Here is a 47,408-nt window from a genome sequence, read left to right as displayed (position 1 = left end):
ACGAAATCAGGGAGTCGTTTGCGAAATGGGCCGGCATTTTAACAGGCTCAGCGAATTGTGCTGCTCTCTCCGACTTGTGACGCAGCGCGCTATCTATATTTGCCGGTTTTGATACTTTCACGCAGGATGCGCGGTGAGTTTGCGTCTAATGTTCGTAATTCCGGATACAAAGCCGCGTTTGTTAACCGGTGTCATTTGGTCATTGGTTATCGGCGCTGCATAATGCCGCCGCCTACATCTTTGCAGAGTCTAGGGAGCTAGCTTGTCTACGCCTGTCGAACCCTTGCGTTTGCTGCTACTGGCCGAAGAGCCAGCGTGGGCAGCGTTGTTGCGTGAGTGTCTGGCTCCGATGGGGAGCTCGACCGTGCTGATCAGCGCGCCGAGCTGGGAGTCAGTCAGCAGTCTGTTCGATGACAACCGCGGTGCGGTGTTGTTGACGATTCCAGCGCTTCAGCCTCTACCTGGCCGTTGCAGCCTGCCGACGGTATTGCTGCTCGAACATGAGCCGCTGTCGCCGCCCGATGGTGTGAGTGACTGGCTGGTGCGCGATTTGCTCGATCCCGGCATGTTGCGCCGTTGCCTGCGGCATGTGCGCGAGCGTGGCGTGCTGGAAAACACCCTGCAGCGCCTGGCCGAGCAAGACCCGCTGACCGGCATCGCCAATCGCCAGGGTTTCCAGACCTTACTGGCGGCACGCCTGGCGGAAAACGACGGCCGCGGCCTGGCCCTCGGTCACCTCGACCTCGACAACTTCCGCCACGCCAACGATGCCCTCGGCCACCAGGCCGGTGACCGGTTGATCCTGCAAGTGGTCGCGCGGCTGAAAAGCCAGCTTGAGGCCAGCGATCAATTGGCGCGGCTGGGCAGTGATGAGTTCGCCCTGCTGATCGACACCCGCCGCGCGCCTCAGCGCGCCGAATGGATGGCCGAGCGCATTACGGAAGCGCTGGCCGAACCTTACTGGGTCGATGGCGAAAGCCTGTTGATCGGTTCCAGCCTCGGTATTGCCCACGCCCGGGCTCAGGCCGGCGCCGACCCGCTGATGTGGCACGCACACATCGCCATGCAACAAGCCAAAAGTACGCAGGGCTGTACCTTTCACATCTTCAACGAACGCATCAACCGCAATGCCCGCAGCATGGCCGACCTCGAAAGCGAGCTGCGCCGGGCATTGCGTCGTGACGAGCTGGAATTGCATTACCAGCCACGCCTGAACCTTGAGGACGGGCAGATCGTCGGCCTCGAAGCCTTGGTACGCTGGCGTCATGGCGAGCGCGGCTTGCTGCCTCCCAGCGAATTCGTGCCGCTGGCCGAGCAGAGCGGTTTGATCGTGCCGCTCGGTTACTGGGTGATTTCCCGTGCCTTGCGCGACATGCAGGCGTTGCGCGAACGGGGTTTGCCGGCGTTGCACATGGCGATCAACCTGTCGTTCCGGCAGTTTCAGGACAGCCAGTTACTGTCGACGCTGAGCCGGTTGATTGCCGAGCGTGGCGTCGAGGCGCAATGGCTGGAGTTCGAACTGACTGAAACCGCGGTGATGCGCCGCAGCGATCTGGTCAAACAGACCATGGATGCCCTGGGGCGTCTGGGTGTGCGCTTCTCCCTCGACGACTTCGGCACCGGTTTCTCTTCGTTCGTGCACCTCAACAGCCTGCCGATTGCCTTATTGAAGATCGACAAGAGCTTTGTCGGCGGCATGGAACAGCGCGAAGAGAATCGAAAACTGGTCCACGCGATGATCAATCTGGCACACAACCTCAATCTGGAAGTGGTGGCCGAAGGCGTAGAAACGCCGGAGCAACTGGATCTGTTGCGCGGGTTTGGCTGCGATCAGGTGCAAGGATATTTGATCAGCAAGCCGTTGCCGTTGGCGGAGCTGGTTGAATACCTAACCTTCGGCAGCAGTCAGCAGCCTGCACTGGAAGTCGTGAGTTAATGTCGGACCAATGTGGGAGCGGGCTTGCTCGCGAAGAGGCCGTGTCAGTCAACATCAATGTCGACTGACACACCGCTTTCGCGAGCAAGTCGAATCGTCGCACCGCCGCTCCCACAGGGATCTTAGTCAGGTTGGGCGATTTGGAAACTTGCCCCTGACGATGGCTCCCGACGAATCATCTTTTTCATCTTCCACTCAAACGCCAGCGTCAGACTCACCGCCGCACACGCCAGCCCCAGCGCCAATCCCCACCAGACACCCGTCGGCCCCCAATTCAAATGGAAGGCCATCCACCAGGCGGCTGGCGCGCCAATCAGCCAATAGCACCCCAAACCCACCAGGAACGTGGTCTTGGCATCCTTGAGCCCACGAATGCAACCCATGGCGATGGTTTGCGTGCCGTCGAACAGCTCGAACCACGCGGCGACCGCCAACAGGCTCACGGCCAGGTTGATAACGTCGCGGAACGCCGGGTCATTGTGGTCCAGAAACAAACCGATCAACTGATTCGGCAGCAACCAGAAGACCATGGCGAAGGCAAGCATCGCCGCCGCGCCAAACGCGATCCCGACCCGTCCGGCCAGCCGTGCATTCAGCAGCTGCCCGGCGCCGTAGTGCTGCCCGATGCGCATGGTGATCGCATAGGAAATCCCCGCCGGAACCATGAACGCCACCGAGACGATTTGCAGGGCGATCTGGTGTGCGCCCATTTGCGTACTGCCCATGGTGCCCATGCACAGCGCGGCGAACGCAAACAGTCCGACTTCCACCGCGTAGGTGCCACCAATCGGCAGGCCCAGGCGCCACAGTTCCTTGAGGTATTGACGGTTAGGTCGCGACAAGCCCTGACGCAAGGGATAAGCGTCGTAGGCCGGATGCCGACGTATGTGCCAGGCCAGCGCCAGCGCCATGCAGTTGGCGACAATAGCGGTAACCAGCCCGATGCCCATCAACCCCAGTTTCGGCAGACCGAACATGCCGGTAATCAATGCGTAATTGAGCAGGAAGTTGGCCACGGTGCCGCCGAGGCTGATGACCATCACCGGTGTTGCCCGGCCGATGGCACTGGTGAAGCCGCGCAGGGCCATGAAGCTCAGGTAGCCGGGCAGGGCGAACGGCAGGATCAGCAGGAATTGCCCGGCCGCGTGGACGTTGGTTTCGGTCTGGCCGAACAGCAGCAACACCGGCTTGAGGTTCCACAGCAGCAGCCCGGCCACCAACGCCATCAACCACGCCAGCCATAACCCGGCCTGGGTCAGCCTGGCGGCGCCGACGATGTCGCCGGCACCCTGACGGATTGCCACGAGGGTGCCGACCGCGGCGATCACGCCAATGCAGAAGATCGACACGAACGAATAAGTTGCTGCGCCCAGACCGCCACCGGCCAGCGCCTCTGGACTCAGGCGCGCCATCATCAAGGTGTCGGTGAGGATCATCAGCATGTGCGCCAACTGCGAGGCAATCAACGGCCCCGCCAGCCGCAGGATGGCCCAGAGTTCGGTACGTGCTGGATGCTGCATGGTCATCACGCTCGATTATCAGAGAGGACAGGAAAGCGTCGATTCTCGGCGCTCTACGGGGTTTGCACAAAGGGATAAAAAGGATGGGTTGCATGATTCAAACTCATGCTGAAGAGTTTCTGCTAGGGTGACCGAATCCCGCTATAGGAGCTTTCCGAATGTCCCGTCGTCTTCCTCCCTTGTATGCCCTGCGCGCATTCGAAGCGGCGGCGCGGCACAGCTCGTTTACCCGTGCGGCCGAAGAGTTATCGATTACTCAAAGTGCGGTCAGTCGGCATATTCGTACGCTCGAAGAGCATTTTGCCTGTCGGCTGTTTCACCGCAGCGGGCGCAATCTGCAACTGACCGAGTCGGCGCGGTTGATCCTGCCCGGTATTCGCGAAGGCTTCACCGCCCTGGAGCGGGCCTGCAATACCTTGCGCGCCGAAGATGACATCCTGCGCATGAAAGCGCCGTCGACCCTGACCATGCGTTGGCTGCTGGCACGGCTCAGCCGCTTTCGGCACCTGCAACCGGGCAACGAGGTGCAATTGACCAGCGCCTGGATGGACGTCGACTCGGTGGACTTCAACCATGAACCGTTCGACTGCGCCGTCATCCTCAGCAACGGGCATTTTCCGCCGGACTGGGAGGCGAGTTTCCTGTTCCCGGAAGAGCTGATTCCAGTCGGCGCGCCGAATCTTTTGCAGGATCAACCGTGGGATGTCGCACGGCTGGCCAATGCCGAACTGCTGCACCCGACACCGGATCGTCGCGACTGGCGCAGTTGGCTGGAACGCATGGGGCTGGCGGATCAGGTGTCGCTCAAGGGCGGGCAGGTGTTCGACACGCTGGAACTGGGCATGATCGCTGCCGCCCGAGGTTATGGCGTGTCCATGGGTGATCTGCTGATGGTCGCGGAAGATGTGGCTCAGGGACGTCTGAGTCTGCCGTGGCCGACGGCCGTCGCCAGCGGTGAGAAATATTACCTGGTCTGGCCGAAAACCCGCCCCGGAGGTGAACGTTTGCGCAGGCTCAGCGACTTCCTGCAAGGAGAAGCCCGAGCAATGGAATTGCCTGACGTTCAACACTTGGGCTGAATCGATAGAGCCGCCGCAATGGCGGCCTTGAGCCATATCCCGGCTAATTACTCAAGTATTCAGATTTTCCGCCGAAAATGCAGGTGGAACCTTCGTGCAGGTTCGACGCAATTCCCATTATTAGAATTTTGCTGAGTATGCAGCCAGATCAAGGAGGATCCGGTCGCTCGGCCAGGAGCTGTCATGTCTCAACCTCGTGCCCGGATCGCCTCACAGCTTGGTCTTGCGCTTGCCGTGATACTGGCGATTGTCATCAGCGGCAGTACCGTGTTCGCCCTGCGTTCGCTGGACACCGCCAACCTTGCCACCCGCGAAGAACACCTGGCCAGTGAAGCCCGGTTGCTGGCCGATCAGTTGAGTACCTTTCACGGCACGTTGCGTGAAAGCACCCAGCGCCTGAGCGGTCTGTTCGAGAAGCGCTTCAGCGCCGGTTTGAGCGTGCACCCGGATGAACCGGTGGCGGTAGCGGGCGCGCAGACGCCGGGCCTGCACCTGGGCAGCGAAGTGCTGAACAACAATTTCAAGGAAGTGGATGAGTTCAAGCAAATGACCGCCGGCGTGGCGACGGTGTTTGTGCGCAGCGGCGAAGACTTCATCCGGGTCAGCACGTCCCTGAGCAAACAGGATGGCACCCGAGCCATCGGCACGCTGCTCGATCACGCGAACCCGGCCTATGCCCGCTTGATGGCGGGGCAGGCCTACGTCGGTCGCGCCTTGTTGTTCGAACGCTCCTACATGACTCAGTACACCCCCGTACGTGACAGCGGCGGTAAGGTGATTGCCGTTCTGTTCGTAGGATTCGACTACACCGACGCGCAGAACGCGCAGTTTGCCAACCTCAAGCGCTTCCGTATCGGCCAGACCGGTTCCCTGGCGCTGCTGGATGAACAGAGCAAATGGCTGGTGCCGATCGCGGGCGTACAAGCGCTGGATCAAGCGACTCCGACCATCGTTGGCTTGGCGAGAACGCCGGGCAAGGGCGAGTTCTGGAGCGACAAGTCCGAAGATTTCTACAGCATTGCCGTACCGTTTGAAGGCGGCCCATGGTCGGTGGTGGCGAGCATGCCGAAAACCGAAATTCGTGCCGTGACCTGGAGTGTCGGCATTCAATTGGCGATTGGCAGTCTGCTGGCGATGTTGATCGCTGTGGGGGCGGCGGTCTGGTTGCTGCGCAGCAAACTCGCGCCGCTGGGTGATCTGGTGCGTCAGGCCGAAGCCTTGGGCGCCGGTGATTTGAGCGTGCGGCTGAACGTATCGAGCAATGACGAAATCGGTCAGTTGGCCCGCGCGTTCAACCAGATGAGCCAGGCGCTGTCGACCATGGTCGAACACATCCGCAAGGCCTCGCAAGAGGTCAACAGCCGCGCCCAGGCCTTGTCCGGTCTGTCCGGCGGCGCCTATGAAGGGATGGAGCAGCAGTCGGGCGAAATCACCAGCATGGCCGGCGCCGTGGAAGAGTTCAGCGCCACTTCCCTGAACATTGCCGACAACATGGGTAACACCCAGCGTCTGGCTCAGGAAAACGCACAGCAAACCCAGATCGGTCGTACGTCGATGGACGAAGCGTCCTCGTCTCTGGAGCAAATCGCCGGCGCGCTGAACAGCACGGCGACGGTGATCAATACCTTGGGTCAGCGCTCCCAGGAAATTGGTGGCATCGTCGGCGTGATTACTTCGATCGCCGATCAAACCAACCTGCTGGCCCTCAACGCCGCCATCGAAGCCGCTCGTGCCGGTGAGCAGGGGCGTGGTTTCGCCGTGGTAGCCGATGAGGTTCGTAACCTGGCTTCCCGTACCCGCCAGGCGACAGATGAAATTTCCGGCATGATCCAAAGCATCCAGCAGGAAACCGGCAACGCCATCAGCACCATGGAACAGGGCAATGTGTTGATGCAGGAAGGCCTGTCACGCAACGCCAACGTCGCCAGTGCCCTGGCACGGATCGATGAGCAAAGCCGCTCGGCCGGTCAGCAATTCGCGGCGATCACCACCGCCACTCAAGAACAGAGCAGTACCGCCACCTTGCTGAGCAGCAACCTGCAAAGCATTGCCCTGGCGAACAGTGAGCAGCGAGAAGTGGTGTCCAATCTGGCGATCACCGCCAAAGAGCTGGAGAAGCTGGCGGCGGATTTGCGGCATGAGGTTGATCGGTTCCGCTGAGGCACCGCCGCATTCTTTCTCTGCCATGAGCTGAGTTGTGTTGTTTTTAAGCTTGATGAATCGTTTCAGCAAGACTATAAAAACGACACAACTCCAAGAAAGGCTCCTGTCATGACTCCGCTCAAACTCATCATCGCTCTCGGTGCGCTGTCGGCTACCTCCCACGCCATGGCTTGGGACTACGTGTTGCTCGACACCGACAAAGCGGCCCAGAACTGGCAGATCACCAGTCAGCAACTCGGCATCAAAACCGGTAAACCCTTCTCGGTCACCCTGCGCACCTTGCACGGCGGTCGGCAGGAGGGCGTCAGCATCGTCGATATCGATAACGGCACCATGAAGCTCTCGGTGGTGCCGACCCGCGGGATGAACGTCCTGCAGGCGTCGGTCGGTGATTTGCGCATGGGTTGGGATTCGCCGGTCAAGGACGTGGTCAATCCGTCCTTCATCGAACTCAATGGCCGCGGCGGATTGGGTTGGCTGGAAGGCTTTAACGAACTGGTCGCCCGCTGTGGCTACGAGTGGGTCGGTCACCCCGGCATGGACAACGGTGAACTGCTGACGCTCCACGGCCGCGCCGCCAACATCCCGGCCAGCAAAGTCACGTTGCACATCGATGAAAAAGCGCCTTACACCATCAGCCTGCGCGGCGAGCTGAAAGAGCAGGCGTTCAAGAAAGTCGACTTCTCGGTGATGACCGAACTGGTCACCGAGCCCGGCAGCGCAGCGTTCGCCCTCAAAGACACCCTCACTAACAACGGCGATTATCCAAAGGAATATCAGGCGTTGTACCACAGCAATTTCAGTACTCCATTCCTGGAGCAGGGCGCCCGTTTCGCCGCACCGGTGAAACAGGTATCGCCATTCAACGACAAGGCCAAAGGGGATTTGCCGGATTGGCAAACTTACCGTGCGCCAACCAAGGACTACGACGAGACGGTTTACAACGTCGTGCCTTACAGCGATGCCAAGGGCGATACGCTGACCGTGCTGCATAACAAAGCCGGGAGCCTTGGGGTGTCGGTTGGGTTTAATACTCAGCAGTTGCCAGTGTTTTCGCTGTGGAAAAACACGGATACGCAAGGGCAGGGGTATGTAACCGGATTGGAGCCTGGGACGAGTTTTTCCTACAACCGTCGGTATCAGCGGCCACTTGGTTTGGTGCCGATGATTGGGGTTAAAGAGCAGAGGCAGTTTCAGATCCGGTATAGCTTGCTGGCGGATAAAGGGGCTGTGGATAAGGCTTTGAAAACGGTGAACGACATTCAGGGTGGTCGGGAGACTGAGGTGCGGCAGGCGCCTTTGGTGGATTTGAGCAAGGAGTAAACTCACTTTAACTCCCTGTCCGTCGAGAGGGCGAGACGAGCAGTAATGTCTGCGATAGGTATTCACTGCTCGTTGAGGTGTCAAAAGGGAAGCCTCATTTTTGAGGCTTGTGCGGCATCAAACAAACGCCGGATAAAGTCGAAGTCGTTCCAGGTTTGATTGGTATAAAACCGGTATTCCTTGTCTTCGATATCATCGAAGTAATAGATGACGTACTCCGCATATTTTTCATCGGAGTTGAAGCTGTAGCGCAGAGAAAGGGAAAATCCTGTTTCTTTTAGTTTTACGAACGAGTTGTTGTCGTCATAACTCCAGGAAAATTCGCCTTGTTCCGTCTTCTCGGTCAACGCTCTTACAAAGTTCAGGAATCTAGGCGGTAACATATTGTCGCCTTCTGGCCGGGTTAAGCTTTTCAAAATTCTCTTTGACGTTTTCACGCTGAGGCTGGTCGATATTGCAATGCTTCCGCCAAGTGCGCGCGTGTAATTGCATTCACCTGTTCAAGGTCTGCCAATGTACGGGCTACTTTGAGCAGACGGTGGGCCGACCGGAGTGACAAGGTCAAACGCTCGCAAGCAGTTTCCAGCCACGCTTCGTCGGTTGTGGATAACTTGCAGTGTCGACGCAGCCCTGGCAAATCAAGAAATGCGTTGGCACAGCCTTGGCGTATGTTTTGACGCTCCCGGGCGTTGGCGACCAGAACCGCAGCAGTGGCGGTGTCATCGCCGGGTTTGAGCGCAGGATTCAACGCTGTGGCCTCCCGAGCGACAGTCAGGTGCAGGTCGATCCGGTCCAGCAGAGGCCCCGACAATTTGTTGCGATAACGCTGGACCATGTCCGGTGTACAACTGCATTTGCCGCTGGGTTCGCCGAGATATCCACAGGGACACGGGTTCATCGCGGCCACCAGTTGAAAGCGCGCCGGAAACCTCACGCGATCCTTGGCGCGGGAAATCACGATGTGGCCGGATTCCAACGGCTCTCTTAAAACCTCCAACACCTTGCGATCGAATTCCGGAAGCTCATCGAGAAACAGAACGCCATGGTGGGCGAGAGTTATTTCGCCGGGTTGCGGTTTCGAACCACCGCCCACCAATGCCGGGCCCGAGGCGGAGTGATGGGGCTGGCGGAATGGTCTTTGCGGCCAGTGGCTCAAGGGCACGCAACTGGTGACGGATTGAATAGCTGCGACTTCCAGCGCCTCGTTTTCGGCCAAAGGAGGGAGCAGGCCCGGCAAACGACTCGCCAACAGCGTTTTCCCGGTTCCCGGCGGTCCGCTAAACAGCAGGTTATGAGCCCCAGCCGCCGCAATCAGCAATGCGCGCTTGGCCGAGATTTGCCCCTGCACCTCATTCAAGTCGGGATACGGCTTGCTGGCGTAGAGCAACCCGTTGGAAACGTAGGGCTCGACCGGCGTATGTCCATTGAAGTGCGCAACGGCTTCCAGCAGGTGATCCACGGCAAACACCTTCAACCCCGACGCCAGGCACGCCTCCTCGGCGTTCGCCCGCGGCACCATCAACGAGCGCCCGGCCTTTCGTGCGGCCAGCGCGGCCGGCAACACGCCTCTCACGGCACGTACCGCGCCTGACAGCGCCAACTCTCCCAGGCATTCAATGTCATCCAGCGTCAGCGTCGGCACCTGCACGCTGGCGGACAGAATCCCCAAGGCAATCGCCAGATCAAACCGTCCGCCATCCTTAGGTAAGTCCGCAGGCGCGAGATTCAGCGTGATGCGCCGCGCAGGGAATTGCAGCCCCGAATTGATGATCGCGCTGCGCACCCGATCCTTGCTTTCCTTTACTGCCGCTTCGGGTAAACCAACCATCGTCAATGACGGCAGACCGTTGGCCAGATGGACTTCTACGGTAACGGCGGGCGCATCGACACCAATCTGGGCGCGGCTGTGAACGATGGAGAGGGACATGGTCGTTCCTTGAGCTTTACGGGAACCGCTTCCTGCGGTTTTTTGAAGGGTAGTCGGGGGCGCGTGATGGCGCAGGCGCCAAATTTTCGCAGGATGTTGCGAGTGTCTTTCTGATGGGTGAAGCGTAAGGGAGTGGGGATTTGCGACGTAATCAGTCGCGGGATGAGGTTGTTGTAGGACGTTGCCTGGATCTATGAAGGACGGCGGCGAAAGCTGAATCGAAGGCGAAAAAAAACCGCCTTGAGGAAGCGGTTTTTTATGTGCGGGCTTCGGTGAGGCCAAGACCTGCGTCCTTAGTGAATACAGTCACGGTGCTGAGGTTGTTCACCTTTTGTTTCGAATCAGGCGTAGCGGGAGTCGCATTGGCGCATTTGCATAAGTGAATTCAGGTTATACACTCAAGATTAATGCATAACGTTAAGCTTTAAATTATGATCGTTAGCTTTAAGTGTTCTGAGACCGAGTACCTGTTTCGCAACGGTAAGACCCGTATGTAGTCAGCCATTCTGAGTGTCGTGGAACGAAAGCTGACGATGCTTGATGCTGCTGCCGTACTGATTGACCTTCGATCACCGCCGGGTAATCGCTTGGAGGCATTGGGGGGAAATCGAAAAGGTCAGCACAGCATCCGTATCAACGCTCAATGGCGAATTTGCTTTGTTTGGGGTCTTAACGGGCCAGAGAATGTCGAAATCGTCGATTATCACTGAGGTGAGTAATGACTAAGAATGGTATGCGCCCGGTTCACCCCGGCGAGATCCTCAAAGAGGAATACCTGGAGCCTCTGAGCCTTACGGCGGCAGCCTTGGCTAGAGCATTGAGCGTTTCGACACCAACGGTGAACGACATCGTGCTCCAGCGTCGGGGTGTCAGCGCTGATATGGCTCTAAGGCTATCTATCTGTCTGGACACGACCCCGGAATTTTGGCTGAACCTGCAATCGACTTACGATTTGCGCAAAGCCGAGATTGAGCGAGGGGCAGCGATCCGGGATCAGGTTGAGCGGCTTCCGCACTGCGCCTGATCCTCAATTCCTGAACGAACCCCACGCTATAACGTGGGGTTTTTTTTGTCGTTCAGAATGCCTGGAGTATTCGGGAAGCACGCTTCCACCAAGGTGCATTGACTGCAGGCTGCGGCCGTTCACTATCCGCCAGCATCTGCGGAACATCCTGCAACCTAATCCACGGTTGGTTATTCCAGTGCAGCAAACTCAACGACATCTCTGGCCAGTTCAGCAGGCTCAGGATCGGGCGTTCGGTTGAGGTGGGTTGTTGGGCGTCTCTGAGGGCTGGCACTACGTTGTGGGTTAGCCATTCGCGCAGGCCTCGGTATTCGGGGCAGTAGTGGTAGACGAGTAGGGCGTAGACGCCGGACTCGCTGATTAGCAGGGTGTTTTCGATGGTGCCGTGGATGAGTATCCGTAAGGTCTGGTGCTGGTCGGGATCGAGTTTACGGACGGCGCGTTCGTCGAGGAACAGGCGAAGCAATCGGCCCAGGTCTCGGGCGCAGAACCAGGCTTGGTTTTCCAACAGTAGGGTGTGGAGGTGGAGTTTGTGGCGGGTGAAGACGTGTGGGGACAGATAAGCGTCATCGCTATTCATTGATACAGCTCCTTTTGCTAAAGAGGCTGCCGTCAATCGTCGCCAAACGATTGGGGTGGCAGCTGTACGCGGGTTGGCGAACCGGAGCAAAAGGAACCCGGCAGACCCGAAGGTCTCCCACGCACAGCCGCCATAACTCGAGAGATGGTCGTCGTGCACCTTAAGCTTCCAGGTCGCCAAACCCAGTGCTGAATATTCAGCTGAGGATGAGCTTAGGAACCTGGGCTTTGCGACGCTATCGGACGGCGGTGGTGATCTTTGTAGGACGTTGCCGAGATGGTGGCGGGGCGGCAGATCAGAAGATCGCAGCGTTGGGCAGTTCCTACAGGTAAATCTGAAGGTCGTTCCGACCTTATTCGCGAGCAAGCCCGCTCCCACATTAGATCGGATTTCAAAGTGGGATCTGCGGCGTTACTCGGCCGGTGGATTGAGCTTCGCTTCCAGCTCCGCAACCTTCGCCTCAAGACTCTCCAACCGTGCCCGCGTCCGTGCCAGCACGACCATCTGGCTATCAAACTCTTCCCGGCTCACCAGGTCCAGCTTGCTGAAGCCGCTCTGCAACAGCGCCTTGAACTGGCTTTCGATTTCGCTTTTCGGCAGTGGGGTGTCGCCGCTGAAGAGGCGGGAGGCGGTGCCGCTCAGGGCATCGAGGAAGTCTTTGGGCGCGAGCATGGGAAATGTCCTGTCAACAATGGCGGGCAGTGTATCACGCAGTGTCTATAGTCAATCTCGCAGTCAGGGGTGCACGCTTTTTGCGCATGGGGACGGACGGCTGTGCACTGTTGTTGTGCGTATCCGTCGGGCCATTTGCGCGAAGCCGCTTGCAGCAGCGGCCAAAGGCTTGAAACCAGTGGGTTTCGGCGAGATGGCAAGCTTTCTGCTTAGTCGGTAGTGACCCATGCACTGATGCAGTCGCTGTGACGAATGCAGTGCGCCAAGCGGAACGGGGGCAAGTGTTTCGTGCGGAGTGGTTAGCAGGCGTCGGACGGGCAGGTAAGGCCGACGATGCGTTACAAAGCCAGGCACTGCGCTTAGACTTGAGTCGGGTTTGTTTTCCTGGGGCAAGTCCACCAATTCGGGAGAGAGTTTTCATGAAGCTAGTCACTGCCATCATCAAGCCGTTCAAACTGGACGACGTACGCGAGTCGCTGTCCGAGATCGGCGTGCAGGGCATTACCGTTACTGAAGTCAAAGGCTTCGGTCGGCAGAAGGGTCACACCGAGCTGTATCGCGGCGCGGAATACGTGGTCGATTTCCTGCCAAAGGTGAAGATCGACGTCGCCATTGACGACAAGGATCTTGACCGGGTTATCGAGGCGATAACCAAGGCTGCCAACACCGGCAAGATCGGTGACGGCAAGATCTTCGTGGTCAATCTGGAGCAGGCGATTCGCATCCGTACCGGCGAAACCGATACCGACGCAATCTAAGCCGCCACAAACCCAACGCCCCAGGAGAAAACAATATGACTCTGCGTAAATTCGCAGGGCTAGGAGCCCTGTTGTCCCTCGTAATGCCCGGCCTGGCCATGGCGGCAGACGAAGTGGCAGCCCCAGTCCTCAACTCCGGCGACACTGCCTGGATGATGACCTCGACAGCCCTCGTGCTGTTCATGACCATTCCCGGCCTCGCGCTGTTCTACGGCGGCATGGTTCGCTCCAAAAACATTCTTTCCGTGATGATGCAGTGCTTCGCCATTACCGGTCTGATCAGCATCCTGTGGGTCATTTATGGCTACAGCATCGCGTTCGACACCACCGGCATGGAACAGGGCGTCATCAACTTCAACTCGTTCTTCGGTGGCATGGGCAAGGCATTCCTCGCCGGTGTCACGCCAGCGAGCCTGACCGGGCCTGCGGCGCTGTTCCCTGAAGCGGTGTTCGTCACCTTCCAGATGACGTTCGCCATCATCACCCCTGCGCTGATCGTCGGTGCCTTCGCCGAGCGGATGAAGTTCTCCGCCATGCTGATCTTCATGGGCGTCTGGTTCACTCTGGTTTATGCACCCATCGCGCACATGGTCTGGTCCGGTAACGGCGGCCTGTTGTGGGACTGGGGCGTGCTGGACTTCGCCGGTGGCACCGTGGTGCACATCAACGCCGGTGTGGCCGGTCTGATCGCCTGCCTGGTACTGGGCAAACGTAAAGGCTTCCCGACCACCCCGATGGCGCCGCACAACCTCGGTTACACCCTGATGGGCGCTGCCATGCTGTGGGTTGGCTGGTTCGGCTTCAACGCCGGCTCCGCCGCAGCGGCCAACGGCACTGCCGGTATGGCGATGCTGGTGACCCAGATCGCAACTGCCGCCGCCGCACTGGGCTGGATGTTCGCCGAGTGGATCACTCACGGCAAACCAAGTGCCCTGGGTATCGCTTCGGGTGTTGTGGCCGGTCTGGTTGCAATCACGCCAGCCGCTGGCACCGTCGGCCCGATGGGCGCTCTGGTCATCGGTCTGGCTGCCGGCGTGGTGTGCTTCTTCTGCGCCACCACCCTGAAACGCAAACTCGGCTATGACGACTCCCTGGACGCCTTCGGCGTGCACGGTATCGGCGGTATCCTCGGCGCGATCCTGACCGGTGTCTTCGCTGCACCGTCGCTGGGTGGTTTCGGCACCGTCACCGACATCGCCGCACAAGTCTGGATTCAGTGCAAAGGCGTGGGCTTCACGGTGATCTACACCGCGATCGTCACCTTCATCATTCTCAAAGTGCTGGACGCCGTCATGGGTCTGCGTATCACTGAGGAAGAAGAGGCGGTCGGCATCGATCTGGCACTCCACAACGAACGCGGCTACAACTTGTAAGTACGCGCACAAAAAAACTTGCCCGGCTTGCCGGGCATTTTTTTGTCTGGAGTTTGTCAGTGAAGGAACTGCTGAAAGGTTTTTTCGTACACGTTTAGTGGCGTTTACGACGAGCGTTTTTCTGCGGCCAATGGCTTACATGATTGAAGGAATATTAGGGCCTTTGTTTTTTCCCAGAGCGCGCTAGAATGCGCCCCGAACGTGCGGAGAACTGTATGTGGCAACAGACTCTGATTACCCTGCGGGCGAGGCCCCGGGGCTTTCATCTGGTAACAGACGAGTTACTCGCCGGCCTGCCTGAACTCAAGGCATGTCGGGTCGGCCTGTTGCATTTGTGGCTGCAGCATACCTCGGCGTCGTTGACCATCAACGAGAACGCCGATCCGGCGGTACGTCGCGACTTCGAACGATTTTTCAATCGTCTGATCCCACAAGGAACAGACGGCTATGAGCATAACGACGAAGGCCTGGACGACCTCCCGGCGCACTTCAAGGCCAGCGTGCTTGGCTGTCAGCTCAGTTTGCCGATTTCGGCAGGCCGACTGGCGTTGGGGACCTGGCAAGGCGTTTATCTGGGCGAGCACCGTGATTTTGGCGGTGCCCGTAAAGTCCTCGCCACCGTGCACGGTGAAGAGGCATAAACCGCTGGTTGCCAGCGGTTGTAGAATTTTTTCCGGCGGCCTTCGACAGACGGCGAAGCTGGGCTATAACTAATCTGCTTTTCGCAAGTCATGAGGTAGAACATGAGCGACGATGATCTGGAAAACGACGACCTCGAAGTAGGCGACGACGACGAAACCGAAGAAGGTCTGGAAACAGCAGCGGAAGACGTTGCTGACGACGATGGCGGTGAAACGCCCGTTCCGACCGCCAAAGGCAAAGCCAAGGCAGCGGTATCGGTCGATGAGCTGCCGAGCGTCGAAGCAAAAAACAAGGAGCGTGACGCTCTGGCGCGGGCCATGGATGAGTTCCTGGCCAAGGGCGGCAAGGTGCAGGAAGTGGAGGCCAATGTGGTCGCCGATCCGCCCAAGAAGCCTGACAACAAGTACGGCAGCCGGCCTATCTGAGCCTGCTACTTGCTTGCTGAAAAAGCCCGCCGTCGCTGCGGGCTTTTTTATGGGCAGTGTAAAAATCTGGAATTTGCAGTGATCCCCTGTGGGAGCGGGCTTGCTCGCGAAGGGGCCGTGTCAGTCAGCATTGATGTCGACTGACACACCGCTTTCGCGAGCAAGCCCGCTCCCACATTTGATTTTGTACTAAACAGGATCAATGTTGGGCGTTCCAGAGGGCCAACAACGCCGGCAACTCGCTCAGGCTGCGTATCTCGGCATCTGGTGCCTTCTCGGCTTCCCAAACTTTGCCCGTCGGGTTAAACCAGATCGCGCGCAATCCCGCCTGCTGGGCGCCGGCAATGTCGTCACCCGGATGATCGCCGATATGCACGGCCGTCTCGGCCGTCGCACCACCACGCTGCAACGCCTCATGAAACAGTCGCGCATCCGGCTTGCCGATGCCGATGTCTTCGGCGCACAAGGCAAACTTGAAGTAATCCGCCAGCCCTAACCGGCGCACATCGGCGTTGCCATTGGTGACCACGCCGAGCGCGTAGTGATTGGCCAGAGTCTCCAGGGTCGGTTGCACCTCCGGGAAGATGTCCAGCTGATGCCGCGCATGCAGAAACACTTCAAAACTCTTGTCGGCCAGATCTGAGGCCTGACCATGGTCGTAACCGGCCTCTTCCAGCGCGTGGAACAAGACTCGGCGGCGCAGGGCGCTGATGCGGTGCTTGAGGCCCGGCTCACCGCTCAGGATCCGTTCGCGAATCGCCCACAAATGCTCCACCGGCACGGCGCCCAGATTTGGTGCGTGTTCGGTCAGCCATTCACGCAATATGGCTTCGGCGCTGACGATCACCGGGGCGGTGTCCCACAGGGTGTCGTCGAGGTCGAAGGTGATCAATTGAATTCTCATGACTCATCGCCTTTGATGCGTTTGGCCCTTGGATGGGCGCTGTCGTAAACCGTCGCCAAGTGCTGGAAGTCCAGGTGGGTGTAGATCTGGGTGGTTTTGATGTCCGAGTGGCCGAGCAACTCCTGAACCGCTCGCAAGTCCTGGGAAGACTCCAGCAAATGGCTGGCAAAGGAGTGGCGCAGCATGTGCGGATGCAGGTTCTGTCCCAGTTCGCGCTCGCCAGCGGCTTTAACCCGCACCTGAATCGCCCGTGGGCCGAGGCGCCGGCCTTGCTGGCTGACAAACACCGCGTCGTCCGCCGGGTTGGTCATGGCCCGTAGCGGCAGCCACAACTCCAGCGCTTCGCGAGCTTTTTTGCCGACCGGCAGCAGTCGGGTCTTGCTGCCCTTGCCGAGCACTTGAACCATGCCGTCGGCCAGGTCCAACTGATCCAGATTAAGTCCGGTCAGCTCCGACAGCCGTAAACCTGAGGAATAGAACAGCTCCAGGATCGCTTGATCCCGACGTGCCAGAAAATCATCTTCCACCGCGCCCTCAAGCAGTTGCAGCGCGCGATCGGTGTCGAGGGTTTTTGGCAGCCGACGTTCGCCCTTCGGCGGCGCCAGGCCGTTGGCCGGGTCATGGTCGCAGAGGCCTTCGCGGTTCAGATAGTGATAGAGCCCGCGCACCGCCGACAGCAGCCGCGCCAGGCTGCGCGAAGATTGGCCCTGTGAATGCAGACGAGCGATCAGGCTGCGCAGGCGCTGGATGTCCAGGGCCGCCCAACTGCTGATGTTCTGTTTGACGCACCAGCCCAGCACTTTGTCGAGGTCGCGACGGTAGGCATACAGCGTGTGAGGCGACACCTGCCGCTCACTGCGCAGGTGTTCGCAGTAAGCGTCCAGTTGCCGTTCCACGATCAGCGTACCGAGCGCAGGGAGGTGTTGACCCGTGGCAGCACGCGACCCATGACTTCGGCGATGTAGCTGAGAAACAGCGTGCCCACCGAGCTCTTGTAGTGCTGCGGGTCGCGGCTGGCGATGGCCAGGACGCCGTGGATGCCTTGGTAGCTGATGGCGACGACGGCGGTGGAGCCGATCTGCTTGCGCTGTTCTTCGCCAAACAGGAAGTCCAGTTCGTGTTCACGCAGGCTGCCGCTGACGCTTTTGTCTTCCGAGAGCAAGCCGCCGATGGCCGTTTGCGCGTCGGCATGAGTGACCCAGCGGCCGACCGGCATCGGGTTGTCACCCAGCAGGATCAGGCTGACGAAGGGCACCTGGAAGTCCTGGCGCAGACTGTCTTCGACGCTGATCACCACGTCTTCCAGGCTGGTGGCGTCCATCAGCGCGAGAATCAGGCGGCGGGTCTTGTCGAAAAGGCGGTCGTTGTCGCGGGCCACGTCCATCAAGTGCGAGAGGCGATGACGCAACTCGATATTGCGGTCGCGCAGGATGCTCATCTGGCGTTCGACCAGCGAGATGGTGTCGCCACGCTGGTGCGGAATGCGCAAGGTTGCGAGCAGTTCTTCGTGCTCGACGAAGAAATCCGGATGAGCCTCCAGGTACGCGGCAATAGCCGCCGCCTCAAGGCTTTCGGAAGGGGATTCGTCGGGCTGTAGGGCGGGAACCTGGGGCTTATCTTTCATGGATTCGACTCTCTCAAAGACGCACTTGTCCTTCATAAACGCGCACTGCCGGGCCGGTCATCATGACCGGTTGGCCAGGGCCTGCCCATTCAATGGACAAACGCCCGCCGGGCAGGTCGATCAATAGCGGCGAATCCATCCACCCCTGGCTGATCGCGGCCACTGCGGCAGCGCAAGCGCCGGTTCCGCACGCCTGGGTTTCCCCGGCACCGCGTTCCCAGACGCGCAACTGCGCGCGGTTGCGGTCGATGACCTGGAGAAAACCGACATTGACCCGCGCCGGGAAGCGCGGATGGTTTTCGATTTTCGGCCCCAGTTCATGCACCGGTGCATTGTTGATGTCGCTGACCCGCAGCACGGCATGGGGGTTGCCCATGGACACGGCGGCCAGTTCGACCGCAGTACCGTCGACGTCAACCTGATAACTCAGGGCCTGTTCCGGCGCGTCGAACGGAATGTCGGCCGGTACCAGGCGCGGTGCGCCCATGTTGACACCGATCTGCCCGTCGCTGCGGATATCCAGTTCGATGATGCCGCTTTTGGTCTCGACGCGGATCTGCCGCTTCGCGGTCAGGCGTTTGTCGAGCACGAAGCGTGCGAAACAGCGCGCACCGTTGCCGCACTGTTCCACTTCGGAGCCGTCGGCGTTGAAAATCCGATAGCGGAAATCCACGTCCGGGTTGCTGGGTGCTTCGACGATCAGCAACTGGTCGAAACCGATACCCGTATGCCGATCGCCCCATTGCTTGGCGTGTTTGGGCAGGATGTGCGCATGCTGGCTGACCAGGTCGAGGACCATGAAGTCATTGCCCAGGCCGTGCATCTTGGTAAAACGCAGCAGCATGGTTTTACTCCGGCAGCAGGCTTTCGCCAGCAAACAACTCGGCTACCGTCTCACGGCGACGCACTTCAAATGCCTGATCACCGTCCACCAACACTTCAGCGGCACGGCCGCGGGTGTTGTAGTTGGAACTCATGACAAACCCGTAGGCACCGGCCGAATGCACGGCCAGCAGATCGCCTTCTTCCAGGGCCAGCTGACGGTCCTTGGCCAGGAAGTCGCCGGTCTCGCAGATCGGCCCGACGATGTCGTAGGCACGGGCAGCGGAGTTGCGCGGGCGCACGGCGGTGACGTCCATCCAGGCCTGGTACAGCGCCGGGCGGATCAGGTCGTTCATGGCCGCGTCGACGATGGCGAAGTCTTTGTGTTCGGTGTGCTTGAGGTACTCGACCTGGGTCAGCAGCACGCCGGCGTTGGCGACGATAAAGCGGCCCGGCTCGAACACCAGTGCCAGGTCACGACCGTCGAGACGCTCGCGCACGGCTTTGATGTAGTCGGCAGCCAATGGCGGCTCTTCATCGCGATAACGCACGCCCAAACCACCACCGAGATCGATGTGGCGCAGGTAAATACCGCAATCGCCGAGGCGGTCGACCAGGCCCAGCAGGCGGTCAAGGGCGTCGATGAAGGGCGGCAGGGTGGTCAGTTGCGAACCGATGTGGCAATCGACGCCGACCACTTCCAGGTTTGGCAGTTGGGCGGCGCGGATGTACACGTCTTCGGCGTCGGCGATGGCGATGCCGAACTTGTTCTCTTTAAGACCGGTGGAAATGTACGGGTGGGTGCCGGCGTCGACATCCGGGTTCACGCGCAGCGAGATCGGTGCGCGAACGCCCAGCTCGGCGGCGACCACTTGCAGACGTTCCAGCTCATCGGTGGATTCGACATTGAAGCAATGCACGCCGACTTCCAGGGCGCGACGCATGTCGTCACGGGTCTTGCCGACACCGGAGAAGACGATCTTGTCGGCGCTGCCGCCAGCGGCCAGTACGCGTTCCAGCTCGCCACGGGAGACGATGTCGAAACCGGCGCCCAAACGCGCCAGGACATTCAGTACACCCAGGTTGGAGTTGGCCTTGACCGCAAAGCAGACCAGGTGCGGCATGCCGGCCAGCGCATCGGCGTAAGCCAGGTACTGGGCTTCGATGTGCGCACGGGAGTAGACGTAGGTCGGTGTGCCAAAGCGTTCGGCGATGGCGGACAGGGCAACACCTTCCGCGAACAGCTCGCCGTCACGGTAGTTAAAAGCGTCCATGGCGTTCCCTTATTGGTAGACGTCGTGCTTGTGTGCTTTCGACGCAGGCTGCTTTTGCGAGGACTTGGCTTGCTCGGCAGGGTCCTGGCTATCGTCAGGCAGGTACAGCGGGCCTTTTTGACCACAGGCCGATAATAAGCTGACAAAAGCGACGAGCGAAGCGAGCGCAGCAAGGGAAGAGATCAGGCGCTTCATGGCGAAATCCTTGAAAATGCATTAATTGCGCCGGAGTATACCGGCCACCCGGCAGCTTGCCTATGCGACGGGGCTCCCGTCCGGCGGGGCTTGGCATGATGTCGGCGAGTTATATGCAATCCATTGTGGGAGTGGGCTTGCTCCGGGCGGCGTTCCGACGAATGCGGTGGTTCAGTCAACAAACATGTTGGATGTGTCGGCCTCTTCGCGAGCAAGTCGGGTCGCCGCATCGCCGCTCCCACAGGTACAGCGCTACCATATCGATATCGACGCTTGATCGTTATCCTTTGCAATCACCGGGGCTCGCCCGTATCTTGCGGCGCTTGAGCGTGAGTAGACACTTTTTGAGGTTCCCGCAATGAGTTTGACTGAAGCCCGTTTCCACGATCTGGTCGATGCCACCCAGCAAGCGCTGGAGGATATTTTTGACGAGTGTGACCTGGATATCGATCTGGAGAGCTCGGCCGGTGTGCTCACCGTCAAGTTCGAAAACGGCAGCCAGTTGATTTTCAGCCGTCAGGAACCCCTGCGGCAGCTGTGGCTGGCGGCCGTGTCCGGCGGGTTTCACTTCGATTACGACGAAGAGAGCGAGCGCTGGATGTGCGACAAGAGCGAAGAGCAACTGGGCGAAATGCTCGAGCGCATCGTCAAGCAGCAAGCTGACGCCGAGCTCGATTTCGAAGGCCTGTGAGATCGTGACTCAGCCTGCGCCCGTTCGACCGCCAAAACCGCTCTACAGCAATGTCAGCCCGGCGGTGGCTTCGCCATGCAGCGGTGTGTGTCGGCTGGATGAACAGAAGGTCTGCCTTGGGTGTTTTCGCCATGTCGAAGACATCCGCGAATGGCGCTCGGCCGATGACGATCGGCGGCGAGTGATTTGCGCGCAGGCCATCCAGCGCAAATCCTGCGCCTGACGCGCAACTTGTGGGAGCGGGCTTGCTCGCGAATGCGGTGTATCAGTCGATATCAATTTTGACTGTCACACCGCATTCGCGAGCAAGCCCGCTCCCACAGGGTCTACTCTGAGTGAGCTCACGATTTTCCCCTGTCAGGGCCGTGGTCACCCCTGACTTGTATATTTATTGAGCTGTGATAGTGTCGAGAAACGCCTCAACCCATCGAGGCTCGTGAAAACCCCGCCTTTTTCTGGCGGGGTTTTGCTTTTTCTGTGCAGAAGAAAGGAGTCTGCCCAAATCATGACCGCACCTTCAATCACCCTTACCCGTCTGGACGTGCAACGTCTGGAGCGCCTGATCGACAGCCTGGATGACACGCTGCCGGGCGTTATCGCGCTGCAAACCGAACTGGATCGCGCCGATACCCTGGTCGGTCACGATGAAGTGCCCGCCGATGTCGTAACCATGAATTCCCGTGTGCATTGCCGCGAAGAAGGCAGCGGCAAGGACTATCACTTGACGCTGGTTTATCCGAAGGATGCCAATGCCGACGAAGGCAAGATTTCCATTCTGGCGCCGGTCGGCAGCGCACTGCTCGGTCTCAAGGTTGGTCAGCATATCGACTGGCCGGCACCGGGTGGCAAGACACTGAAACTGACCCTGCTGGAAGTCGAATCGCAGCCGGCCGAGGGCGGCCACTTTCCGGAATAACCCCCTCAGACCTGCTCGAGCGCCTCGTTCAGTGCGCGCTCCAGGTCAGCCTTGTAGCGCAAATACAAAATGCTTGAACTCTGACCATCACCGAGCAGGCCCGACAGGTCCAGGTCGGTGATGTAGCAGCGATAGCGTTCGGTTTCACGGCGCTGCTCGACGATTTCCCGGGCGACCACGCTGAACAGTTGGTCGCCATGCTCCAGCTCTGAAAACTCCCGCTGATTGCAATACAACGTGACCTGCACCTGTCCCGGTGCGGCTTTACCGACAATCGCCTGCACGTCGTAGAACGGTTTGTTGACCGGGGTTTGCGGCGCTGGCCGAGCTTCGACCCGACGCGCCCGCACGGGGCCGGAGGGCAGCAGTTGGTAATACAAGATGTCCAGGCTCAGCGGCTGGGCGACGTCCATCGGCAGCAAGGCGTCGCGCCGGTACTGGATCGATTGCAGGAAACGTTGCAGCGGCACCAGCAGGCTTTGCTCGTCGTGGTAGGGCAAGCGCTGCTGCCACAGGGCATTGAATTCATCCAGCACGTACAGGTCGGCGCGGTACTCGTTGATCCGGTAGAACACCTGAATGCAATCGGGCTGGCCCATCGGCAGAACCAGCGCCAGGTCGTGGTCTTCCAGCGCCATCGGGTCCAGGTGCAGCGGGCTGTAGCTTGCCAGCTCTTCGCCCAGGTAATCGACCAGCGCCGGTAGCGTGGCGAGGGCGACATGATTGACCTGGCCGGGCACCAATTCCAGCACGTGGTAGTGCTGCTGGACCTGAATCAGGTAGCGATGATTGAGTTTGCTCAATAGCAGGTTCTGCGCGGTGTCGAGGATCTCTTCGACCCTCCGGGCGATGAACTGTGCGCGGTTGTGGCAGAAGCAACGAACCCGCAACGTGGGTTGTTGTAGCCCGCCGGGCAGGTTGTTGAGGTAATCGCGCACGCAGTCGAGCAGCGCGTGAGGGCCGTCGAAGCGGTTGACCAGCACTTCGTTCCAACTGTTGAGCGTGACCTGATCCAGGGTCAGCACCAGGTTTTCCCGGACGCCGGCGTAACTGAGGGAATCAGTGCGCTCGGTGGTCATCAGGATGTTCAGGTCGCGGTGGTGCTTGAGTGGATCGACGCCGACGTTCACCAGGATAAGCACTTCACTCGGCACGCTGGCGCGCAGTAACGGTTCTTCGGCGACGGTCGTCAGCGGCAGGGCGATGCTCTGTTGCAGGCTGCCGAGCAGGTTGAACAGTTCGAACTCGCTCAGGTCGCTGCTGCCGGGATGCAAGGCCAGGCGAGTGCTGCTGTCGATCACGCCATTGCGGTGACACCAGGTCAGCAGTTCCAGCAATTGGCGGCTGCGCTTGATCGGTGCGAAATGCTCCCATTCGAGGGCCGTCAGGCTACCGTTGTACAAACCCCACTGAGTTTGACCCGATTCTTTTTTGTTCGGCGCGTGCACCAGCGTGAGGGTGTCTTCGGCCAGATCCGGGGCGATGCCAGGGTTGATGAACTCGACCTTGTCGGCCTTGCGCTCGAAGGCCGCGTACAACCGGCGACCCAGCACGTTGAGGTCGCGCTTGTTGATCAGGCTGACGGTCTGTTCGTTGCGGGCGAACTGGGTCAGGAAGCGATAGCTGTAATTGAGCTCGTTGACCAAGGCCCTGCGTTCAGAACCGACCTGACGGACTTTCCACTGGCTGCGGCTATCGAGCAGGGCCAGTTGACGATGATCCCACTGCCATTCGTGGGCCAGGCGTTTGAGCAACGAACGCTGCCAGCTCTGAGTGCGACTGTTGCTGCCGGTGAGTTTGCGATTGACCTTCAGGTACAACGCCCGGCGTACCAGCTCCAGCCGTTCCGGCTCGCCACGGGCGGTCAGGTATTCCTCGATGCGCCGGTAGACCACGACGTACGGATCCAGCTCATCAAGGTCGAGCCGATTGGCAAACACAGCTTGCTTGAAACGCAGGCTCAGGCAATGAACCTTGGGGTGTTCGCTGGCATAGACCTCGATCAGCAGCAGTTTGAGGACCGATTTGTACGGCGACTCGATGCCCTTGAACAACTGCCAGAGTCCGGCGCCGATGAACTCCCCCGGCGGGATATAGGCCAGATGCCCCAGGTCCAGGGTTTCATCGGCACGGATGAAGCGCTTGGACATCAGCGTGTGGGTGTAACGGTCGTAGCTCGCTTCTTCGTAGACCGGCACCAACCACCAGATGGGCGTGCGTCCGGCCAGCCAGATCGCGGTGCGGTAAAACTCGTCCAGCAGCAGATAGTGCTGGGTGGTGCCGCAGTCTTCCGAGCTCAGTTGCGTATCACGTTCGCCGCGTACGAAACGGGTCGGGTCGATCAGGAAGAAATGCGCCTCGGCGCCCTGACTGGCGGCCCAAATTTCGAGGAGTTGGCATTTTTTGCGCAGTTCAGCGAGGTCGCTTTCGCTCAAGTCCGGCCCGTGACAAACCCACACGTCCATGTCGCTCTGATCGGCCTGGGCGAGGGTGCCGAGGCTGCCCATCAGGAACAGGCCGTGAATCGGTCGCGGCGGATTGCTGCCATGGCGGGGCTTATAGGAAAACGAGCGGGTCAGGCGTTGGGCTTCGGCGAGGGTGTTGGCGTCGGGTTCGTAATTCGACAGCCCGGCCGGCGTGCTGCCCGAAACGTACCCCGGCAACAGCGGATGATTGACGTGGAAAAACAGCGGCAACAGGGTCAGCACCGCTTGCTGGCGGGTCGACAACCCTTCCATGGCACGGGCCATACGGCCTTCGTTGAGCTTCAGAAAACGTGCGCGCAGTTGGCTGAGAACCTTGCGGTCGATTCCCTCGTCCAGATCGGGGCGGATTTCATGGGTGCGGGTCATGTCAGCTCAAACCGGCTCGCAGGGCTCAGACGTGGGTGTCTGCGGATGAGGGGCAGTTTAGCGCCTCGGCTCCAGGACTTTTAAGCTGATTTTGTTTTTCTGGCGTCAGATTTTTATCTCGGGGCGACGGCAGGCAACAGGGCCGGTAACGAAATGTGCCCGCGGAAATCCCGTAGCAGGGGTTTCCGTGGGCGCTACGGTAATGCTCAGGCAGTTTCCCGGACGTTGAGAATGGTCAGAACGGTTTGCACATTTTGCGCGGCGTCACGACCGAGGCTGGTCAGATAACCACCATCTGGCTGGGTGATCAGTTCTTTGTCGAACAGTCTTTGGGCGGCGGCAATGGCTTTCGGGGCAGCGGTCTGATGAATTTTCAAACCTTCCTGGGAACTGTCCAGGTTGAAGAGTGCGAGGATTTCCAGTTCGGCAACCAACTCAGGGGTAAGCGACATAAGGACTCCAGACTTTCTAGGAATTGGACGATAGCGCCCCTAAGGTGATCCCACTCGGGCGGCATGTCCAGTGCTCGCGACAGGGTTTTTTCGCCTTGGGAAGCATTCCCCGGTGGGTGGTGCGGCAGCGGGGTGGATTCAGTGTAGTCAGGGTCTGAGAAACGGTTGCCTGAATTGAAAAAGATCGCAGCCTTCGACAGGTGCGATCTTTTGATTTTATTTCTTTTCCGGCGGCAACTCTGGCAATGCACGCAACGCAGCTTCATACCATTCGGAGTTGAACGCGCGGTCTTCTTCGAGGATCGCGTCAATTTCCACTGCCAGAACGTGGGCCATCAGATTGAGAATTTCTTCACGCTCGTAACCCACCAATGTCAGCTTGTTGAAGGTCGCCTTGGCGGCCGGCGGGTTGTCGCTTTCGATCTGGTTTTCGATGGCTTCGACCAGGGTATTTTCGGCGAACTCTTCTTCGTCGATGTCGATATCAGTTGGCTCGCTCATGGCAGGCTCCTCAAGTTAAGGCGGCCAGTTTACCTGCATTCAGCGCTGTGATGCTGCTGGCAAGAAACGTCGCGACGTTCTATAAAAGGCACCTGCCAACCCTGCCAACCCTGCACGGCCTGGAGGCTATGTGATGCTCAAGCTTTATGGATTTTCCGTCAGCAACTACTACAACATGGTCAAGCTGGCGCTGCTGGAGAAGGGACTGCCGTTCGAAGAAGTATTGTTTTACCCGGGGCCGAGCCCCGAGGCATTAGCCATCAGCCCGCGCGGGAAGGTGCCGGTGCTGGGCGTCGAACAGGGTTTCGTCAACGAAACCAGCGTGATTCTCGAATACCTCGAACACAGCCAGAAAGGCACGCCGCTGTTGCCAAGCGATCCCTTTGAGCGTTCGCAGGTCCTGGCACTGGCCAAGGAAATCGAGCTGTACATCGAATTGCCGGGGCGTGCCTGCTACGGCGAAGCATTTTTCGGCATGACTGTGCCGGATGCGATCAAGGACAAGACCAAAGCCGAGTTGCTGCTGGGGTTCGCTTCACTGGGCAGGCACGGCAAGTTCGCCCCTTATGTGGCAGGCGACAGCCTGAGCATTGCGGATTTGTATTTCCTCTACAGCGTGCCGCTGGCCTGTGCGGTGGCGCAGAAGCTGTTTGACCTGGATTTGCTGGCTGAGATGCCGGCGGCCAAGGCGCTGCTGGAGCGTCTGGAACAGAATCCGCATGTGCAGCGGATTGCAAAGGATAAGGAAGCGGCGATGCCAGCGTTTCTGGCGATGGTCGCGTCCAAGAAGTAGGTATTTTTAGCGCCTTCAAGACCGCTTTCGCGAGCAAGCCCGCACACATTGGTTCTATGGTGTTCACAAGGTTTGTGTTCACCACCGATTTAATGTGGGAGCGGGCTTGCTCGCGAAGCTTTTGACGGTTTAGCGGCTGGCGAGCAATGCCTGGCCGCGAGCCACAGCCTTCTTGACCTGTGCCGGCGCAGTCCCGCCGATATGGTCACGGGCATTCACCGAGCCTTCCAGGGTCAGCACGGCGAACACATCCTGATCGATCTGGTCGCTGAACTTGCGCAGCTCTTCAAGGCTCATTTCCGCCAGGTCTTTACCGCTTTCCACGCCGTACTTCACTGCATGGCCAACGATTTCGTGGCAGTCACGGAACGGCAGGCCACGACGTACGAGGTAGTCGGCCAGGTCGGTGGCGGTGGAGAAGCCGCGCAGGGCTGCTTCACGCATCATCGTGTGCTTGGGTTTGATCGCCGGGATCATGTCGGCAAAGGCCCGCAGCGAGTCGCGCAACGTGTCGGCAGCGTCGAACAGTGGCTCTTTATCTTCCTGGTTGTCCTTGTTGTAGGCCAGTGGCTGGCCTTTCATCAGGGTCAGCAGCCCCATCAGCGCGCCGAATACGCGACCGGTCTTGCCACGCACCAGCTCCGGAACGTCCGGGTTTTTCTTTTGCGGCATGATCGAGCTGCCGGTGCAGAAACGGTCCGGCAGATCGATGAACTGGAATTGCGCGCTGGTCCACAGCACCAGCTCTTCGGAGAAGCGCGACAAGTGCATCATCGCGATGCTCGCGGCCGAGCAGAACTCGATGGCGAAGTCACGATCGGACACGTTGTCCAGCGAGTTACCGCCGACGGCGTCGAAGCCCAACAGTTGGGCGGTGAATTCGCGGTCGATCGGGTAGGTGGTACCGGCCAGTGCGGCGCTGCCCAGCGGCATGCGGTTAGTGCGCTTGCGGCAGTCGACCAGACGCTCGTAGTCGCGGCTGAGCATCTCGAACCAGGCCAGCATGTGGTGCCCGAAGGTTACCGGCTGTGCGGTTTGCAGGTGGGTGAAGCCCGGCATGATGCTGCCGGCTTCGCGCTCGGCCTGCTCCAGCAAGCCTTTTTGCAGGCGGGTGATTTCGCTCAGGATCAGGTCGATCTCGTCACGCAGCCACAGGCGGATGTCGGTGGCGACCTGGTCGTTACGGCTGCGGCCGGTGTGCAGCTTTTTACCGGTGACGCCGATGCGGTCGGTCAGACGCGCCTCGATATTCATGTGCACGTCTTCGAGGTCGATGCGCCAGTCGAACTGGCCGGCCTCGATTTCACCCTGGATGGTCTTCAGGCCATCAGTGATGCTGTCGCGCTCGGCATCGGTCAGCACGCCGACCTTGGCCAGCATCGTGGCGTGAGCGATCGAGCCCATGATGTCGTGGCGATACAGGCGCTGGTCGAAAGTGACGGAGGCGGTGAAGCGGGCGACGAAGGCGTCGACGGGTTCACTGAAGCGGCCGCCCCAGGACTGATTGGTCTTGTCAGTGCTCATGAATTCGCTCGTGTCGGCTGAAGAAAGATGGCGTAGAAAGCTGTCGCGGATAATAACAGGGTTGCCAATCCTGTCGCTGACACTGGTCGATACGTTTTTTTCTCATGCTGCGGTCCATACTCGAGTCAGCGCCTTGGGGAATTGCGCAACGATATTTTTCAATTGAGCAATATCGTGCCGGCAACCGTCTACAGTTGGACAATAGGATCAGCGCCGTTCCAGACGCTGCAGCTGACTATAAGAAGAGGGGGTGTTCATATTGTGTATCAACAAACCCTACGGCGATGCCTCGCCAACGCGGGCCTGGGCCGCCAAACGCACGACAGATGAAAATTTAGCCGTCGGTCGGGCGGCACTTTTTGGCCCTCGCGCTAGTCTTAGCGTGGATCGCGGTGACGGACGTCACTTCACCTGTCTACGCTATCCTTGTGCGAGACTCACGCAGGAATCCAGCGCAATATGAATGTCCTGATCGTTGATGACGAACCCCTTGCCCGCGAGCGCCTGAGCCGAATGGTTGGCGAACTCGAGGGATACAGTGTCCTGGAGCCTAGCGCCACGAACGGCGATGAGGCGTTGGCTCTGATCGACAGCCACAAACCCGATATCGTGCTGCTCGATATCGGCATGCCGGGCCTCGATGGCCTGCAAGTGGCTGCACGATTGTGCGAACGCGAAACCCCGCCCGCCGTGGTGTTTTGCACAGGGTCCGATGAATTTGCCGTGGAAGCCTTACAGGCCAGCGCCGTAGGCTATCTGGTGAAACCTGTGCGTACAGAACAATTGCATGAAGCGTTGAAAAAAGCCGAGCGGCCCAATCGCGTCCAGCTCGCGGCCCTGACCCGTCCCGCCGCCGAAAGTGGCAGCGGTCCGCGCAGCCACATCAGCGCCCGTACCCGTAAAGGTATCGAACTGATCCCGTTGGGTCAGGTGGTCTACTTCATTGCGGATCACAAATACGTGACCTTGCGCCACGAAGGCGGCGAAGTGCTGCTGGATGAGCCGCTCAAGGCCCTTGAAGATGAATTTGGCGACCGCTTCGTGCGAATCCACCGCAACGCGCTGGTCGCCCGCGAACGCATCGAACGCCTGCAACGCACGCCTCTGGGGCATTTTCAGCTGTTCCTCAAAGGCTTGAACGGCGATGCCCTGATCGTCAGCCGACGGCATGTGGCCGGCGTGCGCAAGATGATGCAACAGCTTTAATCCGCCATTTACGGGCGGGTTTCATCCCGATTGCTGGATGTCTGAGGCCAGGGAGGCCACGCGGTTTCTGATACAAGTCAAAGTGGATTTGGCTGAGCTGTTATTATCCGCCGTATCTATTCAGTACGGATTGATCCATGTCCTCTCGCGAAATCCGCATCGCCACCCGTAAAAGTGCACTCGCCCTGTGGCAGGCCGAATACGTCAAAGCTCGTCTGGAAGAGGCCCATCCGGGTCTGCTCGTGACGTTGGTGCCCATGGTCAGTCGCGGTGACAAATTGCTCGACTCGCCACTGTCGAAAATCGGCGGCAAGGGCCTGTTCGTCAAAGAACTGGAAACCGCGCTGCTGGAAAACGAAGCCGACATCGCCGTGCACTCGATGAAGGACGTGCCGATGGACTTCCCCGAAGGCCTCGGTCTGTTCTGCATCTGCGAGCGAGAAGACCCGCGTGATGCCTTCGTTTCCAATACCTACGCCAGCCTGGACGAATTGCCGCAAGGCAGCATCGTTGGCACCTCCAGCCTGCGCCGTCAGGCCCAGTTGCTGACCCGTCGTCCGGACCTGGAAATTCGCTTCCTTCGCGGCAACGTCAACACTCGGCTGGCCAAGCTCGATGCCGGCGAATACGACGCCATTATCCTCGCCGCCGCCGGCCTGATTCGTCTCGGCTTTGAAGATCGGATTACCTCGGCCATCAGCGTCGACGACAGTCTGCCGGCCGGTGGCCAAGGCGCGGTGGGTATCGAATGCCGCAGCGTCGACAGCGAAATTCACGCGCTGTTGGCACCGCTGCACCATCAGGACACCGCCACCCGCGTGACCGCCGAACGTGCTCTCAACAAACATTTGAATGGCGGCTGCCAAGTGCCGATCGCCTGCTATGCCGTGCTTGAAGGCGAGCAGATCTGGTTGCGTGGTCTTGTCGGTGATCCGAACGGCGGTCTGCTGCTCAGCGCCGAGGCTCGTGCGCCACGTAGCGAAGCCGAAGCCTTGGGCGTGCAAGTGGCTGAAGACCTGCTGAGTCAAGGCGCCAACGACATCTTGAAAGCAGTTTACGGCGAGGCAGGTCACGAGTGACGGGCTGGCGCCTGCTGCTGACGCGTCCCGCGGATGAGTCGGCGGCGTTGAGCAGTCTTTTGGCCGAAAAGGGGATTTTCAGCAGCAGTTTGCCGCTTTTGGAGATCGAGCCGATTCCTGCCTCTGACACAATGCGCGAGGTGATGCAGGGTCTGGATCGCTATTGCGCGGTGATCGTGGTCAGTAAACCAGCCGCCAGAATTGCTGTGGAACTGCTCGACAGGTATCGGCCGCAACCCCCTCGTTTGAAGTGGTTCAGCGTGGGCGCAGCCACCGCGCAGATCCTCGAGGATCACGGGTTGGACATCAGCTTTCCGGTGGATGGCGATGACAGTGAGGCCTTGCTTGAACTTCCTCAGTTGCGCGAGGCAATCGCGCGGCCCGGTCCACGCGTGCTGATCATGCGCGGGGAGGGCGGGCGCGAGTTGCTGGCTGAGCGTTTGCGCGAGCTTGGTGCTAGTGTCGAGTATCTGGAATTGTACCGCCGCGACCTGCCGCACTACCCGCCGGCGGCGCTGCCTGACCTGATCGAAGCGGAACGCTTGAACGGGCTGGTGGTCAGCAGTGGACAGGGTTTTGAGCACCTGCATCGATTGGCCGGCGATGCCTGGCCGCAATTGGCGCGGTTGCCGTTGTTTGTTCCAAGCCCCAGGGTCGCCGAGCTGGCATGTGCCGCCGGGGCCCAAACAGTTGTGGATTGTCGTGGCGCCAGTGCCGCGGCTTTGCTGGCGGCGTTACGGGAGCATCCCGGACCCGTTTTCTAATGCAAAGGATGGATACGTGAGCGAAACAGCCTTGCCTAAAGATGACGTCCAGCCAGTGCTCGATGCACCGGTTGAAGCACCGGTTGAAGCCGGACCACCTGCCGCAGTGCAGCGCCGAGGCAATGGGCTGGCAATCGTCGCGCTGCTGCTGGGCGCTGCGGGTGTCGCCGTGGGCGGTTGGGGAGTCTGGCAGGTGCGTCACCTGCAAGCCAATACTCAGCAACAGTTGAGTCAGGTCCAGGCATTGAACGATCAGGCACAGGACCTGAAGCTCAATGAACAACGCCTGACTGCTCGCCTGGAACAAATGCCTGCCGCCGCCGAGCTCGACGCGCGCAGTCGTTTGGTCACTCAACTTCAAGGTGATCAGCAACGCTTGAATCAACGTCTGGAAACGGTTCTCGGCGCCAGCCGCAAGGATTGGCGTCTGGCCGAGGCCGAGCACCTGCTGCGTCTGGCCAGCCTGCGTCTTTCCGCGTTGCAGGACATCAGCAGTGCCCAGGCTTTGGTGCAGGGCGCCGATGAAATTCTGCGAGAACAGAACGACCCGGGCTCCTTTGCCGCTCGCGAGCAAGTGGCCAAAACCCTGGTGGCATTGCGTAGCACCCAACAGCCGGATCGCACCGGTCTGTTCCTGCGGCTGGGGGCGCTGCGCGATCAGGTAATCAGCCTCACCGAGCTGGCACCCGAGTACAAGGACCGTGGCGAATCCCTGTTGGGTCTCACCGCCGATGGCGACGGCGCCAGTCGCTGGGCGCAATGGTGGGATCAGGTCTCGCGCTACATCCGCATCGACTTCAACGCCGACAAGAATGTGCGTCCTTTGCTGGCCGGGCAGAGCCTGAGCCAGGTGCGCCTGGCCCTGAGCCTGGCGCTGGAGCAGGCGCAATGGGCCGCGCTCAATGGCCAGGCCACGGTTTATACCCAGGCGCTGGCCGAAGCGCGGGACGTGCTCAAGGGCAACTTCAACCCGGACAACCCTCAGAGCAAAGTGATGCTTGAGCAGGTTGGCGAGTTGAGCAAGCAACCGGTCACCGTCATCACGCCAGACCTGACCGGCACGCTGAGTGCGGTTCAGGGGTATCTGGCGCGGCGTAATGTCAACGCCGAGGACTCGATCAAACCGATGGCCAAACCTGCCGCGGACACCGCTCAGGAGGCGACGCCATGAAACGCCTCTATGTGATCGTGTTCCTGGTGATCGCCGCGGCTGCCGCGCTGGGGCTGGCGATTGCCGAGCATTCCGGTTACGTGCTGATCGCCTACAAAAGCTTTCGTTATGAATCGAGCCTGTGGGCAACCCTGGCGTTGGTCGCCGTGCTCTGGCTGGTGTTCTGGGGCATCAAGGCGTTGATCGAATTGGTGACGACCTCCAGTGGCGTGGTCAATCCCTGGTCGCGGCGCAATCGCAGTCGCCGTGTGCAGGTGGCAATTGAACACGGTCAGCTGGATCTGGCCGAAGGTCGCTGGGCCAGTGCGCAGCGCCATCTGCATCGGGCTGCGGAAGCCGAGCGCCAGCCTTTGCTTTACTACCTCGGCGCTGCCCGGGCCGCGAACGAACAAGGTCATTACGAAGAAAGCGACAACCTGCTGGAGCGCGCTCTTGAACGACAGCCCCAGGCGGAGCTGGCGATTGCCCTCAGCCACGCCCAATTACAGACCGACCGTGGCGATACCGAAGGCGCCCTGGTGACCCTGCAAGCCATGCACGAGCGTCATCCTCATAACGTCCAGACCTTGCGCCAGTTGCAGCGCTTGCACCAACAGCGGGGCGACTGGTCGGCGGTGATCCGTCTGCTGCCGGAGCTGCGCAAGGACAAGGTCCTGCCACCGGCCGAGCTGGCCGAACTGGAACGCCGGGCCTGGGGTGAGAACCTGTCCCTGGCGGCGCATCAGGAAGAAGACGGGACGGTCGGCTTGCAAGCGCTCAATCGCGCCTGGCAGCAGTTGACCTCAGCTCAGCGTCAGGAGCCGCAACTGGTGCTCGCTTATGCCGAGCAACTACGGCAACTGGGTGCTCAGGTCGAAGCCGAAGAAATCCTGCGAACGGCGCTCAAGCGCAACTACGACAGTCATCTGGCGCGCCTCTACGGACTCGTTCGCGGCAGTGATCCGGCACGTCAACTGCACACCGCCGAAGGCTGGCTCAAGGAACATCCGGCCGACCCAAGCCTGTTGCTGACCCTGGGGCGCTTGTGTCTGCAAAGCAGCCTTTGGGGCAAGGCCCGGGACTATCTGGAAAGCAGCCTGCGAGTGCAGCGCAACCCGGAAGCCTGCGCGGAACTGGCGCGGCTGCTGGCGCAGCTGGGTGACACAGAACGCAGCAATCAGTTGTTCCAGGAGGGGTTGGGCTTGTTGGACGAGCGCTTGCTGGCGGCACCGTTGCCGGTTCCTGTACACGCTTGAAGAGTGGAAGACGGGTCGCTCGAAGGAGCGATCCAGTCGCCTGCAAACTGTCGGGATTTTACCTTTGTAGTCCATCATCGGCAAAGTCCTACAGAGGACTACACCTAATCCTCTCGTTCCTGTCGGGATTTCCCTACACTTCTGTTGAAGTGTCCCCGCTGGCCTGCCTTGAAAGGCTGCAGCGCTTTCCTCTACCGTAACCGTCTGTCTCTACTGTTACGGAAATGCCATGTCTTTGGCCTGCTCACGCTCCTTGTTTTTCATGGCTTTCATTGCCGGTGCCCTGGCCCTGGGCGTGTCCTATTACCTGGAATATGCGGTCGGCCTCAAGCCTTGCGGGTTGTGCCTGTTGCAGCGCTTTTGCCTCGCGTTGCTCACGGGTATCTGCCTGGTGGCTTCGGTGCATGGGCCGGGCCGCTTCGGGTCTTTCCTGTATTGGATGCTCGGGCTGTTTTGCAGTCTGGCGGGTACGGTCACGGCGTGGCGACAGGTGTTGCTGCAGAGCGATCCAATGCATCAGCTGTTGACGTGCTCGCCCAATCTGGCAGTTCAGTACGAGGACATGCCTTGGTTGTGTCAGGCCACGCAGATGTTTAAAGGGGAGGCGGAGTGCGCGGAGATTTCCTGGACACTGTTCGACCTGAGCATTCCTGAATGGAGTCTGCTGTTCTTCATGGCGATGACAATTCTGGGAATTTATCAGCTGCTGCGCGTTGTCTGGAAAGCCTGTCTGCGACCGCTCAGCGGCGGTTCGTCGCACCGGGCGCTGGCGGGTGATTAAACACTTGTATGAACTTTATCTCCTGCGTACCTTGAAGCCATTGTCGCGCGGGCATAATCTGGCCCGCACGTGTCATTGGAATTATGTTGCTCGAATGACGCTCTGCCTGGCCGATACTTGACCTTCAAGTGTGGCGACGGGTGTAGGGCAGCATGACCCACAAGGGAAGAGAGATCACCATGCTCGAAAGTTGTCAGAATGCTCAGGAACGTTGGGGTGGAGTGCATCTGCTGATCGATCGCTGGTTGCAGGAGCGTCACGAACTGGTTCGGGCCTATGATGCTCTCGGCGCCAAGCCTGAGGCACTGGGTGAGAACCGTAAGCCGTTGCAGGAATTCTGCGGCGTGCTGGTCGATTACGTGTCTGCCGGGCACTTCGAGATCTACGAACAGCTGACCGGCGAAGCCAAAGCGTTTGGTGATACTCGCGGGCTCGAGCTGGCCGAGACCATCTACCCTCGCATCGACGTCATCACCGAGAAGCTGCTCGCGTTCAACGACCTGTGTGATGCAGGTCAGTGCGTGGCGGAGAAATTCAAAGAGCTGGGCGGCCTGTTGCACGAGCGCTTCGAACTGGAAGACTGCTTGATCGAAGTGCTGCACACCGCTCACAAGGAAGAGGACTCGGTTCAGGCCTGAACCCCCTTCCTGCAAGACCTCCAAAAACGGTGCGCTATGCGCGCCGTTTTTCGTTTCCGGTATTCAGCTTGTAGCACCGCGCAATTCGACTTCGAATACCAGCGGTGTGAACGGTGCAATCAGGTCGCCGGCACCCTCGGCGCCATAGGCTTCGGCCGATGGAATCACCAGACGCCATTTTGCCCCGACCGGCATTTGCTGCAGCGCACTGCGCCATCCGCTGATCACACTGTCGAGACTGAACCACTGCGGCTGACTGTTCTGATCGAACACTGTGCCGTCGGGAAGGCGACCGATATACAGCACCTGGACTTTGCCGTTGGGGCCTGCTTTGACGCCAGTGCCTGGCACCAACTCCGTTAGCAATATTCCATCTGCCAGTTCACGAACGCCCGGTCTGGCTTTTTCCTCGGCGAGAAAGGCCCGCTCTTTTTCGAGGGCGATTTCACTTTGCGGCGTGCTCGGTTGCAAGGCGGCCTGGGCTTCGTGCTCGGCAAGTATCTGTTCGATCTGCTCATCTTTCAGCGCCAGGGGTTTGCCTTGATAGGCTTGTTGCAAACCTTCGATCAGCGCCTGAAGTTGCAGATCGGGAACCTCCTGGCGCAGGCGTTCGCCGAGACTTGCGCCCAGGCTGTAAGAGAGATCATGAGTGTCATTTTCTTTGGTTTTTTCGGCGGCCTGGGCCACGGAAAAAAACACGCACAGTGATAAAAAAAGGTAGCGCGACATGGGCACTCTCCGACCTGAGATGCGGGGGATTATGCCAGTGTGAATGTGCTCTACGGTGAACTGGTTTTGCGCAAGCGCAGAAGAATTTCAATCCGTTGCAACGCAGCGCTTTGGATACTGTCAACATGCCCTAGCGGCGGTAGCAGCAGAGGTCTAGTATGAGCCGCACCCACGTCAGCCAGGAGGTAAACCATGTCGGCCACCAAGAAGCCTGTAAATACTCCGTTGCACTTACTCCAACAACTCTCGGGCAGCTTGCTCGAGCACCTGGAAAACGCTTGTTCCCAAGCCTTGGCTGATGCTGAAAAACTGCTCGCCAAACTGGAAAAGCAACGCGGAAAAGCGCAAGAAAAACTGCACAAATCCCGTACCAAATTGCAGGACGCTGCGGCGGCCGGCAAGGCCAAGGCACAAGCCAAAGCCAAGGGCGCGGTGAAGGAGCTTGAGGACTTGCTCGATGCCCTCAAGGATCGTCAATCCGAAACTCGCAGCTACATTCTGCAACTCAAGCGCGATGCTCAAGAAAGCCTGAAACTGGCCCAGGGCATCGGTCGTGTACAAGAGGCTGTCGGCAAGGCGTTGTCCCTGCGTTCGGCCAAGCCTGCTGCGGCTCCTGCCAAGAAAGCCGCTGCCAAACCGACTGCTGCAAAAGCACCCGTCAAGCCTGCCACCAAACCGGCCGCCAAAGCACCGGTGAAAGCCGCAGCAAAACCTGCCGCTAAACCTGCGGCAAAAAAACCAGTCGCTGCCAGCGCTGCAAAACCGGCTGCTAAAACAGCCACTGCCAAACCTGCCGCCAAGCCAGCCGCTGCCAAAACAGCTGCCGCTAAACCGGCTGCAAGAACCGCTGCTGCTAAACCGGCAGTGGCGAAAACTGCAGCGGCTAAACCAGCTGCCAAACCGGCTGCAAAAACTGCCGCTGCGAAACCTGCTGCCAAGCCTGCCGCGAAATCAATCGCGACTAAAACTGCTGCCAAGCCAGCTGCAAAACCAGCTGCAAAAGCTGCAGCCAAACCGGCTGCCAAAACTGCTGCTGCAAAACCTGCCGAAGCGAAACCAGCAGCCAAACCTGCCGCTGCCAAACCGGCTGCAAAACCAGCCGCCAAGCCAGCTGCAAAACCAGCAGTGAAAAAACCGGTTGCCGCCAAGCCGGCCGCCGCGCCAGTTGCCAAGCCAGCCAACCCGGCTCCGGTAGCAACGTCTGCTTTAGCAGCAGCCACCTCGACAGCCACGCCAGCGCCAACGCCGGCCGCCGCATCGATCGCAGCAACCACCCCAACCAGCGCTTCCTAAGTGCTGCTTACCGCGACGCGCAGCTGATGCAGCGCGTCGCGGTCCAGGTGGGCGGCGCCTGCCGTTACACCTTCCAGCCAGGCCGATAGATCGGTCGCCTCACCTTGCGGCCAACTCTGCGCCGATCGTTCCAGTCGCAACAACAGATGTCGCTCGGCTTCCAGTTCGAGTGCCTTCACTTGCTCGCGCAAAGCATTCAGTTCGCCATCGTCGGCGGCGACGACTTTCCAATTCACCCGCAAGGCTCGCAGCGGACGCACCACGTCTGCGTCCCACGGCTCGGCCACGCTACGCAGTTGGTGCAATCGGTGTTCGTTACAGGCGACGCCACGTTCTCCCAGCCACAGCCCGCAGAGCAGCAAGCACACATTGATGCCCGCCGACTGCAATTGCAGGCATGCGGGTTCAACGCCGGGACGGGCGTAAGTACTAAGGGAAAAGCTCCACAGGTCAGAGGACATAGTGCTACTCGCGCCAGTTGCGAGCGAAGCTGGTAGACTCCGCCGCCATTATGATTCGACTTCAGAACCTGACTTTACAGCGTGGCCCTCAACGTCTGCTAGAAGACGCCGAGCTGACCCTGCACGCCGGCCACAAAGCCGGCCTCATCGGTGCCAACGGCGCCGGCAAATCGAGCCTGTTCGCCTTGCTTCTGGGTGACCTGCACCCGGACTCGGGTGATTGCTTCCTGCCGGCGGACTGGCGCATCGCCCACATGCGCCAGGAGATCGACACCCTCGATCGCGTGGCGGTCGACTATGTGCTTGATGGCGACCTGCGCCTGCGCGAGGTGCAACGCGACCTCGCGGCAGCCGAAGCGGCCCATGACGGTACCGCTCAGGCCCGCCTGCACTCGGAACTCGACAGCGCCGACGGTTACACCGCCGATGCCCGGGCCCGAAAGCTGCTGGCCGGCCTTGGGTTTACCAATGAACAGATGGATCGACAGGTAGGAGATTTCTCTGGTGGTTGGCGGATGCGTCTGAACCTGGCGCAGGCTTTGATGTGTCCCTCGGACTTGTTGTTGCTCGACGAACCGACCAACCACTTGGACCTCGACGCCATCATCTGGCTCGAAGAATGGCTGAAAAGCTATCCCGGCACCTTGATGCTGATTTCCCACGACCGGGACTTCCTCGATGCCGTGGTCGATCACGTGGCCCACGTCGATCAGCGCAAGATCACCCTGTATCGCGGTGGTTATAGCGCCTTCGAACGCGCTCGCGCCGAACGTCTGGCCCAGCAACAGCAGGCCTACGAGAAGCAACAGGCGCAACGTGCTCACATGGAAAGCTACATCGCCCGTTTCAAGGCCCAGGCCACCAAGGCCCGTCAGGCCCAGAGCCGGATCAAGGCGCTGGAGCGGATGGAAGAGCTGTCCGCCGCCCACGTCGATTCGCCATTCGATTTCGTTTTCCGCGAATCAGTGAAAATCTCCAGCCCGTTAATCGACCTCTCCGATGCCCGACTGGGTTACGGCGAGCGAGCCGTGCTGGAGAAGGTCAAGCTGCAACTGACCCCCGGTGCGCGGATCGGTTTGCTTGGCCCGAACGGTGCCGGTAAATCGACCCTGATCAAAAACCTTGCCGGTGAACTCGAGCCGTTGTCTGGCCGACTGACCCGCGGCGAGAACACCGTCGTCGGCTACTTCGCCCAGCATCAGCTGGACTCACTCGACTCCAAGGCCAGCCCGTTGCTGCACATGCAGCGCCTGGCGCCGACCGAGCGCGAGCAGACGCTGCGCGACTTCCTCGGTGGTTTCGACTTCCGCGGCGCGCGGATCGATGAGCCGGTGCTGAACTTCTCCGGTGGCGAAAAGGCGCGCCTGGCGCTGGCGCTGATCGCTTGGGGCCGGCCGAACCTGCTGTTGCTCGACGAACCGACCAACCACCTGGACCTGGAAATGCGCCTGGCGTTGACCATGGCCCTACAGGAATTCAGTGGCGCGGTACTGGTGGTCTCCCACGATCGCCATTTGCTCAAAAGCACCACCGACAATTTCTATCTGGTGGCGGACGGCAAGGTCGAGGAGTTCGACGGCGACCTGGAAGACTACACCCGTTGGCTGGTGGACTACCGCCAGCGCAACGCCCCGGTCAGCAATACGCCGGTCAATCCGGACAAGACCGACAAGAAGGCCCAGCGTCAGGCCGCCGCTGCGTTGCGTCAGCAACTGGCGCCGCACAAGCGCGAGGCTGACAAGCTCGAAGCCGAGCTGGGCAAGCTGCACGAGAAACTGGCGAAGATCGATACCAGCCTCGGCGACAGCGACATTTACGAGCCGGCGCGCAAGAACGACTTGCGTGATCTGCTGGCCGAACAGGCCAAGCTGAAGGTCCGTGAAGCGGAGCTGGAAGAAGCCTGGATGGAAGCGCTGGAACTGCTCGAAAGCATGCAGGCGGAGCTGGAGGCGCTGTCCTGATGGAAGCCTTCAAGCTGCCATTGCCTGCTGTGTGGATCGAGCCGATCTGGCTCTTCGTGCAGATCCTGCTGATTCTGTTGGCGGGATATGTTACCCAGCGTTGCGTCGCCAAGTGCCTGACTCGCCTGGGTGAGCGTTATCCGTTGCCGCCGCAATTGCTGATGCCGCTGCGCGGTGGCCTGCGCTGGCTTATCATGGGCAGCGCGCTGATTTTCGTGCTGGAACGCCTCGGGGTGTCGGCGACGGTGCTCTGGACCGCGTTGTCCGGGTTTGTCGCGGTAGCGGCAGTGGCGTTCTTCGCCATGTGGAGCGTGCTCTCCAATCTGCTTTGCGCAATCCTGATCTTCACCGTCGGCCCGTTTCGCCTTGGCGACGTGGTCGAGTTGGTGGACACCACCGACAAGCCTGGCGTCAAAGGCCGGGTCGTTGCGATCAATCTGCTCTACACCACGCTGATCGAAGCCGAAGAACTCGGCACCGGCAGCGCCATGGTCCAAGTGCCCAACAGCCTGTTCTTCCAGCGCTCGGTTCGACGCTGGCGCGGCAGCGATGTATTCCCTTCCAACGGTTTTGAAAAGTAAGACTTCTGTTGCCTGACAGACCGCTATCGCGAGCAAGCTCGCTCCCACACTGGATCTTCAGTGGACACAATATTTGTGAACAACACTGATCCACTGTGGGAGCGGCGGTGCGACGATTCGACTTGCTCGCGAAGGGGCCTTAATGCTGTAAACGCTGATCGGCCGACGCCCTGTCCCGCAAAAATCGGTAGTCATCGGCCCAAAGCCGCATTAGCTTAGACGTCTGTCACGAGTCTGAGTCGAGGTGTGCGATGGTGCTTCAAACATGGCTGGCGTTTTTTGCCGCCTGCTGGGTGATCAGTCTGTCTCCCGGTGCCGGCGCCATTGCGTCGATGTCCAGTGGTCTGCGATACGGTTTCTGGCGCGGTTATTGGAACGCCCTGGGCCTGCAACTGGGTCTGGCGTTACAGATTGCAATTGTCGCCGCCGGCGTCGGTGCAATCCTCGCGGCGTCGGCCACCGCTTTCTACGCGATCAAATGGTTTGGCGTGGCCTATCTGGTTTACCTGGCGGTCAAGCAATGGCGCGCGCTGCCCAATGACATGAGCGACGACGCGGCCGTCCGGCAAATCGGCAAGCCGCTGGCGCTGGTGTTCCGGGGTTTCCTGGTGAACGTCAGCAACCCCAAGGCGTTGGTGTTCATGCTCGCGGTGTTGCCGCAATTCATTGATCCGCATGCACCGCTGGTGGCGCAGTACCTGATCCTCGGTGTGACCATGATCTGCGTCGATCTGATCGTCATGGCTGGTTACACCGGACTTGCATCGAAGGTGTTGCGGATGTTGCGCACGCCCAAGCAGCAAAAACGTATGAACCGCACCTTTGCCGGGCTGTTCATTGGTGCGGCGGCGTTCATGGCGACCCTTCGCAAAGCGGTGGTGTAAAACCGGCAGGCACAAAAAAGGCGACCCTTGGGGTTAATGCCGATCAGTTAAGCCAAAACGCGATCCGTAGCAGCTGGCGAAGCCCGCGTTCGGCTGCGAAGCAGTCGTGAAATCAGACGATGCGGTGTTTCAGGAAGACCGCAAACTCAGGTTTTACGACTGCTGCGCAGCCGAACGCGGGCTTCGCCAGCTGCTACGGATTGTGTCGTTCCTTAACTGACCGGCATTAACCCTTGGGGTCGCCTTTTTAGTTTCAGGGTTCAGCAAGACACGGATGTCCCGATGGTTCATTAGCTTGGTGTCCTGACCTTCGTCCATCCACTCGGCCAGATCAACGTCAATCAATTGCGGGCTGAATTTGTAGAAGACGTCCTTGTAGTCGCTGCTGCGCTTGACGATCGAGCTGATCGAACCTTCGATACGGTATTTGGCGGCGATCATGTTGCCAGTCTTGGCCATCGTGTTCTTCTTGATGTTGGCCTCCTGCCAATTCCTCAAAACAAGAGGAACCGCACAACAAAGCTTGAGTGAAAGTCATTGGAAGTGAACAATGTGTTACTTCGTATTTCCAATTGAGATTCATTCATGACTGCCCCGTCCCGTTTCCTGGCCTGGCTGGTATTGCCGCTGTTTGCCCTGTGCAGTTTCAACCTGCTGGCCGACACCGTGGAAGGCGCGCCGCAAGCGCTGCATTTGCTCGATTACATCGGCGCGGATTACCCGGAAACGGTGCAAGCGGGCAAGGTCATTAATGAGTCCGAGTACCAAGAGCAGTTGGCATCCATCAAGGCGCTGCAAGGCTTGATCGCCGCGATGCCGGCCAAACCGGAAAAAGCCGGGCTGGAGCAGGGCGTCAGCACGGTGCGCAACGCGATCACTGCGCGTCAGGACGGCGCGGATGTCGGCCGTCAGGCACGGCAACTCGGCGCCAAGTTGGCCGTGACCTATGAAGTCAGCCAGGCACCGATCATTACGCCGGATCCGACCCGTGGTGCGCCGCTGTACGCTCAGCATTGTTCGGTTTGCCACGGCGAAGCGGGTGCCGGGGATGGTCCGGCGGGTGTCGGTCTGACGCCGCCGCCGTCCAATCTGCGTGATGCGGCGCGGCTGGATCACCTGAGCCTCTACGCGATCTACAGCACCTTGGGCCTCGGCGTCGAAGGCACCGACATGCCAGCCTTCGCCGATCAGCTGGACGATCGTCAGCGTTGGGACCTGGCGACCTACATCGCCAGCTTCAGCGCCGATCCGGCTGCTGCAAAATCCGAAAAGACCTACAACATCGCCGACCTGGCCCGTCAGACTCCCGCAGAAGTGCAGGTTGCCGAGGGGCCGCAAGCTGCGGCGACCTTCCGTGAGCAGCGGGCGCAACCGCCGCAGGTCAAGCGTGGCCCGGCGCAGTTGCTCGACTACACCGCCGCAACGCTGGACAAGAGCATCGCTGCTTATCGTACGGGTGATCACGATCAGGCCTATGACCTGTCGGTGGCGGCTTATCTGGAAGGTTTCGAACTGGTCGAAAGTTCTCTGGATAATGTCGATGCCAACGTGCGCAAAGACACTGAAAAATCGCTGATGGCTTACCGTCAGTCGTTGCAGGACGGTTTGCCGGTGGCTCAGGTCCAGCAGCGTCTGGACGCTGCCAAGGCCAAGTTGAAGACGTCTGCCGGCCTGCTGGGCAGCGATGGCTTGAGCTGGTCTTTGAGCTACATCTCCGGTTTGTTGATTCTGTTGCGTGAAGGTCTGGAAGCGATTCTGGTGCTGGCGGCAGTTCTCGCGTTCCTGCGAAACACCGGCCAGCAATCGGCGGTACGCAGCGTCAACGTCGGCTGGGGTCTGGCGCTGCTGGCCGGTCTCGGGACTTGGGCGTTGGCGGCGTATGTGATCGATGTCAGCGGCTCGCAACGCGAATTGCTGGAAGGTGCGACGGCGTTGTTTGCCAGCGTCATGGTGCTTTGGCTCGGCGTGTGGATGCATGACCGTCGTCACGCGGCGGCCTGGCAGGATTACATCAAGAGCAGCCTGGTGGGTGGCGGTGGGCGTTTCGGGTTTGCGACGTTGGCGTTCTTCTCGGTGTATCGCGAGCTGTTTGAAGTGATTTTGTTCTACGAGACCTTGTGGCTGCAGGCAGGTCCAGCGGGCCATAACGCGGTACTGGCAGGTGGTGCGACGGCGTTGGTGTTGCTGGTCGGTCTGGCTTGGGTGATTCTGCGTGGCTCGGCGAAGCTGCCGCTGTCGCTGTTTTTCAGTATCAACGCCGGCCTGCTGTGTGCGTTGTCGGTGGTGTTTGCCGGGCATGGCGTGAAGGCGTTGCAGGAAGCCGGGATTTTCGGCACCCGGCCTGTGCCGTTCTTTGACTTCGACTGGCTGGGGATCCACGCTGATGCGTATTCGCTGAGTGCGCAGGCGGTGGCGATCATGGCGATCATCGTTCTATATAGCCGCAGCCGGATGGCTGAGAAGCGGCGGGTGCCGGCTTCTTAAGCAGCATTCGCTTCGCTCACAATCGCGAGCAAGCTCGCTCCCACAGGATTGCGTACAACTTGTGGGAGCGAGCTTGCTCCGGGCGGCGATCCGACGATTTTTTTGGAAGAGGACAACAAAATGCGTGTGTGGATCGATGCCGACGCCTGCCCGCGGGCGGCCAAGGATCTGGTGGTGAAGTTCGCCCTCAAGCGCCAGTTCGAAGTGGTGTTGGTGGCCGGACAGCCGCAGATCAAGCCGGGCTTGGCCCTTGTGAAGCTGATCGTGGTGCCGAGTGGTCCGGATGCCGCCGACGACTATCTGGTGGAATACGCGGTCCCCGGCGAATTGGTGATCTGCAGCGATGTGCCGCTGGCCGACCGTCTGGTGAAAAAGGGCGTTGCGGCGCTGGATCCACGGGGCAAAGAGTTCGATGCGCAGAACATGGGCGATCGATTGGCGGTGCGTAACCTGTTCACCGATTTGCGTGAACAGGGGCAGATGAGCGGCGGGCCGGCGCCGTTTGGTGAGCGTGAGAAGCAGGCGTTTGCCAATGCGCTGGACCGGATCCTCACGCGACTTTCCCGAAAAGCCTGAGCCTTGCCCAGTTCAATGTGGGAGCGGCGGTGCGACGATTCGACTTGCTCGCGAATGGCGGTGTGTCATTCAGCATTGATGTCGACTGATACACCGCATTCGCGAGCAAGCCCGCTCCCACACAGGGACAGTGTCAGGCGTCGTTTTCGTGGGTCAGTTCGAGTACCCGGTCGACCAGTTTGTTGATGCCCGAAGCCGCTTCACTGATGCTCTGCGCCAGCATGTACGCCGGGGTGCTGACCAGTTTGCGTGCTTTGTCTTCAACGATGTCAGTTACCGCGCAGTCTGCGTGTGTAGCGCCCATCTTGTTCATGGCGGCAGCAGTATCGGCGTCGTTGCCGATGGTGCAGGTCACGCCCGGTCCATAGATCTTCGCCGCGAGCGCCGGTGAGATGCAGATCAGCCCGACCGGTTTGCCGGCCTCGGCAAAGGCTTCAGCCAGCGCCAGGACTTCCGGTTGCACGGTGCAGCCGGCGCCTTCGACGGCGAAGTTCGACAGGTTCTTGGCCGCCCCGAAACCACCGGGCACGATCAACGCGTCGAAGTCTTCCACGTCCGCTTCGCGGATATCCTTGATGTTGCCTCGGGCGATCCGCGCCGATTCCACCAGTACGTTGCGCGACTCGGGCATTTCTTCGCCGGTCAGATGGTTGATCACGTGTAACTGCGCGATGTTTGGTGCGAAACACTGCACCTGAGCCCCCCGCTGGTCCAGGCGCAGCAGGGTGATCACGCTTTCGTGGATCTCGGCGCCGTCGTACACGCCACAGCCGGATAGGATCACTGCAATTTTTTTGCTCATGGGCTTTTCTCCAGATTCATGGCGTTAAATGTCCACTAATTTGTCACTCGTTGCCATAGGGTTAATTCGCGGCTACACCTAGGATCTGTCCTCAAGATTCCGATCAGGGCGCGTCATGGACTTCATTCTGTATGCGGTGCCGTTTTTCTTTGTGCTGATTGCCGTCGAACTGCTGGCCGACCGTTGGCGTGGAGTGAGCAATTATCGTGTGGCTGACGCGATCAACAGCATGAGCACCGGCGTGCTGTCGACCACCACCGGCCTGTTGACTAAAGGCGTCGGTCTGGTGACGTATGCATTTGCCCTCAAGCACCTGGCGCTGTTCGAACTCTCGGCCGACAGCGTTTGGGTCTGGGTATTCGCCTTTGTCCTCTACGACTTCTGCTACTACTGGCTGCATCGCATGGGTCACGAACGCAACATCCTCTGGGCGGCGCATTCGGTGCACCACCAGAGCGAGGATTACAACCTGTCCACGGCGCTGCGTCAGACCAGTACCGGCTTCCTGCTGAGCTGGATCTTCTACCTGCCGACGGCCGTGCTCGGCGTGCCGCTGCTGGTGTTCATCAGCGTCGCCTCGCTGAACTTGCTGTACCAATTCTGGGTGCATACCAAACACATTCCCAAGCTCGGCTGGTTCGAGTGGTTCTTCGTCACGCCGTCCAATCATCGGGCTCACCATGCACAGAACGCTCTCTACATGGATCGCAACTACGGCGGGGTGTTCATTATTTGGGACCGTCTATTCGGCTCGTTCCAGGAAGAAGACGACAACGAGCCGGTGATTTTCGGCGTGACCACGCCGCTGGCGAGCTGGAATCCGGTGTGGGCGAACGTGCAGTTCTACGCGCAGCTGTGGGATGACGCGCGGCGTGCGCAAAGCAAATGGGACAAGCTGCGGATCTGGTTCATGCGCACCGGTTGGCGGCCGGCGGATGTGGCGGCCAGGTACCCGATGAACAAGCCAGACCTGAGTCAGTTCCGTAAATTCGAGGTGCCGCTGGACGGGCGTCAGCAGTTGTATGTCGTGTTGCAGTTCTGCGTCTACATCGCGCTGGGTAGCTATTTGATGAACCTGGAGCACAGTTTGCCAACCGCCGCGCTGGTGCTCGGCTGGAGTGCCGTGGCGCTGGGTTTGTTTACGTTGGGCGTGGCCCTGGAGAATCGCCCGTGGGCGCTGAAGCTGGAGCTGCTGCGCCTGGCGTCGAATGTGCCGCTGGTGTGGCTGGCGCCGGTCGTTGGGCTGTGGCCGGCCAGCGCGGCAGGTTGGGTCGGCCTGCTGAGTTACAGCCTGCTCAGCGGAATCGGTCTCTACTGTTGCAGAAACCGTTTCACTCGCCTGGCGTCGTAGGTTCGTTGGTTTTGGCTTGTTCAGATTTCAAGGCCTGCTCGTCGGCGTAGATCTTCTTCGCCAGACGGGCGTTCTTGAAGCGTCGGCGCAACCACAGGCAAAAACCCAGTATCAGCAGGGCGCCGAGCACCCACAGCTCGTACTTCTTGACGCTGCCAAGCAGGCCTTCGAGCACCGCGCCGAAGTGATAGGCGGCGGCAGCCAGCGCGGCGGCCCAGATCGCGGCACCAATCCCGTTGAGCAGCAGATAACGTCCCGGCGGATAGCCCGACAGGCCGATCGCCACCGGCATCACCGTGCGCAGGCCATAGACAAATCGGAAGCTCAGCACCCAGATGTCCGGGTGCTTGCGGATATGTTCCAGCGCCCGATCACCCATCATTTGCCAGCGCGGTTTGCGTGCCAGCAACTTGCGGCCGTGCTTGCGCCCCAGGAAATACCAGAGCTGATCACCGGCATAACTGCCGAGGAACGCCACGATCATGACCACTTTGAGGTCCATGTATCCGCGGAACGCGAGGAAGCCTGCGAGCACCAGAATGGTTTCGCCTTCGAAAAACGTGCCGAGAAAGAGGGCGAAGTAGCCGAATTCCTGAAGAAATTGTTGGAGCATTGTCTGGATGCTGGCGAAATGAACGCGCAGCCTAACCCTTCGGGAACATTCATGAAAGTGTCCAAATGTGTCTCGACGTGAACATTTCCTACAAGGACAATGGAATGCGACTACCTGTCACAGGGGTGCACACAACTGTAATACCTTCGTCATAATGGCCGCTTATAACTGTCACGCTCGCCCGCCAGCGCGGGCTCAGGAGTCTGCCGTGAGCTTTACCCCCGCCAACCGTTTGTTTCCTGCAACCCGCCTGCGTCGCAATCGCCGTGATGATTTTTCGCGTCGACTGGTCCGTGAAAACGTTCTGACCGTCGATGATCTGATCCTGCCGGTGTTCGTGCTGGACGGTGAAAACCGTCGCGAAGCGGTGGCGTCGATGCCAGGCGTCGAGCGCCTGACCATCGATCTGTTGCTTGAAGAAGCGGCCAAGTGGGTCGAGCTGGGGATTCCGGCCTTGGCGTTGTTCCCGGTGACGCCGCCGGAACTCAAGTCCCTGGACGCCGCCGAAGCCTGGAACCCGAACGGGATTGCCCAGCGCGCCACGCGTGCATTGCGGGCGCAATTCCCTGAACTGGGTGTGATCACCGACGTTGCCCTTGATCCGTTCACCACCCACGGCCAGGACGGTATCCTCGACGAAGAAGGCTACGTGCAGAACGACATCACCGTCGACGCACTGGTCAAGCAGGCGCTGTCCCACGCCGAAGCCGGCGCTCAGGTGGTGGCCCCGTCGGACATGATGGACGGTCGCATCCAGGCGATCCGCAAAGCGCTTGAACTGGCCGATCACGTCAACGTGCGGATCATGGCCTACTCGGCGAAGTACGCC

48 protein-coding genes and 2 pseudogenes (1 of these 50 only partly in view) are annotated in these 47,408 nt (G+C 59.8%); 30 read left to right on the top strand and 20 right to left on the bottom strand.

Translation table 11 applies throughout. The features are described from left to right. Positions 1-262 precede the first annotated feature (262 nt). On the top strand, positions 263-1,936 hold the full coding sequence (locus ACMXYH_RS31465) for a putative bifunctional diguanylate cyclase/phosphodiesterase (RefSeq protein WP_415765923.1): 1,674 nt from the start codon (positions 263-265) through the stop codon (positions 1,934-1,936). A gap of 122 nt (positions 1,937-2,058) precedes the next feature. On the opposite strand, the gene ACMXYH_RS31460 is transcribed toward ACMXYH_RS31465, so the two are convergent. Further along, on the bottom strand, positions 2,059-3,456 hold the full coding sequence (locus tag ACMXYH_RS31460) for a NorM family multidrug efflux MATE transporter (RefSeq protein ID WP_415765921.1): 1,398 nt from the start codon (positions 3,454-3,456) through the stop codon (positions 2,059-2,061). Positions 3,457-3,614: 158 nt separating this feature from the next. On the opposite strand from ACMXYH_RS31460, the gene ACMXYH_RS31455 reads away from it, so the two are divergent. The 3 genes from ACMXYH_RS31455 to ACMXYH_RS31445 all read left to right on the top strand — a co-directional run bounded on the left by ACMXYH_RS31455 (position 3,615) and on the right by ACMXYH_RS31445 (position 8,021). After that, on the top strand, positions 3,615-4,535 hold the full coding sequence (locus ACMXYH_RS31455) for a LysR substrate-binding domain-containing protein (RefSeq protein WP_046053830.1): 921 nt from the start codon (positions 3,615-3,617) through the stop codon (positions 4,533-4,535). 183 nt (positions 4,536-4,718) lie between these two features. Beyond that, a complete protein-coding gene (locus tag ACMXYH_RS31450; protein ID WP_415765920.1) occupies positions 4,719-6,695 on the top strand; it encodes a methyl-accepting chemotaxis protein in 1,977 nt (658 codons plus the stop codon). A gap of 111 nt (positions 6,696-6,806) precedes the next feature. Next, a complete protein-coding gene (locus ACMXYH_RS31445; RefSeq protein ID WP_415765919.1) occupies positions 6,807-8,021 on the top strand; it encodes an aldose 1-epimerase family protein in 1,215 nt (404 codons plus the stop codon). A gap of 80 nt (positions 8,022-8,101) precedes the next feature. Here the strand turns inward: ACMXYH_RS31445 and ACMXYH_RS31440 are convergent, their stop codons facing one another. Together ACMXYH_RS31440 and ACMXYH_RS31435 are read right to left on the bottom strand one after the other, a co-directional pair. After that, entirely contained in the window at positions 8,102-8,437 is a 336-nt protein-coding gene (locus ACMXYH_RS31440; protein WP_415765918.1) for a hypothetical protein, read from the bottom strand. 17 nt (positions 8,438-8,454) lie between these two features. Next, positions 8,455-9,948, bottom strand: a complete 1,494-nt coding sequence (locus ACMXYH_RS31435; protein ID WP_415765917.1) for a YifB family Mg chelatase-like AAA ATPase — start codon at positions 9,946-9,948, stop codon at positions 8,455-8,457. A gap of 503 nt (positions 9,949-10,451) precedes the next feature. Between ACMXYH_RS31435 and ACMXYH_RS31430 the strand changes: the two genes are divergently transcribed. Both ACMXYH_RS31430 and ACMXYH_RS31425 read left to right on the top strand, forming a co-directional pair. Next, positions 10,452-10,658: a type II toxin-antitoxin system RelE/ParE family toxin gene (locus tag ACMXYH_RS31430; RefSeq protein WP_415767771.1), complete on the top strand. Its 207-nt coding sequence runs from the start codon at positions 10,452-10,454 to the stop codon at positions 10,656-10,658. Between the two features lie 8 nt (positions 10,659-10,666). Beyond that, on the top strand, positions 10,667-10,972 hold the full coding sequence (locus ACMXYH_RS31425) for a HigA family addiction module antitoxin (RefSeq protein ID WP_030129123.1): 306 nt from the start codon (positions 10,667-10,669) through the stop codon (positions 10,970-10,972). Positions 10,973-11,024: 52 nt separating this feature from the next. On the opposite strand, the gene ACMXYH_RS31420 is transcribed toward ACMXYH_RS31425, so the two are convergent. Together ACMXYH_RS31420 and ACMXYH_RS31415 are read right to left on the bottom strand one after the other, a co-directional pair. After that, positions 11,025-11,552 carry a BRO-N domain-containing protein gene (locus ACMXYH_RS31420; RefSeq protein WP_415765916.1) on the bottom strand — a complete coding sequence of 176 codons (528 nt, stop codon included), beginning with the start codon at positions 11,550-11,552 and terminating at the stop codon, positions 11,025-11,027. Between the two features lie 411 nt (positions 11,553-11,963). Beyond that, entirely contained in the window at positions 11,964-12,224 is a 261-nt protein-coding gene (locus tag ACMXYH_RS31415) for an accessory factor UbiK family protein (RefSeq protein ID WP_008076132.1), read from the bottom strand. A gap of 419 nt (positions 12,225-12,643) precedes the next feature. On the opposite strand from ACMXYH_RS31415, the gene glnK reads away from it, so the two are divergent. From glnK to sutA, 4 genes are all read left to right on the top strand, one after another. Continuing rightward, the gene (gene glnK, locus ACMXYH_RS31410) at positions 12,644-12,982 is read left to right on the top strand and encodes a P-II family nitrogen regulator (RefSeq protein ID WP_002555808.1); all 339 of its coding nucleotides are present in this window, start codon (positions 12,644-12,646) and stop codon (positions 12,980-12,982) included. 35 nt (positions 12,983-13,017) lie between these two features. Then, positions 13,018-14,355 carry an ammonium transporter gene (locus ACMXYH_RS31405; protein ID WP_033060693.1) on the top strand — a complete coding sequence of 446 codons (1,338 nt, stop codon included), beginning with the start codon at positions 13,018-13,020 and terminating at the stop codon, positions 14,353-14,355. Positions 14,356-14,570: 215 nt separating this feature from the next. Continuing rightward, positions 14,571-14,996, top strand: a complete 426-nt coding sequence (locus ACMXYH_RS31400; RefSeq protein WP_008030499.1) for a secondary thiamine-phosphate synthase enzyme YjbQ — start codon at positions 14,571-14,573, stop codon at positions 14,994-14,996. Positions 14,997-15,098: 102 nt separating this feature from the next. Then, a complete protein-coding gene (gene sutA, locus ACMXYH_RS31395; protein WP_129440056.1) occupies positions 15,099-15,422 on the top strand; it encodes a transcriptional regulator SutA in 324 nt (107 codons plus the stop codon). A 199-nt stretch (positions 15,423-15,621) separates the two neighbouring features. On the opposite strand, the gene ACMXYH_RS31390 is transcribed toward sutA, so the two are convergent. Genes ACMXYH_RS31390 through lptM form a run of 6 tightly spaced genes read right to left on the bottom strand, consistent with a single transcriptional unit; the run spans position 15,622 to position 20,241 of the window. Further along, complete coding sequence (locus ACMXYH_RS31390) at positions 15,622-16,326, bottom strand: HAD family hydrolase (protein WP_134420877.1); 705 nt, start codon at positions 16,324-16,326, stop codon at positions 15,622-15,624. Continuing rightward, on the bottom strand, positions 16,323-17,222 hold the full coding sequence (gene xerC / locus ACMXYH_RS31385) for a tyrosine recombinase XerC (protein ID WP_008150257.1): 900 nt from the start codon (positions 17,220-17,222) through the stop codon (positions 16,323-16,325). The genes ACMXYH_RS31390 and xerC overlap by 4 nt, the downstream gene beginning before the upstream one ends. Before the next feature lie 2 nt (positions 17,223-17,224). Next, positions 17,225-17,950 (bottom strand): DUF484 family protein, encoded by a 726-nt coding sequence (locus ACMXYH_RS31380; RefSeq protein WP_046045082.1) that lies wholly within the window; start codon positions 17,948-17,950, stop codon positions 17,225-17,227. A gap of 13 nt (positions 17,951-17,963) precedes the next feature. Further along, positions 17,964-18,794 carry a diaminopimelate epimerase gene (dapF, locus tag ACMXYH_RS31375; protein ID WP_149630711.1) on the bottom strand — a complete coding sequence of 277 codons (831 nt, stop codon included), beginning with the start codon at positions 18,792-18,794 and terminating at the stop codon, positions 17,964-17,966. A gap of 4 nt (positions 18,795-18,798) precedes the next feature. After that, entirely contained in the window at positions 18,799-20,046 is a 1,248-nt protein-coding gene (gene lysA / locus ACMXYH_RS31370; protein ID WP_007894881.1) for a diaminopimelate decarboxylase, read from the bottom strand. 9 nt (positions 20,047-20,055) lie between these two features. Beyond that, the gene (lptM, locus tag ACMXYH_RS31365; RefSeq protein ID WP_129440066.1) at positions 20,056-20,241 is read right to left on the bottom strand and encodes an LPS translocon maturation chaperone LptM; all 186 of its coding nucleotides are present in this window, start codon (positions 20,239-20,241) and stop codon (positions 20,056-20,058) included. Between the two features lie 358 nt (positions 20,242-20,599). Between lptM and cyaY the strand changes: the two genes are divergently transcribed. The 3 genes from cyaY (at position 20,600) to rnk (ending at position 21,848) form a co-directional block, all read left to right on the top strand. Then, entirely contained in the window at positions 20,600-20,932 is a 333-nt protein-coding gene (gene cyaY, locus ACMXYH_RS31360) for an iron donor protein CyaY (protein ID WP_129440070.1), read from the top strand. Positions 20,933-20,936: 4 nt separating this feature from the next. Next, the gene (locus ACMXYH_RS31355) at positions 20,937-21,155 is read left to right on the top strand and encodes a DUF1289 domain-containing protein (RefSeq protein ID WP_129440072.1); all 219 of its coding nucleotides are present in this window, start codon (positions 20,937-20,939) and stop codon (positions 21,153-21,155) included. A 282-nt stretch (positions 21,156-21,437) separates the two neighbouring features. After that, positions 21,438-21,848, top strand: a complete 411-nt coding sequence (rnk, locus tag ACMXYH_RS31350; RefSeq protein ID WP_046045088.1) for a nucleoside diphosphate kinase regulator — start codon at positions 21,438-21,440, stop codon at positions 21,846-21,848. 5 nt (positions 21,849-21,853) lie between these two features. On the opposite strand, the gene ACMXYH_RS31345 is transcribed toward rnk, so the two are convergent. The 3 genes from ACMXYH_RS31345 to ACMXYH_RS31335 all read right to left on the bottom strand — a co-directional run bounded on the left by ACMXYH_RS31345 (position 21,854) and on the right by ACMXYH_RS31335 (position 25,653). Further along, positions 21,854-24,700 (bottom strand): class I adenylate cyclase, encoded by a 2,847-nt coding sequence (locus tag ACMXYH_RS31345; RefSeq protein ID WP_134420871.1) that lies wholly within the window; start codon positions 24,698-24,700, stop codon positions 21,854-21,856. A 206-nt stretch (positions 24,701-24,906) separates the two neighbouring features. Then, the gene (locus ACMXYH_RS31340; RefSeq protein WP_008150272.1) at positions 24,907-25,152 is read right to left on the bottom strand and encodes a TIGR02647 family protein; all 246 of its coding nucleotides are present in this window, start codon (positions 25,150-25,152) and stop codon (positions 24,907-24,909) included. A 216-nt stretch (positions 25,153-25,368) separates the two neighbouring features. Further along, on the bottom strand, positions 25,369-25,653 hold the full coding sequence (locus ACMXYH_RS31335) for a hypothetical protein (RefSeq protein ID WP_129440076.1): 285 nt from the start codon (positions 25,651-25,653) through the stop codon (positions 25,369-25,371). 133 nt (positions 25,654-25,786) lie between these two features. Between ACMXYH_RS31335 and ACMXYH_RS31330 the strand changes: the two genes are divergently transcribed. Beyond that, positions 25,787-26,446 carry a glutathione S-transferase family protein gene (locus ACMXYH_RS31330; RefSeq protein WP_415765914.1) on the top strand — a complete coding sequence of 220 codons (660 nt, stop codon included), beginning with the start codon at positions 25,787-25,789 and terminating at the stop codon, positions 26,444-26,446. A 129-nt stretch (positions 26,447-26,575) separates the two neighbouring features. On the opposite strand, the gene argH is transcribed toward ACMXYH_RS31330, so the two are convergent. After that, complete coding sequence (gene argH / locus ACMXYH_RS31325) at positions 26,576-27,970, bottom strand: argininosuccinate lyase (protein WP_134420867.1); 1,395 nt, start codon at positions 27,968-27,970, stop codon at positions 26,576-26,578. A gap of 143 nt (positions 27,971-28,113) precedes the next feature. Here argH and ACMXYH_RS31320 point away from each other — a divergent pair. The 8 genes and pseudogenes from ACMXYH_RS31320 to ACMXYH_RS31285 form a co-directional block, all read left to right on the top strand. Beyond that, positions 28,114-28,433 (top strand): annotated as a pseudogene (locus tag ACMXYH_RS31320) (sensor histidine kinase); the annotation flags it as partial. Further along, positions 28,430-29,176 (top strand): LytR/AlgR family response regulator transcription factor, encoded by a 747-nt coding sequence (locus ACMXYH_RS31315; RefSeq protein ID WP_129440082.1) that lies wholly within the window; start codon positions 28,430-28,432, stop codon positions 29,174-29,176. The pseudogene ACMXYH_RS31320 and the gene ACMXYH_RS31315, both read left to right, overlap by 4 nt. A 137-nt stretch (positions 29,177-29,313) precedes the next feature. Further along, the gene (gene hemC / locus ACMXYH_RS31310) at positions 29,314-30,255 is read left to right on the top strand and encodes a hydroxymethylbilane synthase (protein WP_129440084.1); all 942 of its coding nucleotides are present in this window, start codon (positions 29,314-29,316) and stop codon (positions 30,253-30,255) included. Further along, the gene (locus ACMXYH_RS31305) at positions 30,252-31,019 is read left to right on the top strand and encodes a uroporphyrinogen-III synthase (RefSeq protein WP_415765913.1); all 768 of its coding nucleotides are present in this window, start codon (positions 30,252-30,254) and stop codon (positions 31,017-31,019) included. Before hemC ends, ACMXYH_RS31305 begins: the two co-directional genes overlap by 4 nt. Before the next feature lie 16 nt (positions 31,020-31,035). Next, positions 31,036-32,190, top strand: a complete 1,155-nt coding sequence (locus tag ACMXYH_RS31300; protein WP_415765912.1) for a uroporphyrinogen-III C-methyltransferase — start codon at positions 31,036-31,038, stop codon at positions 32,188-32,190. Next, positions 32,187-33,425, top strand: a complete 1,239-nt coding sequence (locus ACMXYH_RS31295; protein WP_415765911.1) for a heme biosynthesis protein HemY — start codon at positions 32,187-32,189, stop codon at positions 33,423-33,425. The genes ACMXYH_RS31300 and ACMXYH_RS31295 overlap by 4 nt, the downstream gene beginning before the upstream one ends. A gap of 229 nt (positions 33,426-33,654) precedes the next feature. Further along, the gene (locus tag ACMXYH_RS31290; protein ID WP_129440092.1) at positions 33,655-34,206 is read left to right on the top strand and encodes a disulfide bond formation protein B; all 552 of its coding nucleotides are present in this window, start codon (positions 33,655-33,657) and stop codon (positions 34,204-34,206) included. Positions 34,207-34,385: 179 nt separating this feature from the next. After that, complete coding sequence (locus tag ACMXYH_RS31285; RefSeq protein WP_046045098.1) at positions 34,386-34,844, top strand: Rsd/AlgQ family anti-sigma factor; 459 nt, start codon at positions 34,386-34,388, stop codon at positions 34,842-34,844. 63 nt (positions 34,845-34,907) lie between these two features. Here the strand turns inward: ACMXYH_RS31285 and ACMXYH_RS31280 are convergent, their stop codons facing one another. Then, positions 34,908-35,573, bottom strand: a complete 666-nt coding sequence (locus ACMXYH_RS31280) for an FKBP-type peptidyl-prolyl cis-trans isomerase (protein ID WP_129440094.1) — start codon at positions 35,571-35,573, stop codon at positions 34,908-34,910. Between the two features lie 192 nt (positions 35,574-35,765). Here ACMXYH_RS31280 and ACMXYH_RS31275 point away from each other — a divergent pair, with 192 nt between their 5' ends. Then, positions 35,766-36,866 (top strand): AlgP family protein, encoded by a 1,101-nt coding sequence (locus ACMXYH_RS31275; RefSeq protein ID WP_415765910.1) that lies wholly within the window; start codon positions 35,766-35,768, stop codon positions 36,864-36,866. Here ACMXYH_RS31275 and ACMXYH_RS31270 read toward each other — a convergent pair. Further along, positions 36,863-37,327, bottom strand: coding sequence for a TIGR02444 family protein (locus ACMXYH_RS31270; RefSeq protein ID WP_415765909.1), 465 nt, complete (start codon positions 37,325-37,327; stop codon positions 36,863-36,865). The two genes, ACMXYH_RS31275 and ACMXYH_RS31270, sit on opposite strands and share 4 nt — an antisense overlap. Before the next feature lie 50 nt (positions 37,328-37,377). Between ACMXYH_RS31270 and ACMXYH_RS31265 the strand changes: the two genes are divergently transcribed. From ACMXYH_RS31265 to ACMXYH_RS31255, 3 genes are all read left to right on the top strand, one after another. After that, positions 37,378-39,288, top strand: a complete 1,911-nt coding sequence (locus ACMXYH_RS31265; RefSeq protein ID WP_046045102.1) for an ATP-binding cassette domain-containing protein — start codon at positions 37,378-37,380, stop codon at positions 39,286-39,288. Continuing rightward, on the top strand, positions 39,288-39,869 hold the full coding sequence (locus tag ACMXYH_RS31260) for a mechanosensitive ion channel domain-containing protein (RefSeq protein WP_415765908.1): 582 nt from the start codon (positions 39,288-39,290) through the stop codon (positions 39,867-39,869). The genes ACMXYH_RS31265 and ACMXYH_RS31260 overlap by 1 nt, the downstream gene beginning before the upstream one ends. 251 nt (positions 39,870-40,120) lie before the next feature. Further along, on the top strand, positions 40,121-40,753 hold the full coding sequence (locus tag ACMXYH_RS31255) for a LysE family transporter (protein WP_415765907.1): 633 nt from the start codon (positions 40,121-40,123) through the stop codon (positions 40,751-40,753). Between the two features lie 294 nt (positions 40,754-41,047). Here ACMXYH_RS31255 and ACMXYH_RS31250 read toward each other — a convergent pair. After that, a pseudogene (locus tag ACMXYH_RS31250) lies at positions 41,048-41,257 on the bottom strand (penicillin-binding protein activator LpoB); the annotation flags it as partial. Between the two features lie 81 nt (positions 41,258-41,338). Between ACMXYH_RS31250 and ACMXYH_RS31245 the strand changes: the two are divergent. Next, positions 41,339-43,237 carry an FTR1 family protein gene (locus ACMXYH_RS31245; protein WP_415765906.1) on the top strand — a complete coding sequence of 633 codons (1,899 nt, stop codon included), beginning with the start codon at positions 41,339-41,341 and terminating at the stop codon, positions 43,235-43,237. A 120-nt stretch (positions 43,238-43,357) separates the two neighbouring features. Then, complete coding sequence (locus ACMXYH_RS31240) at positions 43,358-43,813, top strand: YaiI/YqxD family protein (RefSeq protein WP_033060654.1); 456 nt, start codon at positions 43,358-43,360, stop codon at positions 43,811-43,813. A 133-nt stretch (positions 43,814-43,946) separates the two neighbouring features. Here the strand turns inward: ACMXYH_RS31240 and elbB are convergent, their stop codons facing one another. After that, entirely contained in the window at positions 43,947-44,615 is a 669-nt protein-coding gene (gene elbB, locus ACMXYH_RS31235; RefSeq protein ID WP_033060653.1) for an isoprenoid biosynthesis glyoxalase ElbB, read from the bottom strand. Between the two features lie 115 nt (positions 44,616-44,730). On the opposite strand from elbB, the gene ACMXYH_RS31230 reads away from it, so the two are divergent. Next, positions 44,731-45,966 carry a sterol desaturase family protein gene (locus tag ACMXYH_RS31230; protein ID WP_415765905.1) on the top strand — a complete coding sequence of 412 codons (1,236 nt, stop codon included), beginning with the start codon at positions 44,731-44,733 and terminating at the stop codon, positions 45,964-45,966. On the opposite strand, the gene ACMXYH_RS31225 is transcribed toward ACMXYH_RS31230, so the two are convergent. Further along, the gene (locus ACMXYH_RS31225) at positions 45,947-46,579 is read right to left on the bottom strand and encodes a DedA family protein (protein ID WP_415765904.1); all 633 of its coding nucleotides are present in this window, start codon (positions 46,577-46,579) and stop codon (positions 45,947-45,949) included. The genes ACMXYH_RS31230 and ACMXYH_RS31225 overlap by 20 nt on opposite strands. Positions 46,580-46,787: 208 nt before the next feature. Here ACMXYH_RS31225 and hemB point away from each other — a divergent pair, with 208 nt between their 5' ends. Further along, on the top strand, positions 46,788-47,408 hold the 5' portion of the coding sequence (hemB, locus tag ACMXYH_RS31220) for a porphobilinogen synthase (RefSeq protein ID WP_415765903.1). It continues 393 nt past the right edge of the window; only the first 621 of its 1,014 coding nucleotides appear in the window; it begins with the start codon at positions 46,788-46,790; the stop codon falls past the right edge of the window.

The organism is Pseudomonas frigoris, from assembly GCF_047758635.1.
Classification (GTDB): Bacteria; Pseudomonadota; Gammaproteobacteria; order Pseudomonadales; family Pseudomonadaceae; genus Aquipseudomonas; species Aquipseudomonas frigoris.
Note: the sequence above shows the minus strand (reverse complement) of the source record. Positions and strands in the feature narration are given on the sequence as shown.

What these genes read in the sequence shown, in the direction of transcription:
- ACMXYH_RS31290 (WP_129440092.1), top strand. Translation starts at nt 33,655, where the DNA reads ATGTCTTTGGCCTGCTCACGCTCCTTGTTTTTCATGGCTTTCATTGCC.
- ACMXYH_RS31435 (WP_415765917.1), bottom strand. Translation starts at nt 9,948, where the DNA reads ATGTCCCTCTCCATCGTTCACAGCCGCGCCCAGATTGGTGTCGATGCG.
- ACMXYH_RS31450 (WP_415765920.1), top strand. Translation starts at nt 4,719, where the DNA reads ATGTCTCAACCTCGTGCCCGGATCGCCTCACAGCTTGGTCTTGCGCTT.
- glnK (WP_002555808.1), top strand. Translation starts at nt 12,644, where the DNA reads ATGAAGCTAGTCACTGCCATCATCAAGCCGTTCAAACTGGACGACGTA.
- ACMXYH_RS31265 (WP_046045102.1), top strand. Translation starts at nt 37,378, where the DNA reads ATGATTCGACTTCAGAACCTGACTTTACAGCGTGGCCCTCAACGTCTG.
- lysA (WP_007894881.1), bottom strand. Translation starts at nt 20,046, where the DNA reads ATGGACGCTTTTAACTACCGTGACGGCGAGCTGTTCGCGGAAGGTGTT.
- ACMXYH_RS31295 (WP_415765911.1), top strand. Translation starts at nt 32,187, where the DNA reads ATGAAACGCCTCTATGTGATCGTGTTCCTGGTGATCGCCGCGGCTGCC.
- ACMXYH_RS31455 (WP_046053830.1), top strand. Translation starts at nt 3,615, where the DNA reads ATGTCCCGTCGTCTTCCTCCCTTGTATGCCCTGCGCGCATTCGAAGCG.
- ACMXYH_RS31315 (WP_129440082.1), top strand. Translation starts at nt 28,430, where the DNA reads ATGAATGTCCTGATCGTTGATGACGAACCCCTTGCCCGCGAGCGCCTG.
- ACMXYH_RS31460 (WP_415765921.1), bottom strand. Translation starts at nt 3,456, where the DNA reads ATGCAGCATCCAGCACGTACCGAACTCTGGGCCATCCTGCGGCTGGCG.
- elbB (WP_033060653.1), bottom strand. Translation starts at nt 44,615, where the DNA reads ATGAGCAAAAAAATTGCAGTGATCCTATCCGGCTGTGGCGTGTACGAC.
- ACMXYH_RS31225 (WP_415765904.1), bottom strand. Translation starts at nt 46,579, where the DNA reads ATGCTCCAACAATTTCTTCAGGAATTCGGCTACTTCGCCCTCTTTCTC.
- cyaY (WP_129440070.1), top strand. Translation starts at nt 20,600, where the DNA reads ATGAGTTTGACTGAAGCCCGTTTCCACGATCTGGTCGATGCCACCCAG.
- lptM (WP_129440066.1), bottom strand. Translation starts at nt 20,241, where the DNA reads ATGAAGCGCCTGATCTCTTCCCTTGCTGCGCTCGCTTCGCTCGTCGCT.
- ACMXYH_RS31445 (WP_415765919.1), top strand. Translation starts at nt 6,807, where the DNA reads ATGACTCCGCTCAAACTCATCATCGCTCTCGGTGCGCTGTCGGCTACC.
- argH (WP_134420867.1), bottom strand. Translation starts at nt 27,970, where the DNA reads ATGAGCACTGACAAGACCAATCAGTCCTGGGGCGGCCGCTTCAGTGAA.
- ACMXYH_RS31285 (WP_046045098.1), top strand. Translation starts at nt 34,386, where the DNA reads ATGCTCGAAAGTTGTCAGAATGCTCAGGAACGTTGGGGTGGAGTGCAT.
- rnk (WP_046045088.1), top strand. Translation starts at nt 21,438, where the DNA reads ATGACCGCACCTTCAATCACCCTTACCCGTCTGGACGTGCAACGTCTG.
- ACMXYH_RS31335 (WP_129440076.1), bottom strand. Translation starts at nt 25,653, where the DNA reads ATGAGCGAGCCAACTGATATCGACATCGACGAAGAAGAGTTCGCCGAA.
- ACMXYH_RS31280 (WP_129440094.1), bottom strand. Translation starts at nt 35,573, where the DNA reads ATGTCGCGCTACCTTTTTTTATCACTGTGCGTGTTTTTTTCCGTGGCC.
- ACMXYH_RS31415 (WP_008076132.1), bottom strand. Translation starts at nt 12,224, where the DNA reads ATGCTCGCGCCCAAAGACTTCCTCGATGCCCTGAGCGGCACCGCCTCC.
- ACMXYH_RS31425 (WP_030129123.1), top strand. Translation starts at nt 10,667, where the DNA reads ATGACTAAGAATGGTATGCGCCCGGTTCACCCCGGCGAGATCCTCAAA.
- ACMXYH_RS31245 (WP_415765906.1), top strand. Translation starts at nt 41,339, where the DNA reads ATGACTGCCCCGTCCCGTTTCCTGGCCTGGCTGGTATTGCCGCTGTTT.
- ACMXYH_RS31230 (WP_415765905.1), top strand. Translation starts at nt 44,731, where the DNA reads ATGGACTTCATTCTGTATGCGGTGCCGTTTTTCTTTGTGCTGATTGCC.
- ACMXYH_RS31345 (WP_134420871.1), bottom strand. Translation starts at nt 24,700, where the DNA reads ATGACCCGCACCCATGAAATCCGCCCCGATCTGGACGAGGGAATCGAC.
- ACMXYH_RS31255 (WP_415765907.1), top strand. Translation starts at nt 40,121, where the DNA reads ATGGTGCTTCAAACATGGCTGGCGTTTTTTGCCGCCTGCTGGGTGATC.
- ACMXYH_RS31380 (WP_046045082.1), bottom strand. Translation starts at nt 17,950, where the DNA reads ATGAAAGATAAGCCCCAGGTTCCCGCCCTACAGCCCGACGAATCCCCT.
- ACMXYH_RS31405 (WP_033060693.1), top strand. Translation starts at nt 13,018, where the DNA reads ATGACTCTGCGTAAATTCGCAGGGCTAGGAGCCCTGTTGTCCCTCGTA.
- ACMXYH_RS31240 (WP_033060654.1), top strand. Translation starts at nt 43,358, where the DNA reads ATGCGTGTGTGGATCGATGCCGACGCCTGCCCGCGGGCGGCCAAGGAT.
- ACMXYH_RS31275 (WP_415765910.1), top strand. Translation starts at nt 35,766, where the DNA reads ATGTCGGCCACCAAGAAGCCTGTAAATACTCCGTTGCACTTACTCCAA.
- hemC (WP_129440084.1), top strand. Translation starts at nt 29,314, where the DNA reads ATGTCCTCTCGCGAAATCCGCATCGCCACCCGTAAAAGTGCACTCGCC.
- ACMXYH_RS31390 (WP_134420877.1), bottom strand. Translation starts at nt 16,326, where the DNA reads ATGAGAATTCAATTGATCACCTTCGACCTCGACGACACCCTGTGGGAC.
- ACMXYH_RS31420 (WP_415765916.1), bottom strand. Translation starts at nt 11,552, where the DNA reads ATGAATAGCGATGACGCTTATCTGTCCCCACACGTCTTCACCCGCCAC.
- ACMXYH_RS31400 (WP_008030499.1), top strand. Translation starts at nt 14,571, where the DNA reads ATGTGGCAACAGACTCTGATTACCCTGCGGGCGAGGCCCCGGGGCTTT.
- ACMXYH_RS31260 (WP_415765908.1), top strand. Translation starts at nt 39,288, where the DNA reads ATGGAAGCCTTCAAGCTGCCATTGCCTGCTGTGTGGATCGAGCCGATC.
- ACMXYH_RS31270 (WP_415765909.1), bottom strand. Translation starts at nt 37,327, where the DNA reads ATGTCCTCTGACCTGTGGAGCTTTTCCCTTAGTACTTACGCCCGTCCC.
- ACMXYH_RS31330 (WP_415765914.1), top strand. Translation starts at nt 25,787, where the DNA reads ATGCTCAAGCTTTATGGATTTTCCGTCAGCAACTACTACAACATGGTC.
- ACMXYH_RS31340 (WP_008150272.1), bottom strand. Translation starts at nt 25,152, where the DNA reads ATGTCGCTTACCCCTGAGTTGGTTGCCGAACTGGAAATCCTCGCACTC.
- sutA (WP_129440056.1), top strand. Translation starts at nt 15,099, where the DNA reads ATGAGCGACGATGATCTGGAAAACGACGACCTCGAAGTAGGCGACGAC.
- dapF (WP_149630711.1), bottom strand. Translation starts at nt 18,794, where the DNA reads ATGCTGCTGCGTTTTACCAAGATGCACGGCCTGGGCAATGACTTCATG.